The organism is Paraflavitalea sp. CAU 1676, assembly GCF_029223285.1.
Lineage (GTDB): Bacteria > Bacteroidota > Bacteroidia > Chitinophagales > Chitinophagaceae > Paraflavitalea.
On sequence record NZ_JARHUJ010000002.1, the window covers coordinates 346,028 to 403,698 of the forward strand.

Sequence of the window (57,671 nt, forward strand, 5' to 3'; positions counted from 1 at the left end):
CCGGTTAAGCAGGCAAGTGAGCAGCGTAAGCGGACGCAGGTGATCTTTTTGGGTGAGCGGTAGTGGTACCCGGCCGAAAGGGCGGGCGAGAAGCGGTACAAGGAGGAAGGTGGCTATGTTGTATAAGGCCACGAAAGATGCTGTCCGATAGAGGTGCTTCTGCCAGGTTTTCGTGGTTTGCTTGTCGGTAAGGCGATGGGTGAGGAGGGAAAGCAGGTAAACTACCCCGCCGATCTGTGTGAGGATGGTGAGGAGCAGGAAGACTATCGATCTTATGATATACTTAAGGATTGCCACGACCACGGTTAGGTTAAATGATGGTGAATATAATAGGGTGGTGTGAGCGGCGCAAGTTTCTGCTTGTTTATGTTTTGCTAAATAGCAGGGGCTGACTATTTGCAGTGCGGCCAATCCTCCTTATTTTGCAGGTATTAAACGCGCTTTATAAAATAGTGACCTCCCGACTAGCAATGGCCTGGTGCCGTTGTAGCTGACCGATCCCTCCAAAAGGATCGTATTATTCATTCCTATTTTATAAAGTAATCATATGTCAATTTCTTCTCCCATTGCCGTCATAGGCGGCACGGGTAAATCGGGTAAATACCTCGTTCTACGTTTATTAGCTCAGCAACTCTCCATTAAAGTTCTTGTCAGAAACCTTGACCACTTCACCCTGGTGAACCCTTTAGTGGAAGCCGTCGTCGGCGACGTCGTCGATTATGATGCCGTGTATCGGCTTGTTTCAGGATGCAGCGCTGTGGTCAGTACGCTTGGTTTGGGCGTCCCGCCCAGCGAGCCTACGATCTTTACCCAAAGTACGGCTCACGTATTGGAAGCGATGCATGCTCATGGCATCAGGCGGTATATTGTGACTACCGGTCTAAATGTAGACACTCCCTTCGACCGCAAAGGGGCAACGGCCGCCGCCGCTACTGCCTGGATGAAACAAACCTATCCGGCATCTACCATCAATAAACAGCAGGAATATGATCTGCTGCGAGCGAGCACTGTCGATTGGACGATGGTACGCCTTCCTCTAATCGTGCAAACCGATGAAGCACCTCCCGTTCGGGTGAGCTTGGAAGATTGTCCGGGTAAGGAGATCAGCGCTACCAGTTTGGCCGATTTTTTAATCGGGCAACTGGCTTCTCGTGAGTTTGTCAGTAAAGCGCCATTTGTAGCGAATGAGTAATTAAGGTTAACGGCGCAGGTGTGATCAGGACTTTGGAGGCTGGGCAAGGGCCTGCGCTGTTATTTTTTAGGCACTTTACCCTTTATAAACCGGATCTGCTCTACAGATAGTTTTGTTTTATCTATGAAACTGCCCAATCCTTTCGTGTGATAAAGTATGAGAAATTTGCTGAATTCATTGTGTTTCAGAAAATGGGACCAAAGGATCTCTGACTTAAACGTGTCGGTTTGGACAACTATGCCATCCCTTGTCAGACAATTTACTGGTAACGCTGAATGTTTCCATGGGAGTGCTCTATAGGGGTTGAGTTGATCGAATATACAGCAACCCAAACAAACTTGCAAGGTTAAGTTCTAATGGGAATGGTTTCTGTGCGCCAGGACAGGACTATGTTAGTGCTGCTGCCACGCGGCAGGTCCCTTTTGTCATTTGCTGGATTAATTGTAATATTGACATTTAAGTGAACCAACCCAACTTGTTTGCCTATGAGGTCTGCTATTAACTGCTGCGGGTTTATCCTGCTGTTCCTTTGGCTATTCAATCATGCCGCCCTTGCCCAGGGTGCCCGCCCAGGCGGTGATTCTGTTTACCTCTTTGCTTATGGTACGGCTAAGAACAATTACCATAACGGCCTTCATTTTGCCTGGAGCAAGGACAAGGTCAACTGGTTCCTGATCGGGAATGAGCATGGCTTCGTTCACAGCGACTATGCCCGCTGGGGATCGGAGAAGAAGATGATGAACCCTTATTTATTGCAGGCTCCTGATGGCAGCTGGCAATGTGTATGGGGCCTCAACGACAAAGAGAAGCTCTTTGCGCATGTTTCCTCACCCGATCTCGTGTATTGGGGGCGCCAGTCGTACCCCCTGGTACAGCAGGGCGCCAACGTACTGAAGCCAGTACTGCAATTCTATCCTGCACAAAAGCAATATTCTATTACTTATACGGACGCTACCGGCAAGTATTATCAATTGCTCACAAAAGACTTCAAACAATATACTGCTGCTAATGCGGTGAATGCCGGTGCGTACGGCGATGCGAGCGTTACGGTGACCTTACCCAATGGATCGGCTACCGGCCAGCTATTCCGCGTTCAATGGAGCGTTGTGGAAAAACTTATTCAATCGTACGAGGGACGGCAATACCGGAACAGTTTGCATGGTGAAAACACCAGCCAGGACGGTCAGCGTTTTGCCGGCCTAAAGCCGGTTGACGCGAAACTGGTTTTGCAACCTTCGCAGGCCAGGCCTATTAGCAACTTACTGACCGGTGTTTTCTTTGAAGACATCAACTATGCTGCCGACGGTGGCTTGTATGCCGAACTGGTACAGAACCGCGATTTCGAATACGCGCCTTCCGACAGGGAAGGTCGTGACACGGCCTGGAACAGCCGTTATGCCTGGAAGCTCAACGGTACGAATGGTTCTTTTACCATCGCTACAGATGGTCCTATTCACGCCAATAATACCCATTACGCTGTTATTGAATCAGCCGGAGGCGATGCTGTTTTAAGCAATGCCGGTTTCGATGGTATTCCTGTCAAAAAGGGAGAGTCGTACAACTTTTCTTTGTTTACGAAGCAAACCGCTGGTAAGGGAAAACTGAAAGTGAGTCTGCTCAGTAAAGACGGAACGGTTTTGGCCACTGCGACACTTTCTCCGTCTACCAGCGGCTGGAAGAAAGTAAAAGCCATTCTTACGGCCAATGCCGATGCGGCCGATGCCTACCTGGCTTTGCAGCCGCTGGCGGCGGGTAAACTGCAGGTAGATATGGTTTCTTTATTTCCCCAAAAGACGTTTAAGGGAAGAGCGAACGGGCTGCGGGCCGATCTGGCACAAACGATCGCGGATATCCGTCCACGCTTTATCCGCTTTCCCGGCGGGTGTGTGGCGCATGGCGATGGGTTGCACAATATTTACCAATGGAAAAATACCATTGGGCCGCTGGAGGCGCGCAAGCCGCTGCGTAATCTTTGGGGTTACCATCAAACGGCTGGTTTGGGTTATTTTGAATACTTCCGTTATTGCGAGGATATCGGCGCCGAGCCGTTGCCTGTTTTGGCGGCAGGCGTTCCCTGTCAGAACTCCGGCCCCAGTACTACTGGTGGCGGACAGCAGGGGGGCATTCCGCTCGATCAGATGGACGCGTATATCCAGGATGTGCTGGACCTGATCGAATATGCCAACGGTGACGCTAAATCTGTTTGGGGAAAGAAGCGTGCAGAAGCCGGTCACCCCCAGCCATTCAATTTAAAATACATTGGCATCGGTAATGAGGATCTGATCACCGACCTGTTTGAAGAGCGTTTTGCGATGATCTTTAAGGCGGTTAAAGCCAGGTATCCGGATATCACCGTGATCGGCACGGTAGGGCCCTTCTGGGAAGGGACGGACTACGTGGAAGGCTGGCACTTGGCCAATAAGCTGCAGGTGCCGATGGTGGATGAGCATTATTATGTGCCCCCGGGCTGGTTGATCAACAACCAGGACTTCTATGATAAATACGATCGCAATGGTTCTAAGGTGTACCTGGGCGAATATGCCGCTCATTTGCCGGGCAGGCCCAATAACCTCGAGACGGCGCTGGCGGAAGCGCTTTACCTCACTTCGTTGGAGCGCAATGGCGATGTAGTGAGCATGGCTTCGTATGCGCCGCTGTTGGCCAAGGATAATCATACCCAATGGAATCCAGACCTCATCTATTTCAGTAATACCGAAGTGCGGCCCACTGTGGGCTATCATGTTCAAAAGCTGTATGGCGTGCATGCCGGCGACCAATACTTGCCGGCGGTGGCTACTTTGTCCAACAACCAGGATAATGTGAGAAAGCGTTTCGCGTGGTCGGTAGTGAAGGATAGTAAATCGGGCGACCTAATCGTTAAACTGGTTAACCTGTTGCCGGTGACCATCAACACAGGTTTTGATGCTGCAGGTGTGAATGTGGCTGGTACGGAGGCTGTGAAGATCGTTTTGCAGGGACAGCCCGGTGATAAGCAGGCTACACCAACAGAGTCGGTGATGCCGGTGAGTGAGTTATCGAAGCTTGTGCTGGCACCTTATTCTTTTACGGTGATCCGATTGAAGACGCAGTAATAACATCCCGCTTATAACAGGTGATGAAGGCCGCGGGCAGCATTGCCCGCGGCCTTTCTGTTTTTATTATGGCAATAGGATTTTGTCTACTACGTGTATAACGCCATTGGTGGCCATTACATCGGTGATGCTAAGGCTGGCGGCCGTGGTGTTGCCATTGCCTTTCACTTTAGCTCCACCTGCCAGCGTGATAGTGAGTTTGCCGCCACCCAGGGAGGCAGGTTGTGCTCCTTCTGTGAGGTCGGAGGTGAATAGGCGGGCGGCGATCACATGGTTTAATAGTATCGGTTTCAGCGTGGCTGCCGGCGTTGCCTGGATAGACGCTATGGAGGGGTAGCCTGCATCGATGAATGCCTGATTGGTGGGGGCGAAGGCGGTGAGCGGGCCTGGCGCCGACAGGGTGTTCAGGATATCGAGCCCTACGCGTTGAGATGCGGCTACCAGGAAGGTAAAATTGGGATTGATGGCGATGGTTTCCACGATATTGCCCATCGGGGGCATCAATACTCTTTCTACAATATGGATTACTCCGTTGGTGGCGGCGATGTCGGCCTTCTTCACTTTCACGCCATTGATAAATACGCCTGCATTGTTGCGGGTGGCAAATGCTTTTTTACCGCCGTAGGTGCTGATCTCGGCATTGGGACCGGCGGGCACATCGGCTGCCATCACTTTTGTAGTGAGCAGATGGTATTGCAATACGGTGGTGAGTACAGCCACACCGTTGGCATCGAGCGCTTTGATCTTTGCTTCGGTGTCGAGATCGGCTGTGCCATCGCCGTTAAGGTCAATCTGTTTGAGTGCATTGTCATCAGGTGCAAAGAGGGTGAGGTTGGAGGTGCTGGCCAGGGTGTTGGACATACCTGCTTTTACTACGGCAGCTTCGAATAGGGTGAGCTGCGCATCGGCCGCTACTGTCTCGTTGATGTTCTTTTCAGCTGGCTTGTCGTCGTCGCTTTTACTGCAGGCTGTTAATGTAAGCGTGGCTGCTGCGATTATGCTCATGGACTGTCTATACATGCGAAAGGACTTCATAAAGATCGTTTTACGTTTTGAGATGGATTTCAGTAAGTCCTACGGTATTGGGGATATGCCGGCGTTTTTTTTGCCTGGGGTCTTGCACGCGGTTCTGTATGCAAATTCAGCGCCAATATCTGATGCGGACGATAATGCGCTAGTAAACAATACTCATTTCATTCAATCGTTGACCCAATACATACAGGGTGTACTGGTAGCCGCAGGTGGTTGACGCTAATTTGCTGCACGATTGCGGTTGGGGCTGAACTAAACTGCAACGTAAATAACAATCAATTACCTTATCAATCTGTTGTATGAAGAAATGCTTATGGGCAGTCTGCATGCTATTGCTATGCGCTGCCACGTCTTGTAAAAAAGATGCGGCCGAGGAGCCGAATGGGGCTGGTAACGGATCTGGCAATCCCGGACAGGAGCTGCCGCCCGGTGCACTGTGTAAGGCCGGAACGCCTGTTCCCGGTACGCTATTGCAAAAGGAGATCGGTGCGGCCGGTGGTGAGTTCGTTATGGGGAATGTAAAATTCATTGTGCCTGCTGGTGCTTTCAGCAAACCTGTTGCTTTCAAGATCCAACGGTTGCTTAATACGGCACCCAATGGTATCGACAGTATGGCTTTCCGTTTTGAAACGGCGGAGGGTGTGGAATCGTCGAAGCCTATTAAAATGATCTATACATTTCCGCGAGACCCTGATGGGAAACCTTTTGTACCGGGCGGCGAACCAAAGGTCCTGGGTGGTGTTGCTGTGCATAAGTTGGAAGCCGGCAAAACAGCAGGAGAATACGTTAAACAACCTGGCAAGCCGGTGATCGATGAAGCAGCAGGTACTGCTACTATGGAGTATCCGATGAAGATCACCAACGGGAAATTTGATATTGCTGCCTTTTTGAAGTACAAGCTTTGGGTCGATTTTAAGGACAACGACAAGGTTTCCAGTGCTCCGGTCGTTTGTAGCGATAAGCTATATTTTAACGTTACGAAACTGGGCATCGACTCAATCGTTTCAGATCTTTTTGTGCCGCTTCCCGAAGAAAAACCGGTAGATGGTAAGGACAATAGTTATATTACTAACATCTACATTAACGGCGTGCGGGAAGGGACGGCTACGACGATTGGCAGGATACTTCCCGGCAGAACCGGCAACCATTTCAATTATGAAGCGCCTTATGTGGTGCCCGGCGGTCCGGAGAAAACAGAAAAATACTTTACCATTTCTCTCGATATTCTGGCGGTGAAGAACGATGTTTCGAAGTACTACCTGGTTTCGCATGTTAAACTGTTCAATGAATCGACCATTGGTGTGAAGGGAAGGGTGGTGAGGAATGTACGGCATTCGGCCACAGAAGAATCGGCCCGCAAATACCTTGGTATTATGTTGAGCAACCAGGATAACCTGGGGACCAGGGCCGAGGTTTCGCTCTACATCAGGGATATCTTTGACGGAGCGGGAACTTATCAGTTTTCCAATTTCCAGAATATTGTATCTGCTTCTGCCAGTAATGGAGATGCCCTCTATGGCATATCGGCCAAAGAAGCAGGAACCAATACAGTTCCACAATATGCGTCGGGTAATATCAAGATCACTACCTACGACAGAAACAAGAATATTATTGCCGGAACCTATGATATGACCCTGTTGCGCGAGGTGAATGGAAAGGTGGAGTCGGCTCCGGTAACGGGTAAGTTTCGTATACCGCTTGTTGTGGCGAACTAATTTTTAATTGCGGAGCGGCCTGCGGGTTTTTGCGGGCCCCTTGATATTTATACCTGGTTGGTTAGGCGCAGCCAGCTGATGGTACTGTTTAAACCTTCTTCCAGTGAGCGGGCGCGATATCCCAATTCGCGTTCCGCTTTACTGATGTCTTTCGACCAATCATAAGGGAGTTTCTTCACCCATTCGGAGGTGATCATGGGCCGGGCGCCAAAGAGTTTGGTTTTGGTGTCTTCGAACCAGGCGATAGTCCTGATTAGCGGGTAGGGGATGTGGACCAGTTTCCGCTGCATTCCTGCTATCGATCTGACGAGTTCGAAGAAGCGATCGTAGCTGGCGTTCTCTCCCCCAATGATATATTGCGATCCTGGCTGCGCCTTTTCCATGGCAGTGATGATGCCGTTGACCTCATCATCGATGTACACGTAATTCATGGCCCCTTTTCCATTGCCGGGAATGATCTTCCATGTGCCCAGCATATAATTCCGTGCCATCATGGTGGCGCTATTGCTGTCGTCGATGGGGCCTGGCCCATAAACTTTGGTGGGGTTGATGATCACGACCGGCAGTCCCTGACTAGCATAGGCTTTTGCCAGTTCTTCGCCTTCGTTCTTGGTTCGTTCATACTCCGTGTACAGGGATGGTTGTTTAGGGCTGTCTTCGTTGGTGAGGGTACCATTGCTGGGCGGCAGCACGCCTGCCGTGGAGGTAACAATGATCTTTTCTGCTCCACTGGATGCTGCTGCGGTTAATACATTGTCTGTTCCCGTTACATTGACGCGGTGGTAAGCTGCTTTGTCTTTCATCCACATTTTGGCCAGGCCACCGAGGTGGTAAACCTGGCTGCATCCTTTCATGGCGATGCGGATACTGTCTCTGTTGAGCAGGTCGCCCTGAAACAAGCGGATATTGGCATGTTGCAGGTGGCTGGTTTGGCTGGTAGTGCGGGCGAGTACGTGTACCCTGGTGCCCCCTTTGGCCAGCTGTTGTGCCAGGTGGCGGCCAATAAAGCCGGACGCTCCGGTTAGGAATACAGTACGCATATGCGATCTATTGGTTATAGTATAAGGCGAATAACAGGGCTACTATGCCAGTGATCACTGCCATCGACCATAGTGCCCATTTGCGGCGGCGTCTGCGGGCCGCTGTGCGGTGTTTGGATGGATTGAAGAGCCGGCGGATAATGGGATCGGCAATACCGGCTGGAACGAGCCTTGCGGCAAATACATAACATTTGGTGACCATGCCGGGCAGGATCATTCTTTTTTCGGCCAACATGCCTTTGATGCCTGCGCAGGCTATCGAGTGGGGATTTTCATGGATCATTTCGGATATCCGTTTATTGACCTTCATTTCCACGTTGGCGTCGCGCTTATGCATGGACCCGCCGGGGCATAGTACAGATACCACCACGCCGGTGCCGGTCAATTCGTTGCGCAGGCTGGTGGTGAGGGTATTGACAAATGCTTTTGTGGCTGCATACAGGGCTTTGTTGGGGATATTGAAGAAGGAGGCGGTGCTGCTTACGTTGAGTATGTAGGCTTTGGGCCATTGCTTCAACATGGGCAGGAAGAGGCTGATCATCGAGGTGGATACATAATTGTTGAGGAGGATCATCGATTGTATTTCGGGCAGCTGCAGCTCTCCGAAGGGGCGGCTGCCGCCGGCCCCTGCATTGTTTATGAGTTTGTCTACGATGAAGTGGTTGGCCGAGCACCAGTTGAGGATGGCTTCCGGGGCTGCGGGTGCTATAAGGTCGATCTCGAAGTAGTGGGCCTTTACCTGGTACGTGTTGCTGATCTCGCTGGCCAGTTGGGATAGGTCGCTGCCTGGCAGGGATACCAACAACAGGTTGAACCTTTTTTTTGCGCACACGATGGCCAGCTCCTTACCAATTCCTGCTCCTGCGCCAGTGATGAGGGTGAAGCCTTCCTTCATTTGAATGGAGGTTTAATCGTTGATTGAAAACCGTTCCTATACCAATTTACTGAAAATGAATTTAATAAGCGGGCTTTGTGGAGGCGGGGATGCCCGGTTTTGTAAATAGGTTTAAAGTTTTCCAATCGAGGATTGCACCAGGACACGCGCGAAAACAAGGCTAGGCCTTGTTTAATTTTTTACTCATCATGAATATTCCAATTGATATCGCCCAAATTATAGCCAGCGCCAGGTATATATTTAGAGAAGCTTCGTGCAGCCACCCAGCCTGAAGTATTCCTGCCAGCGCATCTCCTAAACAGGATATGCCAGTAAGCATGGTGAGCCAACCAATATAATAGAAATTATTCTTGCGGAGCTGATAGCCAGTGAAGATCCACCAGGTTGCGGCAAAAGTCATCTCCAGCAGATTCCAGAGACCACCATAAACTACGTCATTTATTAAACTGAAATTAGCCTTCAATATTTGCTGTTCCGTCTCATTGGCCAGGTGATATGCATTGATTAATTTGGGCCATACGACTGCCAGTATAGATGCTCCTATACTTCCAATCAAAACATAGGCAATGCCGCAAAAAGTCACCAAATTGGCCCAGGCTGACCTGTCCTTCATCCAATCGTGCAACAGGTAAATGATGGGAAGCAGTAACAGGTAATACCCGAACATATCAAAAATCATAGACCATTTAGCCACAGCGGTATTTGTGCCGGCTGTTGATAAGATGAGCATCGGGTCTGAAAGTGCGTCGAAGTTGAAATTGACAGCAATAAGACTAGCGACCATACAAGCAAACGCGAGTAGTCCTGATAATATAGTTATTGCGCCTATTGCTTTTTGTTCTTTTATTAGGTTCATTTTCCTTTTAGCGCAAAACTAGATCGCTGATAAGGACAAATTTATGCTGGTGTCTTCAACCGTCAATTGCTTAGTATGGATTGAGTATGCATGTCGGGGCGAGGTGAATTTGAAATGTATTGTAACCCTTTACGTCGCACTTACGGGTTGGGGAGACACTCCGGATCTGTCTGGAAGTGTGTGCGGGTACAGGGCGCCGGAGCCGGCCAATAAAAAAGCAGCCGGCTGTGATCCCCAACTTCCCCTTGCTGGTTCCTGGCGGGAGCAATCTTTTCCGCCAGGGCCCTTACGGGGTTGTTCTGCTTCACGATAACCGGCTGACTTTAGAACCAAAACCACCTTTAAATTACCACGATAGAATCCAAAATAGAAGGGTAAGTGGAAACAAACCCTTGTAGATGCGCGATACATCTGCACATGAGAAACTTGTATCCTGATTAACCAAATGACTGTTTCATCGGGTTGAGGGCAAAGGGGAGGACCGGTGGTAAAGGATACCCTAAAAACCAAAACACCGGCCCTTAAATTCCCTTCATGCACCACAACCATCTTTATGCTGCGGTCAGCTTTACGCGACCTACCGGAATAAATTCCGGACTATAAAGCCAACCGAAGCAATGGCGTGAACATCAGCGGCAGCCTCGCCTCCTGCGGCGTAGAAAGACCCAATTCCCAATGCTTGCCTATGGAGGCAAGGAATCTGCATCGCTGGCACAAACACTTCTCATCTTATCTCAACATCGATCAGCTGTAACTCCAATTGTTCACCTTCATCAGGTGCGTAATATCCACACAGTACATTAACAGGTATAAATCCTTCGGCCAGCAGGTACAATGTCCACATGAATGTTATGTTACTGTCCATGTTTTTAACTGTTGGTGATAAGAAGTCGTATGATGAGGGAGCTGGTACTATGTGTTGCCAAAAAAAATAAATCATTTGCGCAATAATTGGCATCGCGCCGGTAAGACACGTTTCTGCTGCCGTTTATCCGCGCTCATTTCCTTGTATATGATTTCATGGGTACTTCTTGTTCATCCGGCCGACTTCGTCCATGGCCTTGCTTATCATGTCGATAGTGTGGGCCATTGAAAATCATTACTCATTTAAAAATTCAACAGCAATGAAACAGGCATTCCTTGCAGCGATTGCAATTGCCACTTCGATGTTCTTTAAACCTCCCGGAGGTTATGTGATTAAAGGGCGTATCGATGGCGCCAAAAACGGTTTGAAAGTGTATTTGGGCTTTGCAGACATTAAAGGAAAGGATAAGTTCTTTGACAGTACGATCCTGACCAACGGGCAATTCGAGTTTAAGGGGAATTTCCCTTCGCCGCGGTTCTGCTCTGTCATTTTTAAAGATCCTAAGGGGAAAGGACAATATACAGGCAAAGCTTTGAACCTGTTTGTCGGTGACGGTAAAATGACGGTGAAAGCAATCTATGATAGCCTGCCCAGTGAATTTGATGCTATGATAGGGTCCTTTTGTATGAAGCCATCCATTAAGGTGTCGGGTTCGCCTGCCCATGACCAGTTGATGGATTTCGTGAACGGATTGCGTCCCTTAAACGACCGGCTTGAATGGTTGGATGACAGTCTTGGAAAAGTATATTCAGCATCTCCGAAGGAGCCTGCAGCTTTCCAGGCGCGGATGGCCCTGGCTCAACAGATCGATCAGGTGTACGAAGAGCTGAAATCGCTTTCGCTGTCTTTTATTGCAGCGCAGGAGCCAGGAGAAGTGACCGGCCTTGTCGCTTACAAGACTTTGTCCATTGAATCGCTCGACACCAAAGAAGTAGGGCTGCTTCAAAGTAAATTTGCGGCTATGACCCCAAAGGGTCCGATAGTCAGTGCTCTGAACACTGCAGCTGAACAGGCAGGCAAAACTGCGGTGGGCTCAAACTTCCATGACTTTTCTTTCAAAGATTCGAGTGGTGTGTTACATCAGTTGGGCCAATATATAGGCAAAGGCAAATACGTGCTGGTGGATTGCTGGGCTTCGTGGTGTGGACCCTGCCGGAAAGATATTCCGCATTTGAAGGAAGTATATCGTGATTACCATGAGAAGGGCTTTGAGATCATCAGCGTTTCGCTCGACGAAAATGCCGATCAGTGGAAGAAGGCGCTCCGGGAAGAAAAAATGCCGTGGCTGCAGGTTTCCGAGAATAAAGGTTTTGAAGGGGGGATTGTAGCTACTTACAAAATAAGGGGCATTCCTACCTGCTTTCTGTTTGATCCCCAAGGTAAGCTCGTTACCAAGAATATGCGTGGGCCGTGGATGGACAACAGATTGATCGCTCTATACGGTGCTTTGCCGGAGGGTGGTAGTCATTGATCCAGGGGACATCATAAAAAAAATAGGGAAAGCAATAAATATTGCTTTCCCTCTACGGCATAGTACGGGGCGGCCGGGGGTTAATAAGATCGGCGGATTTGATAGGATATGATATTCAGCTGACCGTTTAATTCACGCTCGAGGCGTCGTGTTGTTTGGGCCATATCACCTTCCAGGCAAAATCGCATTCGTACGGTGTTTTCAATAGGTAGCGGATCCACTATGAACTCCTTGACGATGGCAACATTGTGTATGCAATCCAATACCTGGCTTTCCACGCCTCCTTCTTCGTGTACTTCCAGCACCAGGTAAAAGTGCTCCCTGAAGCCTGTTGAAATGTTGGGCATGCTGCATGACAGCAAGAACAGGTAAAAGGAGATCATTATCGTTTTCATATTAGCGGGTGTTTATTGAGTTACTTTTTGTTCTCCAGCGCTGTCGCAATGCGTTCTGCTTCGTCCTGCAAGTGATACTTCGTCATAGGGTCGTTCGTAGCCGGTATTGCTCTGATCATATCCTGGCGTACTGTGCGGAGTGTCGATTTTACTATAGACAATATATCTGAAGCCTGCAGGCTCAGTTTCGGGTCTGCATTGAGTACAGGTAGTTCTTTTTTTGCCGGCTTCAGGATCTCGACCATTTTATTGACATAGATCTTTTGCAGGTTTCTCCGGTACACATCGATCGGTTTGTGCGTGTACAATTCCGACCAGATTTCCTTTTGCAGATCGTTCATGAAGTTTTGCAACGTGTAGGCTTCCTTTCCAAGACGTGCTTCTGCTGCGATGAGGTTGTCGAAGCGTATTTCACTCAACAGAATGGTTATAATGGATTCCTGTTTTGAGCCAATCAGGGCAATTGGGTTGATGCCTGTTTTGTCGATGATATTGTTATCAACCAGCCACAGAGGAGTAGTGAATAACTGTTTACTCAAAAACTCGAGGGCAGCTACCTGCTTTGCTTTGAATACCGGTTCATACAATTTGCCGGGTTGCTCTGCTGTTTTGGGCGTATGATAAATGCCGCCAATATTTTTAGTAGCGTGGAACATGTATTGCATGAATTGGTCACCTACCTCACCATTGAGATATTTGAGTAATTCATAACCTTCATTGTCGGTACGGGTCCAGGCGGCCAGGTTGGGCACGATCCGCTGTAGGTTCTTAATGCCATACGTGCCGGCTTTTACTGCGTCGTCTCCCAGGTCTTCGTTCTGGCTGCGGGGATCGGATGATTCCGATTCGTTGCCAAACCAAAGGCGGTTGTTCTTCAGCTTTTCGGACGTCAGTTTGCTCAATACTGCAGCTTCCGATTCGGGTGTTTGGTTGCCGGGTAGTATTTTATAAGCCCACTCAATAGCCCACTTGTCGTAGTCGCCGATGCGGGGAAACAGGCCTGCCCGGCCGATATTGTCTTCGGGCTGTGCCACGTAATTAAAACGGGCATAGTCCATGATGGAGGGGGTGTGGCCGTTTGCTTCCACCCAGGCCTTGTCGCGCAGTTTCTCTACAGGAACGGTTGACGATGAGCCAAAGTTGTGTTTCAGACCCAGGGTGTGGCCCACTTCGTGCGACGATACAAAACGGATCAATTGTCCCATCAGGCTATCAGGCAGTTGTGCACCTCTCGCGTCGGGATCAACGGCGGCAGTTTGAACCAGGTACCAATCGCGCAATAACTTCATTACGTTGTGGTACCAGTTGATGTGCGTTTCGAGGATCTCGCCGGTGCGTGGATCATGTACGTGCGGACCACTTGCATTGGGCGTAGAGGACGGTTTGTACACAATGGCCGAATAGCGGGCATCTTCAAGGCTCCAGGTGGAATCTTCCTGGCGCGATGGTGCTTCTTTTGCAATGATGGCATTTTTGAATCCTGCCTTTTCGAAAGCTACCTGCCAATCATTGACCCCCTGCATTAAATAAGGAACCCATTTCTTAGGCGTTGCAGGATCGATATAATAAATGATAGGTTTTTTGGGTTCTACAAGTTCGCCCCGGAAATAACGTTGCAGATCTTCTTCTTTGGGTTCGAGGCGCCACCTGGTAGACATTTCTATTTTTTTGACGCCCTGAGGGTCGGCATCGAAGTCGGTCCGTTTGGAACTGAAATAGCCAACTCTTTCATCTGCCAAACGTGGTTTCATCGGTTCGGCTGGCAACAATACCAGCGAAGAATTGATCTCGAAGGTTGCGGTGCCCTCGGACATTTGTCCTGGTCTTGCTGGCAAACGGGTATAGGTCTTTACCGTTTTGATCTCCGTATTCTGCGGATAGCTATTGACCGATGCGATGTAAGATTTGTCGCTGTTCAGATTGGCCAGGCCATACATGGATTTCATCTCGGCATCGAAAAACAATTCATTGTTGTCGTTGCTTAAAAAATCAGTTACTTCTATGACGTATGCCTTAGACTGCGGGTTCGTTGTAATGGTAGAGAAGCTGGCCACGATGGGCTGGAGGTTGGAATTGATCACATTCCGGTACATGGGTCTTGTACTGTCACCAACATATTCACCATAAGATATTTTACGGAGGAATATCTTGTTTCCCGGGCCTTGTTCGAACTTTATTACCCCTTCATTGATCTGATCGCCGGAGAATCCATAAAAGCCTGCTATCCGGATCTCTGAACTTGATCTCGACAGGCGGGTTACCACGAGCAGGTCTCTGTTGAGCAAGGAGGCGGGCAATTCAAAATAATACTTGTCACCTACCTGGTGTACGGAGAGGAGACCATGGCGGCTAACGGCCTTTTCTGTAATGATCTCTTTATAGGGTTTGAAGTTTCCCTTGGCGACGGTATCGGTTTGCGCCAGGGCACAGCAGGGCAATAATCCGATGAGCCCTGCCATAATGTGTCTTTGTAACATGAAAGTTTCTTTTAGATGAATAATGTTGGTACTACTTAAGTCGTAGTCATTTGGACTTGGTACCACACCGTTCATCACATTAGATGTGAGGAGATCACCGGCACGAATAGCAGCGTGCCGGTGATAGGTGAGAATTATTGAGGATACCCTGGATTCTGGGTTATGTTAGGTCCGTTTTTAACTTCTATTTGGGGTATGGGATACAACAACCAGTCCTTACTCCACACAGCTCCCTTAGTAGGCGCATACACCGCCATTATTTCTTCGGCCCGGCTAATGGCCGGGTTGTTGCGACCGGGCCAGCGCTTGAGGTCGAGCCAGCGATGCCCTCCTTCCATAAATAGCTCTACGCGGCGCTCCTGCTCCAAGGCAGCCAATGCTTCGGTCATGGATGATAGTGCGATGGCACCCAGGCCGGCCCGGGCACGCACCAGGTTAATGTCTGTAGCGGCGCCGGCAAAATTGCTTTGCCTTGCACGGGCTTCGGCGCGCAGCAGGTACTGTTCGGCCAGGCGCAACACAGCCAGGTGATCGGCTTGACAACTGGTAGTGTATAAATAATTTTTGTATTTAAAGGGCAGGTGGTAATACTTATTGCCGTCTGTACTGGAATCCAACCAGTTTTGTTTTCGTTTGTCACCAGGTTCAAACGAAGCGGCTAAGGCTGGATTCAGGTAATCGCTAATATCGTAAGAGAAACTAAACGGTGCCAACCCGTTCGATCTTAAGTATTCGGTGCTGAAATGACTTCCATCGAAAACAAATAAAGTATTGCCCGATGCATTCTTTACTGGTGGCAGCTGCCAGATGGCTTCTTTGGCCGAGGATTTGAACACCGTGTTGAGGTTGGCATCCAACGAATAGGTGGGTTGCCCAATCACGGATGATGCTTGTGCCTCTGCTTTGGCCCAATCTTGTGTGTACAAGTATACCCGCGACAACAGGGCTGTTGCCGCCCATTTGTTGGGCCGGATCCTTGCCGTGGTGGTCGAATTGCTGCCCGACAGGTAAGAAGCAGGCAACAGGGATTGCGCCTCCTTCAGATCGGCTATAATTTGATCGTATACCAGGTTGACTGCCTGTCTCGGCGCCAACCGGTTGGTTTCATAATTGGTGCTCGTAACCACCGGCACCGGGCCAAAGAGGTTGACGAGGTAGAAATAACAGAAGGCCCGCAAAAACCTGGCTTCACCGAGTAGCTGCTTACGTACTGGTTCTGTAATACCCGTTGAAGCCTGCACCCCAGCGATCGTAGCGTTGACCCGGTAAATATGCAGATAGGCTTTTCCCCAGATAGTTTTTAGGATACCATTATTGGGCAACACATTGTTGGTGACCAGGGTTAAATAATCCTGCATAGTCGATAGCGTGAGTAATTCGTCGCCGGTAAGGCCGGTTACCACGCTTACGCCCTGGTAGCCCTGCACCAATATGGGTTCGCTGGCCATCTCGGCCAATATGACGTTGATGGTGGCAGTGGCCGACACATCGTTTTGGAAAACCTGGGTGGCATCCAACGAGGTATCGGGCGCTTGCAGGTCTACAAATTTTTTACAGGAGCCCGCAGAAAATATCAATATGAGTAAGGGAATGAATTTGGTGTTCATGATTCGGTTTTAAAAGGTGAGTTGAATACCGGCATTGACGACACGGAGTGTTGGAATGTTGAACGACTGGTTTTCAGGATCCCATCCTTTATAGTTGGTGAACGTAAGCAGGTTTTGCGCCTGGATATAAAAACGGCAGTTCTGGATCTTTGCTTTCTTTACCAGGGCAGCCGGGAGGGTATACGAAAGGGCCACATTTTTTACCCGTATAAAAGCGATGGTGCCATAATAGTTTTCATCGTACTCGTAGGGAACCGTTGAAGGTAGTGAGTAATTATTCGTTATCCGGGGCACTGTTGCAATATCACCCGGCTTTTGCCAGCGATGCTCAAACCGCTCCACGTCCATGGGGTCATGACCTGCGCTATTAAATAAATTTGAATGGGTAATTGGTCCTGTTTGTTTGGAGAATTGCAGGAACACGTCGAGCTGGACCCCTTTGTATTGAAAGGTGTTGTTTAACCCTCCAAAATACTTTTTAGACAGATCAAAAATGACCGTTCTGTCTGCATCGGTCAATACATTGACGTTAGAAGTGTCCTTGGCGCCCGATTTCCAAACGTTGAGCCCGGTTTGCGGATTTACGCCCACAAAATCGTACGTAAGCGCCAGCGACAACGGATAGCCCACCCTGTATTTACTGGCATAAGATGAGCCTGCCAGGTTATCGTACCGCACCAGTTTGTTGCGGGGGAGAGAAAGGTTGAGGGCCATACTCCAGGTAAAGTTTTTGCTGCGCACATTCACGGTGTTGAGTTCAAACTCCAGGCCTGTGTTCTGTACGATCGCCGGCAGGTTGGCCTGCACGCCGCTAAAGCCCACGAATAACGGCAAACTATAGGTTACGAGCTGGTTGGATGAGCGGTTGCGGTAATAGCTGGTGGTGAGCAGGAGCCTGTCGTTCAGGAAACCCAGTTCCAGGGCAACTTCGGCTTTCTTATTCACCTCCCAGCTATAGCTGTCATTGGCGAGACCGTTGGGCGTAAGGCCCGCATCGTTGACGTAGGTAAAACGGCCTGCCGAATACAGCGTCATATATCCATAATCCGGTATCACATCGTTGCCCGTGCTACCATAACTGCCCCGTATTTTTCCAAAGCTCAGGATGTTCAGGTTCTCTTTTACCCAATTTTCTTCGGAGAACAGCCAGGCTGCACCGATGGCGCCAAAGTTGCCGAAGCGTTTACCCGGGGCAAAGCGGCTTGACCCATCCCGGCGGGCCGTTAGGTTCACAATGTATTTGTCGTCCAGGGTGTAGCCCAGGCGGCCAAACAAGGCATTGTAAGCATATTCTGTCTTTTCGGCAACTGGTTCACGACGGCCGCCCAGATTTGGGTTGCCCATCAAGGCATCATTGGGATAACCATAAACATCGAGGCTCGTTCCATCCGTCCTCTTTCGCTGGAAGGTGGTGCCCACCAATACATTGAACTTGCTGCCACCTATTCTTTTTTCATACTCCAGCTGGGGCTCTACATTCCAGGTGGTGTGCGAAATGCTCATTTGATTGGTGGTTCTTAGATATTCACCGTAACTGACCCAGGTAGAGGGGGCGCTGGTTGTAGCTGGCTTCCTGGTGAACGAATTGTTTTGTACCTGGCTGAAACCCAGGCCGGCCTTCAGCTTCAGGCCGGGCAACAATTCATAGCTCAGAATGCCGTTCGTAACCAGGTTGGAGAGGTTGCCCCTGTATATCCGCTCCATGGCAGCCAGGGGATTATTGAAGGTTGGAGTGAGAGGCCCCCAGTTTATTTTGCCCAAGGAATCACGTGCTGGTGGCGCAATAGGTGATAGGTACATTGCCAAAGTAGCCATATCAGTGCCCGTCACCCTGTTGTCGTCCAGGCCATAACCCGCAGAAAACTGCGCTGTGAACTTGCGGTTGGAAGACCGGTGGTTCACGGTGAGGCGCCCATTGTATTTGCGATCGGCCAAATCACTGGGGAACACGGTTGTTTCGCGCAAAAAGCTGCCGCTGAAAGTAAACGAAGTATTGTCGTTGCCCCCCTGTACCGTCATCTGCGCTCTGTTGTAATGGGCTGTATTGCCCACGATAAAATCCTGCCAGTCGGTGTAACGGGTAGTGTCCCATTTGGTAAGATCGTTGGTATAAAGTGACGGTGCGGTAGCCAGGGTATACCCATCATTTTTAATGCCCTCGTAACGCATGTCGAGGAACTGGCGACGGCTCATCATTTTTACCTTCTTACTTATTTCGCCCCAGCCTGTAGAAACGTTGATGTCGACGCTGGTGCGGCCAGGTTTTCCTTTTTTGGTGGTGATCAGCACGACCCCGTTGCCACCACGGCTGCCATAAATGGCCGTAGCGTCGGCGTCTTTCAATACTTCCATGCTCTCGATCTCATTCGGGTTAAGACTGTTGAGCGGACTGATGTCCAACAACGGAAAACTAGACTGGTTACCGACCCTGCTAAAGGAGCTGGAAGGATAGGGTACACCATCAACGATAATAAGGGGTTCATTGGCGCCCGGCCGTACGCTGTTGAGGCCGCGGATGCGAATGCTGAAACCAGTACCCGGCAGGCCGCTCTGCTGTACAATGTCGAGGCCTGCTACGCGGCCCTGCAAGGCTGCCAATGGGTTGCTCACCGGTTGCTTTTCAATCGTGGCTGCATCCACTTTACCTACACTGCCGGTATTGTTACGCCGGGAGGTGGAGTAGTAACCTTTGTTCACGACGATCTCGCCCAGGCTGGACATGGACACTTCCATGTCGATGGTTACGTTGGTGCGGCCATTGAGCGACACGAGTTTGGTTTCGAAGCCCACATAAGAAACTTCCAGGATGGCGGTGCCCGGCACGTTCAGTAACGTGAATTCGCCTTTGGCATCGGTGAGGGTGCCCTGGCTGGTGCCTTTCACCTTTACGCTGGCGCCGCTGAGGCCGGCGCCTGCTTTGTCGGTTACTTTGCCCGTCACTTCCTGCGGGGGTGGGGGAGCAATGGGAGCGGGCGCTTCTTTTTTTTGTTCAATGAGTATGGTGGCATTTTCGACCCGGTACGTAAAGCCGGATCCCTGGAGGCAAACGTTCAGTACTTCTTCGACGGTTGCGTTCCTGACCTTTACCGTAACCGGTTTGATCTCTTTAAGCAGTGTTTCGTTGTAAAGGATCGATAGATTGGTTTGCCGGGACATTTCCTTGAATACCCTTTGTACAGGTACATTTTTGAGCGAAATGGTTACCCGTTCCTGCGAAATGCCCTTGGCTGCCACCTGCAGGCTTCCGACTAATAATAGGAATGCTGTACATTTCATAACGATCAGCATTTGTTTTGGTACCAGTCTCCATCTTGCGTGCAGCAAGGAATGGAGGCTGAAATAAAGCCTCAATTGCATACTTTTGTGATGTTTGGGTTAATGAATAAGCAGTCTGCCAGAATGTTTATGACGTGAGCCCAGACACTACGGGGCCATGCTTCGAACATGGACCTGCGAACCGGGAAGTGTATCCAGCACAACCCGGTTTTTTATTGGGACGATTTGTTTGATGCCAAACTAAGAAGTGGTGTTCTTTGATACGGAATTCAACAGGATGGAGGTTGTGTGAAGTTTATGGTGATGGCAATACAACAATTCTATTTTCTTCTACCCGGAACTGTGGTCCCTGCGCTTTCAGCATGGTGAGTATGGCTGATAATGGCAGGTTGCGCCCTATGCGGCCGCCCAGTGATACATTGGGCGTGCTTCCTTCATAACTAACATCTATGTCGTACCATCGGTTTAATTGACGCATTACTGAGGGCAGGTCCAGTTTGTCGAACTCGAAAAATCCTTTTCGCCAGGCCACTGCGGCTGTGGTGTCGGTTTCAACAACTTTCAATTGATCGGATTGCAGTACGGCCTGCTGGCCGGGTTGTAATTGTGCGTTCTGTTGTTGGTAGCGTACAGCCACGCGTCCCTGGAGGAGGGTAGTGCGTGCTGCTGGTTCTTCGGCATAAGCATTGATATTGAACTCGGTGCCGAGTACCGTCACTTCTGCATTGTTGACCAGTACATGGAACGGCTTTTTAGGGTCATGGGCTACATCGAAATAGGCTTCGCCGCTGAGCTCAACCTTTCTTTCTGAACCGGGAAAACTGACCGGGAACCGGAGTGAGGAAGCCGCATTCAACCATACTTTCGATCCATCTGCCAGTATTACGGCATATTGTCCGCCTCTTGGCGTGCGTACCACATTATAAGCCATTGCTTCCCCTGCTCCCTGATAACTAACGGCCCCTGCGCCATTGAACACTGCAACATTACCTTCGCTGGCTACTTTACCGCTGGCAGTATCTAACTGGATCTCTTTTCCATTGGCGAGTACCAGCGTGGCTTTATCACTTCCCGGTGGTTTATCATGGACGGTATTCGTTACAGTACCCTGTTCGGGTTTCTCTTTTCTATCCAGTAACAGGTACCAGATGGCTGCAGATAGGGCGACCAATACGGCAGCTGCGGCGGCCCATTTGCGCCAGTTAAAGCGCAACACTTTTCCGTTGCCGGTGATGTGCTGCTGAATGCCGGCGTAAGTGGCGGCCAGCCATTCCTTTTGCTCATCGGGCTTTAATTGCGACCAGGCGTTGTTGGTGTCAGCCGTTTGCTCAAGCCACTTATGGACCTGTGCGTCCTCCTCTGCAGTACTTTGGCCTGCGAGGTACCGATCGAGCATGGATTCCATGAGTTCATTCATCATAGGTTATATAATGAAGTCGTGCGAAAATCGGGCAGGTACTATCCGTTGTTAAAAAATATTTAAACGGTAACAACGGGTTGGTCAGGATGCTAAAACCACCATAGGAGAAAGGATAATTTGTCGAGCTTGATGCGCAACTGGCTGAGGGCTGTAGTGAGTTGATTACGTACCGTTTGCTCCGATAGTCCCAGCTTTTGGGCGATCTGTGCAAAGTTGAGGTGCTCGAAGCGGCTTAGCTTAAATATCTCCCGGATACGGGGCGATAATTCTTCTATGGCCTGGTGCAACTCCGACTCGAGTTGCCGGGCATACAGCAATTCTTCTGTACTTAGGGTAATGGATGGCAGGTGAGCGATCTGCTCCTGGTATTTCCGGCGGGTACTATTCTTGCGGATATGGTCTATGATGCGATAGCGCACCGCTGCGTACAGAAAGGCACGCATTGATTGCTTGATGGTTATGGTGGCGCGTTCCTGCCACACATGTACAAAGATATCCTGGATGATGTCGCGGGCCTCTTCGAGCGATGAAAGCCGGGCCGCTGCAAAGGCGGTGAGTGGTTCAGCATATTGCCCGTATAACTGAGCAAGTGCATTTTCATCGCCGGTTTGCAGTTTCTCTAATAGCGCAGTGTCGTCGTATGCAGTAGTTGGGAGCAAAATAATCAGTCAAATATTGCTGCTAAAGTAATCAATCGTTTGCATACATGGCTAACACTTGTTCAGTTTTTACGTGGATGGTTGTGTAACAGTTAAATGGCTTGCCTGCTGAGATTAATTTACATGGCTTGTGCGGGTGAAGGATATTTACTAATATTGCACCGCATCTATGAATCACTACTTCAAAATATTCTATTCGTACATGGCTTTCCTGCGGAGCGCCTGTGCGAACGTGCCATAATTCAGCTACCCAATTCCCCTCTCTTATCGTTGTTCCTGTAATCCGGGTGTGTTGTACATCCTAATTATTCATTTTAAACAATTTATTGTGAAACGAATTGCTGTTACCGGCATGGGTAAGGTAGGCTCTTTAGTGGGCACCTTGCTGGCCGATCTGTTTACCGTTACCGGTATTGACAAACAGGAGCCTGCCATGCCTGTTGATTTTACCACTGTTACAGGCAATGTGACCGATCCTGCCGCCCTGCGTCAGTTGCTGGCTGGTCACGATGCTGTTGTTTCGTGCCTGCCTTACAACCTCAACCTGGGGGTAGCTAAAGTGGCTTATGAACTGGGTATTCATTATTTCGATCTTACGGAGGATGTGGCCACTACGGCTGCTATCCGCGACATGGCGCAAACTTCCAAGGGAGTGATGGTGCCGCAGTGCGGATTGGCGCCGGGCTTTATCGGCATCGTTGGTTCGCAGCTCACGAAATCATTTACTAAACTGCGCGATATTGAATTGCGTGTAGGTGCGTTGCCTCGCTATCCCAATGGCTTGATGGGTTACTCTTTTACCTGGTCGCCCGCGGGTGTTATCAATGAATACATCAATGACGCCGAAGTGATCCATAACGGGGTACGCAAAATGGTGCCTTCGCTGGAAGGGCTCGAGACGATCAATATTGAAGGACAGGAGTTTGAGGCTTTCTCTACTTCCGGTGGCCTGGGCACACTCTGCGAAACCCTGGAGGGAAAGGTGGATACGCTGAATTACAAAACGATCCGTTATCCTGGCCATGCCCGGCTGATGCGTTTCCTGTTGTATGAGCTGATCCTGAAGGAAAAAAGGGAACTTTGCGAGCAGATACTGACGGAAGCCAAACCGCCCGTTAAAGAAGATGTTGTGTATGTGTATGCGGTAGTGGAAGGCTGGGCCGGCAAGGACCTGAAGCGCGAAGAGTTCTACCGGGCTTATCATCCGATAGACATTCATGGCCGCAATTGGCGTGCTATCTCCTGGACCACAGCAGCCTCGGTGGCGGCGGTGGTGGAAATGGTGGCCAATGGAAAACTCCCTGCCAAAGGATTTGTGAAGCAGGAGGATATCAGCCTGGAAGATTTTTATGCCACCCGTTGGGGCAGGCTGTATGCAGACGATCAATCAAACCATACAACTCATTAAGATGACAACGAAGCTCAATACTTTGCAGGCCGTGCTCGATGGCCTCATGCTGCGCTATAAGGAACGGGTGCCCGATGTGGCAGCCATCGTTCGTGCAATGATCGGCGCTGGTATCATTGCCCAAGAGCAGGAGATAGAAAATGACCATATTGCTTTTCGCACGCTGGGCGTTCCGCACCTGGGCATCGCTTCGCTCGAAAAGATCTTTCTCCACTACGGTTACCAGAAGCGTGACTACTATTTCTTCAAAGAGAAAAAACTCAATGCCTTCTGGTATGCGCCACCGGTAGCCGGGTTGCCCCGCATCTTTGTTTCTGAATTGCGCGTGGCCGACCTTTCGGCGGAAGCGCAGCGGATCATTCACCATTATACCGATAAGGTGACTGCCGATCCGGTGGATGCGTTGAACCTCGATGATGTGGAAGCGGTGGATCATTACCTGCATTCCAGTTCATGGGAGCTGCCTACGCTGGCAGATTATGAAGCATTGGCGGGTGAGTCGGAGTACGCCGCCTGGGCGATCTATAACCGGTACTACCTCAATCACTATACGCTTTCGATCCACAACCTGAAAAAGCCTTACGATACACTGGAGGCTTTCAATGCCTTCCTTGAACAACAGGGTATCATCCTGAACGATTCGGGCGGTAAGATCAAACAAAGTCCGGACGGCAACCTGCTGCAGAGCAGTACGGTGGCCGGGCTGGTGGACGCGGATTTTGCCGGTGGCGGCCGTAAGACCATTCCCGGGTCTTATGTCGAGTTTGCCGAGCGCCGGGTGCTGGAGCCTTTCAGGCATCTGCCGGCTTCGGAGATCACAGCTGCGCACCGGCGCGAAGGCTTTGAGGCCGGTAATGCCGACAAGATCTTCGAGAGTACCTACCTGGAGCAAACGGGTAAACGATAATACTACATGGTTTGCTTTTATACCTGGCCCCGCCCCGTCAAGGAGCGGGGCCTTTTTCTGTAAAGTCCTGGTAGAAAAGGGTTAAAACACGGTAGACCATGGGTTTTCTCCTGCTTATTTTTAGGTTAAATACCAACACCATGCAAGACTCATTTCAGGTTAGCGGGAATAACAAAGAAGCATTGTTCTCTTTAAAGGTTCACCGTGGAGATGGGATGGCATTGCTTGCCATGAACTGGAAGAAAGGAAAGCCGCCGGTCGATTTTGTTGGCTGGGCTATCGAGTTCAAAGAGCCGGGTGAAAAGAGTTTCTTTCCGATCAATAACCGCGTATCCTTTACTGCCAGTAACGGAGAGGTGGACCCGCTTAAGAAATCCACCCTGGTTGCTCCCATCCAGAAGTTCCGGTGGGTGCATTTTCCGCGCAGTGCCGAAAAGAAAGGTAAGTTCACCTACCGGGTTAAACCGGTGTTCATGAATAAGGAAGACCGGCTTAGTTACGGAGAGCCGCAGATAGTTGACATTGAACTGGCCCGGGAAACCTATCCGGGCAAACTGAATGTGACCTTCACCCGGGGATATGTTTCTTCGCAGGCGTTCGTTGACCGTTTTGGTGCCGATTCTATTCCGAAGTTGTTGCCGGGAAAATCGAATCTTGGGTTGGGATTTAAGACGGCGCACCCCGAGGCGGAGAATGCCCTGGCGTGGATGGGTTTTGAGGCTCGCCATGCCATCCTGGAAGTGGTGGAGCAGGCCATAGCCGATAAATCGGCCAAAGTGCGCGTGCTGGCCTATGACCTGAATGAGCCCGTGTTGGTATCGAAACTTGAAAAGCTGGGCAGGCGACTGGAGATCATTATCGATAATTCGGGCGAGCACGGGCATAAAGATTCGAGCGAAACTAAGGCCGCGAAACGCCTTGAGAAGACTGCTCAAAGCGTATTGCGTCAAAAGATGGGTCAGCTGCAGCACAACAAGGTCATTGTAGCGAAAGGCACTAAAGTGAATGCGGCGGTGATGGGCTCTACCAATTTCAGCTGGCGTGGTTTCTTCGTGCAGGCCAACAATGCCATCATTGTGCGGGGCAAAAAAGCCATTGCGCCCTTTTGGGAAGTGTTTGAAGCCTACACAACCAATACCGATAATGCGCCGGGTTTTGGCGGTACAGGTTCTGCAGAATGGATCAAATTGGACTTGAAAGATATCGACGCCAAAGTGTCGTTTTCCCCGCATGCGGCCAACAATGCTTTACTGGATGTGATCATGGACGATATTAGTACAAAAACCACTTCCTCACTTTTCTATTCTTTTGCCTTCTTATTCCAGACGCCTGCTTTGGAGAAAGTGATACAACAGGTGTCGAAGAAGAATGGACTGTTTGTGTATGGTATTTCCGATAAGAAGGCCGGGGGTATCAAGCTGCAGAAACCGGATGGCAATGTTGTGCCGGTATTCCCTTCAACCCTCGCACCCAGGAAAACGCCGGAGCCTTTCAAATCCGAGCCTTCGGGTGGGGGAGGCAATCGCATGCACCATAAATTCGCCGTTATAGATTTCGATAAGCCCACTGCCCGCGTTTACATGGGTTCTTATAACTTCTCCAGTACGGCCGACAGAAAGAACGGTGAAAACCTGGTGCTGATCAAAGATCGCCGGGTGGCCGTTTCATATATGATCGAGGCGCTCCGGTTGTTTGATCATTATCATTTCCGTGTTGCCCAACTGGAAGCAAAGAAGGCGAAGAAAAAGCTCGTTCTCCAAAAGCCTCCCCGTAAGAAAACTGAAAAACCCTGGTGGCTGGAGGATTATACCAATGCCCGCAAGATCCGTGACCGGGAACTGTTCGCCTAGTTTACACCTAAACCTTAAATACATCAATCATGAAACGCTTCACTACAGTGGGTGGGGGCATGCTATTGCTCTTACTCTTATTCCTTGCACTGAACGGCCGGTCTCAAACGATCGTTGGAAAGATCTATGTTACCTTTTCGGATCAGATCACCGTATTTGGTCTTAATGGAGAAGGCAATCTCGATCAGGGTAAAGATTATGCAGTCAAGAAAGGGACCAAGTTCTCGGTGGTCGGCTTCGACTCTCAGAACAATGTGCTGATCACTTTCTGGCGCTATTACAGGTACGATGCGACGGATACGAAAGGGAAAACAAAACTTTACACGAAGGCAGATACGTTTACCAAACAATCGCTGGCGTACTATCCGCCAGATTCCGCATTTATAGGCGTTTGGGCAAACTTCAAAAGATTCGCTATCAGCCCCAGGGTGCTTAACTCCGCTTGTAAAGAATACTTCGGCGGTAAAAAAGAATTTACGTGGGGGGTTATGACCTTGCCGATCAAAGCCAGATTGGGCAATGGAGGTGATAACTTCTTCGATTTTGAAGAAAGGTTAAACCTTGGGTTTGTGTTTGGAAGAAAAAAACAGCTGGAAGGCTACGCGTCCCGCGCCAACAACTGGCTTCTGGGATTTGGGATCACCAGTGTTAAAACTGATAGCCTCAGCCTGAAGGAGGTACAATACTATGAAGGAAAGACGGCATTGGCGCTGAGTTTACATGGTGGCTACCTGTACCAGTTTGATGCGTTTCAGGTTGGTGCTTTCCTGGGCGTAGACTTTGTACCCGGTAAAGTGGGGCGTACCTGGAAGAACCAGGGCCGGCCATGGATTGGACTTGCTATCGGGGTTGCACTCTTCTCCAAAACTACCGATGGAGGTACGGGCGACAATGAGCCCGATAAGAAAAGATGAGGAGGGCGAAACTGTCCTGAGGTTACCAACCCGCCTCGTTCCCGTATGGCGGTTGTCTGAGATTGACAAAGTGTGTTAATTATTATACTGAAATCGATTGCGCTGAATCCACAGTCCAATCGATTTCAGTCGTTTATGAATTATATTAGCGGTGCAAATTTTAACCATGAGCCCTACCTTACAACGGTTGCACCGTATCACCGGTATTGTCATTGCTTCATTCTTGCTTCTGCATGTTACCAACCATCTCTTTGCCCTGGCTGGACCCGCCACCCATATCGCAGTGATGAAGGTGTTCCGGCGCGTGTATCGTTTTCCGCCGGTTGAGATCCTGTTGCTGGCCTGTGTGGCTTTCCAGGTAGTGAGCGGCCTCATCCTGGTATTTAAGAAAGGTTTCCGAAAGCAGCCCGCCTTTGTTATGGCGCAAGTGATCAGCGGCCTGTACCTGTCGTTCTTTTTGTGTTTTCATGTGCGGGCGGTGCTGATGGGGCGCTATAGCTGGAAGGTGGAGACCGATTTCTATTTTGCTGCCGGGGTGGCGAACTCCTATCCGGGTAAATTATTCTTCATTCCCTATTATACCCTTTCGCTGCTCGCTGCCTTTACGCACTTTGCTGCGGTGCATTATTATAAACGCCGGGGGCATTTGGCCCAAATTACGGATGAGGTAGCACATGCTGCTGCTGACCGCCGGTACAAACGCGAAACGCTGGCGATCGGCATTGCAGGCTCAGTGATCACCCTGCTGATCATGCTGGCGCTTTCGGGGGTGCTTTACCCGATTTAATTTACTGATCCAGGTTAATGGCCACCCGTATAGCTTTCAGTCCGCTTACACCCTGCAATTCTTCCAGCTCCAGCTGCTCTATACCGGGCTTCAGCAATTGCTTGCTTTGGAGAAACTGGATATACTCCTGGTATTCCTGTGCTTCTTTGGGATTGGAATAGACCATGGCTATTTTTCCTGGCTGAGTAAGCCTTTCGTTGGTGCCCTGTATACACACTTTGTCTAACCGTTTTTTCATGACCTCATAGCGAATATTGTAGGAGCCTTCCACATCAAACCTTCGCTCATCTTTCCGGAAGCTGATAGAAATGGGCTGACTGTGGATCAGGATCAGCTGGGTGGTTTGCAACGGTACGTTCAATGATGGGAGCAATTTATGCGTAATGCCCGCAATTTCGGCCATCGATCTTAATTGCCATAACCTGATGTTCTTGAGATATAGCAGGTCGAACTGGTTGTTGGGTGAAATCGATTGTCCGATATAGATCGTGTATTCCACGCCGTCCGTTTTGTACTTCTCAAAATAGTGCGGGTACGATTGCTGCATGGCTGTTTCTGCCTGCTCCAGGTACTGCAGCACCGACTCATTGATCGCAGTCAGGGTCTCTTCGTATTCATTGCGATAGCGGTACAGGTAGCCGCGGGTATCATTGACTTTGTCAAAGTAACGGCCTGCTATTTCCTGTGCCTGTAAATTGCTTTTTTGCAGATGCTGAAGCACAGGGTGGAGCTCCTGTTCGAGAAAATCATTGATCCGTACCTCATTCTCTGCGACGAGGCTTTTATCGATAGATTGCCGGAAGTTCTGGTTCTTGAAGGTAAGCCCTTCCAGTAAGGGCAATGATAATTGAGTTTGTAACGTATCGAGCGTTTCCTCTATGAGGTTCAGGTGTTCTTTCAGGTCCTTTTGAATAGCATGACTTCTTTCGCTGGAGGAGTTGCGGATATCGATAGCGCCATATAATGGATACACCTGTTCAAATACCACATTCCCCGGTAAAGTGGCCGGTCCTCCGTTGTGATGCGTGTGCATGTATTTCCAGGCTACCTCTGCAAACTTCCATTCTACGGCAGGCTGCAGGGCGGTGAACTTTTCCTTGATCAGTTTTTCGATGCGGTGATTGAAGGTGTCGCGGTTCTTCAACAGGGCCAGTGATAACAAGGGCATGGCGGGTTCTAATCTTGCCAGTACATCCTGGTTAAACTGGTTGGGGATGGGTGAACTGAGTTCCAGTATCCCCAACAAGCCGTCATTGTTCTGAATGGGATAGGATATATAACTTCTGGCACCGGCTTCCCACAAGCTTCGCAAAAAGGGGGCCATGGTGGCCATTTGTTCATCCAGTATGGCAATAGGTACGGGTTCGGGATGTTCGGTGAGAAAACCCAGGACGGTTTGGTATTCGGCCACGCTTTTTTCATCGCCCGGACGCCAGTTCCTGCCTATCAGGCTGTGCTGCAAACAAGGTTCATCCATCACAAACTGGTCGTTTAGTTTTACAAAAGGCATCAGCCCAACTTCCACCTCATTCAACCCTACGAGCGCGTGGATATTGGCTTTCAGATCATGGATGATACCGGTGTCACAGGCTTCCTGCCGCAGCAATACTTTTTTGATGGCTTCCATCGATTCCTGCGTAGTTACATCTTCTGCTACCCATAAGGCAAAGCCCTCTGCTTCGAAGAGGTCAAGCGGCATCTTTTGCAATTGCATGTCGAGGTCCAGTATCCTGAATGTATTGAGGCAAACGGCACAGTCCTGCAATTGCGGTAGCTCGCCTTTCAGGTGAAGGTCGATGAACCTTCTATCGTACCGGAGCTTATAATATCTTTTTACGCCTGTAGTGGAATTGGTTACCGGATACACCAGGTCCATATGGTCATTGTTGAGCCGCACGCCATAGAACTTGTCCAGCACGTGCTCATAGATCAGGGAGCACAGCGCGTGTTTAAGGTATTGTGGTGTAGTATCTGCCGGCAACAACACATGTGCTTCTTCGGGGTCAATAAAGAGTTTCCGGAACGCCGGTGAATAATTAAAGACCGCAAATTGATAGGGGGTAGCCATGGTAAACATGTTCTTTTCCTCGTTGCCAACGATCGGAAATAGAACGGTGCCCAGCAATTCCAGCAGGCCCTGGTGTTGGCTCAGCAAGGTATGGTCGTCTATCGGCTCCAGCAACGCAGGTTCCGCTTCCAGCTTTTCAATCAGGTAATGATAGAACCCTGACCTGGTATCGGAACAGTCGGTTAGCTTGTCTTTTAAGTAATTGATAAAAGGCAGGAAGGAGATCTTGCTGTCGATCAAATGACTATGATCTGTGTTGCCAGGTGCAGCAGCAAGTACTTTTACACTGTTAGGGTACCGGATAGCAGGAATGATATCTTCCAGCATAACCCAGTATTTAAGTGATCAATAAGTTCTCAGCAGACTGTAAAGGTAATAATTAAATAGTTGGAGGCCGCAAACGCAAATTAGCTGCTATAAGGCGCAGTTTTCGTGGTAGTCTTTCAATACTATAGGTGCTTGTTCAAACTCATAACCTTCGTAGCGGACCAGCACTTCATCGAAGGCGGCTTCGGCTTCTTCGATGGTGAGGGCAGTTACCAGCTTTTGACGCAGTTCGCTGAAGCCCGGTAATCCTTTGAAATAATACAGGTATTGGCGACGCATGGAATAAATGCCCGCTTTGGGTCCTTTCCAGGCTACCGACTTACGCAGTTGCTTGCGGCTTACTTCCACTCTTTCGATAAGGGTGGGCGCGTGCAACATCTCTCCGGTGTTGAGGTAATGCCTGATCTCACGGAATATCCAGGGATAACCAATGGCGGCACGGCCTACCATGATGCCATCGACCCCATAGCGGTTTTTGTATTCGAGCGCTTTTTGGGGCGTGTTGATGTCGCCATTGCCGAAGATGGGGATGTGGATACGCGGATTGTTCTTCACTTTGGCGATGAGCGACCAGTCGGCTTCGCCTTTGTACAACTGGCAGCGGGTGCGGCCATGGATGGCGAGTGCTTTGATGCCGGTATCCTGCAGGCGTTCGGCCACTTCTTCAATGTTCTTACTATTATCATCCCAGCCAAGACGCGTTTTGACTGTAACCGGCAGCCTGGTGCTTTTTACGCAGGCTTCGGTAAGGCGCACCATGAGGTCGATGTCTTTCAATACCCCTGCTCCGGCGCCACGGCTTACGATGCCTTTGATAGGGCAGCCGAAGTTGATATCGAGCAGGTCGGGATTGGTAACGTCTACAATGCGGGCGGCCATGGCCATGCGTTCTTCGTCGCCTCCGAATATCTGAATGCCTACCGGGCGCTCTTCGTCGAAGATGTCGAGCTTGCGTTTGGCTTTAATGGCATCCTTGATCAGCCCTTCGCTCGAGATGAACTCGGTATACAGCAGGTCGGCTCCGTTGTCTTTGCATACAACACGGAAAGGCGGATCGCTCACGTCTTCCATGGGCGCCAGCAGCAGCGGAAAATCCGGTAATTCGATATGACTGATCTTTACCAATTTGTTGGTCTAAAAGTGCGCAAAGGTACTAAAAAGCAGGGTGCCGGCCCAGGCTTTACAGCCCGGCCGGCACCAGTGGTTGATTTTCAACCTATTCCTGCAAACTTACTGCCTATGAAAACATCAAATCCTGTCTTTCAATTGATGGCTGTTACTGATACACACGGATATAATCCACGATCAGCCATTGGGGAAAATAGGTGTTGGCATCCGGACTGCCCGGCCAGTTACCACCTACTGCGAGGTTGAAGATCACGAAGAACTCTTCATTGAAGGGGTAATTGTTGGCGCCCAGGTCGGCCTTGGTGACGGTCGAAAACACCTGTCCGTCTACGAGCCACTGGATCTGGTCCTGCTTCCACTCGAGCGAGAACACATGGAACTCGTCGTTGAAGGTTTTGGCCGGCAGCGACCAGTTGCGGGAGATCTGCGTGCTGCCCGGACCGGGGCCAAAATGTAAAGTGCCATGGGTTTTGGCCGGTTCATGACCTACTACTTCCATAAGGTCGATCTCTCCGCTTTTGGGCCATCCGCCAAATACACTCTTGTCGGGCATCAGCCAAAAGGCGGGCCATATGCCCTTGCCTTTTGGTAAGATGGCTCTGATATCGATACGTCCGAATTTGATAGGCTTTTTGCCTTGTGTAATGATCTTGGAGGAAGTGTATCCCTTGCCCTGGAAGCTCTCGGGCCGCGCTTCAATGATCAGCTTTCCGTTCTGGAAGTACAGGTTCTCGGCGCGGTCGGTATAATACTCGAGCTCATTATTGCCCCAGCCGCATACGTTGGGGCAGCCATCGCCATTCTGGTGGCTCCAGATGGTGGTGTTGAGCGCGGGACCATCGAAGTCGTCTTTCCATGCCAACGTGTAATTGGGGTAGGCGGTGGGCGCTTCATAACCTGCATTGGTGTACGCTACGCGGGTATCGTCATTGCGAATGGTGCCGCTGGCGCTCTGCTTCTGCAGGGTGCCGCCCACGGGGCTTTGCAATTGCAGGGTGAAGGAGTCGTCGCCTTCCTTGATGTCGTCCCCCACGATCTGGATCACCAGTTTTTGCTGTGTCGATCCGGCGGGTATGGTGATCGATTGTGTGGTGGGTGCTACATAATCTTCCCCCGCCTTGGCGGTGCCCCCGCTAATGGTGTAATTGACCGTTACGTCTTTCGTTGTTTTCTTGTCGATCGATACATTGAATTCAAAGGCCGTGGTGGCCGCATTGCCTTCAAACAGCGTAACGTCTTCGATGGAGATCGCGGGTACTACCACGGGCTCCGGTTCACTTCCTTTGCCTTTACTGCAGCCGCTCGATGCATGGTTGATGGACAGGGTGCAGAGCAGTAAAGTGATCAGCTGATACATATTGGCCTTGTTTGGTTGCATATACTAGTTTTCGTTATTTGGCACGGAAGGTGAACTTCCACTGACCCCAGTCGTATTTCTTGTTGATCACCATTTTGGTTTCGGTCATTTCGAGGATATCGTAGGTGATGGAAGCTTCGGGGGCGCCGGTGGTGCCTGCTTCGCCTACTTTGTACAAGGCCATATAAGCACCGTTGCCGATGACCTGCAGCTTGCTGTTACCGATGACCTTGAAGTTGAAATTGCCGCCGCCCCAGGCCTGGTACTTAGCTGGTAATTGCGCCAGGGTAGCACAACCTACGGGCAGGCCGATATCGGTAGGCCAGGGATTGCCGCCTTCATCATCCACACGAATATCGCCTTTTACGTTCAGCACGAAGCTGCCGTCTTTCTTGAAGGTATATTCGTCGTTGAAGGAGCAGGGCCTGCCGGTTACATCGCCTTCACCGCTCGACCACCACTGGTTGCCACCGGGATCGCCTACCCACAGCGCACCGCCGCCGGGCTGTTCCAGTACCCATGTTTTTTGTGTACAGCCGGTGAGCAGGGCCTTTTTGCCCGAGCAGCCATTGGGATCATCGTTGGCTACATTGACAGCTACGGTGGTAGAGTCGATGCCGCCGCTGGTCATGAGGATGAGCTTAACGGTATAGTTGCCTTTATCGGGATAATAGGCCGTATCGATCTGTTTGCCGGCGCGGGAACCGCCGCCATCGCCAATATTCCAGCGAAAGTAAAAGGCATCGGCCGTAGTGCTGGTGAGCAGGTAGCTGTTCACCTTACCGTTAATAGGTGTTACGGTAAAGGCCGCTTTGGGTTGCGCTCCGAATTCGCCATAGCTTGATTTAGGGCTGCAACCGGGCATTACCAGGGGCACCAGCAGTATCAACAGCCAGCTTTGTGCGGGGATAGTATGTTTGATGCGTAACATGATGGATGTTTTAGTTTAGTAACCTTTGTTTTGCTCCAACACTTTGTTGGTGATGTCGATCTCCTGCTGCGGTATGGGCAGCACTTCATTTTTGTTGGCCTTATAACCACGTGGCCCCAGTACGGCCGCTGCCTTACCCGACCGGACGAGGTCGAAGAACCGGTGCCCTTCGGTAGCCAGCTCGAGGCGGCGCTCCTGGTAAATATTGTCGAGGTTGGCCGGTATGCTGGGCAGGTTAACCCGGCGGCGAACGGTATCGAGCAAATACTGGGAGCGTGCTGCATCGCCGCCGCCTCTTACGAGTGCTTCGGCTTCGAGCAGGTAAGTGTCGGCCAGCCGGATCTCGATCTCATTGATGGGCCAGTTGATCTCAGCTGTACCCACGCTGGAGCGGAAAGCCGTTACCGGCGCATACTTACGCACGAAATAATCGGTGTTCTGGTACCGGGCATTGTACTTGGCGCCCTGCGCTTTCATGGCATTGCCGTCGATGATGGTATGCTGAAAGCGGGGGTCGTTCTTCATCACATTCGCCAGGTCTTCCGTGATGGGACAAAAACCCCAGCCACCGGAATAAAGCGGGCCACTATAATCGGCAGCACCTACGAATTGGGCGGCCACATTGCCCTCGCCGCCATTGATCCAGCCCCAGTCGCCCCAGGCCGCCAGGTTGCTGTGCGGTATCTCCAGGATCGACTCGGCATTGAATTTATTATCGGCTCGGAAAATGTCTCCAAAGTTGGGCAGCAGGCGATAAGCGGCCGATGTATTTACCTCTTTCAATAAGGCGGCTGCTTCGGCCATGCGGCCATTGTTGTTCTGGTAAAGGATCACCTTACCCAGTATCGCCGTAGCGGCACCTTTGGTAAGTCTGGCGTATTCGCTAACGGGCAGGGTAGTGGGCAGGTCGGCACGGGCTTCCTTCAGGTCTTTCTCGATCTGCGCATAGATGGCCGTTGCTTCTGCCTGCTTTTGACTGTACAGTTCGCTGGTGGGCACAGCGCCCAATATCAGGGGCACGCGACCGAAGAAACGAACAAGGTCGAAGTAGAAATAAGCGCGCAGGGTTTTGGTTTCTGCGATCACCCGCGTTTTGAAAGCCGCGGTAAGGTTGGTGGCTTTTTCGATCTTCGACAGCAACAGGTTGGCCCTGTATACGCCGGTAAAGTTCTTTTGCCACAGGCCCAGTTGCGGACCGCGGAAGGCATCGAGTGTGAAGTTATCGTAAGCTACCCAGCTAGGCTGATCCGATGCATCACTGCCGCCCGCATAGGCATCATCCGATGCGGCGGAGAGCAGGGGCATCTTCATGGTATAGCCACCGCTATTGCCCCATTGCATCACGTCGTAAACAGAAACCAGGCCTTGAAATACCTGCTCCTGGTTTTGGTAAAAATTGTCTTCGAGTTCCGTACCCCTTGGTTGCAGTTCAAGAAAACTCTTGCTGCAGGAGGCGGTGGTCAACAGACCGCCAAACAGTACGGGCAGCCATTTTATATAGGTTCGTTTTTGAGTCATTGTTCGGTGATTTGAGGATTAAAAACCAATGTTGATGCCGGCCATCAGCGCACGGGCCTGTGGATAAATACCGCGGTCTGTACCAAAGCTGTCGCCACCAATTTCAGGATCGTATCCATTGTATTTGGTAAAGGTGAGCAGGTTGTTGCCGGTGAGGTACAAACGCAGCTTGGTGAGTCCCGCCTTTTTGATCAGCTGCGAAGGCAGGGAGTAACCGATCTGCAATACCTTGATGCGGAAGTAATCACCCTTCTGCAGGTAGAAATCGGAGCTGCGGCTGAAGTTCTGGTTGGGATCGTTGAGCACCATGCGGGGGAATTTATTCGAGGTGTTGGGGCCCGTCCACCGGCTCAATGCCTCTGTGGTATAGTTGGCAGTAGGCAGGTCGAAGCGGCGCAATGCCTGGAATACTTCGTTGCCGGCTACGCCTTGTCCGAACACCAGGATATCAAATCCCTTCCACGATGCTTCGGCATTGAAGCCAAAGCTTACATTGGGCGTGGGGTCGCCGATGATGGTGCGGTCGTCGTTGGTGAGCTTGCCATCGTTGTTGTAATCCACAAAACGGATATCGCCGGGTTTGGCATCGGGTTGCAGGATGCCACCATCTTTGCCTTTGTGGTTCAATACATCTTCCGGAGTTTGGAAGAGTCCGTTGGTCTTGAAGCCATAGAACGACCAAACGGCCTCGCCCACTACCGAGCGGGTGATCTCTACACCCTGCGGACCAAATCGCTGTCCGGGCAGGAAGAGCTTTTCCGAACCGAGGTAAGTAACTTCATTCTTGAGGTAAGAAACATTGCCGCTTATCTTAAAATCAACTTCGCCAATACGTTTTCTATAGCCCAATTCCAGTTCAACGCCGCGGTTCTCCATATCGGCGATATTGCCAATGGGACCTACGTTGCCGATATAAGAAGGCACAGCGATATCGAGCAGCATGCCGCTGGTCTTTTTGTTGAATACCTCGAGGGTAAGGTTGAAGTTGGTGAACAATACCGCATCCAAACCGATATTCAACTGCGATGTTTGTTCCCATTTAAGGTCAGGGTTCGAAAGCCTGTTGGGGCTCACGCCATTTACGAGTACGGGTGTAAGACCTGTAGTATAGTTCCTGCCGCCGCCTACCGTAGAGAGGTAATTGAAACGGCCGATGCGGTCGTTACCCACTACGCCATAAGAGCCGCGTAACTTCAGGAAGCTGACGGCTTCCGTTACGGGGAAGAACTCTTCTTTCGAAGCTACCCAGCCTGCGGAGATGGAGGGAAATACACCGTATTTGTTATTGGGACCAAAAGTGGAAGATCCATCACGGCGTACAATGCCTGTGAGCAGGTATTTGTCGTCGTAGCTGTAGATCACCCGGCCGAAGATAGACGACAGGGCCTCTTCATATTCTCCGCCCCAAAAGTACTGGTTGGTTTGCGGTACGGGGAACTGGAGGGAGGCGTCTTTGATATCGTTTACGGGGAGGCCACGCAGCGTGCCGCCTTGTGTTTTACCATCATTCTTTTGGCCAGTGGTACCTACCAGTCCGGTCACACTGTGCTTGCCGATGGTGCGCTGGTAGGAGAGTTGGTTTTCCCACAACCACACGATGCCCCTGTTGGAGTTACGCGTGTAGCCATTCAGCGTTACCTGGTTGGTGGTATTGAGGTAATGAACGGGCGAAAAGCTTTCGTCGTACCAGAACGCGAGGTCGGTAGCAATGGTGCTGCGGAATTTAAGTCCCTTGATGAACTCTATTTCTGCAAAGGCGTTGGCCACGATCTTGTCCGACCCGCCTTTAGCCTGTTGTACTTTAAGGGCAGCAACAGGATTCAGTATTTCGGAAGTGACGATGTTGGAAATGCCATAAGGATTACCGTTGGCATCACGCACTACCGGCAAATTGCTGTAAGGAGGTGCATTGGCCAGTGCAGGATCGGTCACGATAAGCGGTGTAATGGGGTCGATGTTGATGGCGCGGTTGAGCGGTGTGCCCCATTCGCCGTTGGTGCCTACACCTACGGAACTGATGCGGGTGTAGCCGATATTGGTGCCGAAGGTAATGCCGTTGGTGATCTTGTGGGTCGAGTTGAAGCGAACGGTGAAACGCTTGAAGGTTGAATTGTCGGGCGCTACGATACCTTTTTGATCGAGGAAACCAAAGGAGGCATAATAGGTCGACTTTTCGGAGCCGCCGGAAAGGCTGAGGTCGTGGCTCATGATGGGCGCGGCATCGTCGAATACGGTGTTTTGCCAATCGGTACCCTTACCATATTGATCTGGATTGGGGAAGCGGGGCGACTGACCGGCGGCTGCATAGGCCTCATTCAGCAATTTGGCATACTGTGTGGCATCGAGGAGGTCGAGCTTGCGCCAGGCCTTTTGGGTGCCGTAGTAGCCATTATAATGAGCAGCGATCTTACCGGTCTTGCCTTTCTTGGTAGTGACCAGGATAACGCCGCTGGCGGCCCTGGTTCCGTAAATGGCGGCAGAGGCGGCATCCTTCAATACATCGATCGATTCGATGTCGTTCTGGTTCAGGTATTCCAGGCCGCCGCCGATGGGTATACCATCCACTATATATAAGGGGTCGGAAAATCCGGTGCTGGAGGCACCGCGGATGCGAACGGTAGAGGGGGCGCCGGGCTGTCCCGAACTGCTGGTGATGGTGACACCCGATACGCGGCCCTGGAGCGATTGCTCGAGGCGCTGTACCGGCATATTGTCGAGGTCGCCGGCGCGTACGGTTGATATGGCGTTGGTGACAGCGCCGCGACGTTGCGTTTGGCTATAACCTACTACCACCACTTCGTCCATACTGTTGGTCCTTTCTTCCAATTGTACAGAGAGCGCATTGCCATCGCGCACCGTTATTTCGCGGGAAGGCATCCCGATATGCGAAATAACCAATACGGAGCCGGCTTGCGGCAGGGTGATCGTGAATTTGCCCTGTGTGTCGGTGGTGGTGGCGGTAGAAGTGCCTTTCACTAAAACGGTGGCGCCGGCAACCGGGGCGCCGGTAACCCGGCTGGTGACCGTACCGGTCACCGGGAGAGACTGGGCATAGGCCCGGGTAATAAGCAGCGTTTGGAGTAGTACCGATACTGATAGCAGTACAGCTTTCATTTTCATAAGCAAACAATTTTGATTGAAGGATGAGGCAATAAGGGTTTACCACTAAGGGTTTACAGGACACATTTAGTGGCCCTTTTGCCGCATCCTAAAATTATTGTTCGCTACTGCAAAGGCGCGTTTTTCGACTACATCACCGCTACATCACCTCTTCGTAAGTCAATAAAAACAAGCATTCTGGCTACAACAATACTACATCATCCAAAAATTTGTACTTTCACAGAAGGGCCGATCGGCTGTCATCAGTACCTTACAGCTACGCACCAATTGCCTGCCTGCATATGAATAGATCAAAACGATTGCTGCTGATCCTGCTGGTGGTCGCCTATACCTGCCAGGGTCAAAATACCATCGGCCTGCCCGAGATCATCAACTATTCCAAACATATATATGGAGGGGGAACCCAGAACTGGGACATCCAGCAGGATGTGAATGGGATCATGTATTTTGCCAACAATGAGGGCATGCTCAGTTTCGATGGCACCCATTGGCGCATCTATCCACTTCCCAATAAAACCATCGTGCGCTCCATTGCCATCGGGCGCGACCGCCGTATCTATGCCGGCGGCCAGGATGAGATCGGTTACTTTTCACCCGATTCTACCGGCACCCTGCGATACACTTCCCTCAAACACCTCATCCCCGACAAAGAGCGCTCCTTTGCTGATATCTGGGACATCATCCCTTATGGTAGTGATGTGTTCTTCCGCTCCATTCATAAGATATTACAGTATACCAACAAAACCATCATCGCTTATCCGGCTGTGTCGGAATGGGCATTCATGGGATTGCACCAGCAACAATTGGTGGCACAGGATATGAGCCACGGACTGCTGTATTTTCACCAGGGTACCTGGCAGCCTCTGCTGCCCACCGATGAGCTGCAAAAAGGATTGTATACCAGTGCTTTGATATCTATCGGGAAAGATAGTTCGCTCATGGCCACCCTCAAGGACGGCGTGTTCCTGCTGGCCAATGGCAGGTTGTCGCGCTTTACCTCGCCGGATATTGACCGCATTGCCCGGGAAACCATTTATGGCGGGCTCGCCCTGGGGCGCAACTGGTTTGCCCTGTCTACCAGCCTCGGCGGCTGCCATATCTTTAACCGCGAAGGGGAGCTTATCCAAAGCTTTTCCCGGAAGGAAGGCCTGCAGAACAACAATATCACTTCCATATTCCGGGACCGTAATAACAATCTCTGGCTGGGGCTCGATAACGGTATCGACTTCGTGGCTTACGACAATGCAATCAAGCACATCTATCCCGAAAACCTCAACGAGGGGTCGGGCTATGCGGCGCTTATACACCAGGATCATCTTTATTTGGGCACCACGAATGGTTTGTATACGGTGCCACTCACAGCCATGGACGACCTGAGTTTTGTGAAAGGCCAGTTTACCGCCGTGCCCAATACGAAAGGGCAGGTGTGGGGGCTCTCGGGCATCAACGGGCAGGTACTCATGGGCCATCACGATGGCTGCTATCAGGTACTTCCTTCAGGCGCCATCCCGGTCAATGCGCGGCCCGGCTGGGGTTATTGGACCTACCTGCCGGTGAGTAAGGTATTGCCATCGGCGCAGGTACTGGCCGGCACCTACCACGGACTCGATATCCTGGCCTTCAGCAACGGCAGTTTCAAGCCGGTACAAACCATTGCGGGCCTGGAGGAGCCGGCACGCTTCATCACCTTCGATAACAACAATGTGGCCTGGGCTTCGCATCCCTACCGGGGTGTTTACCGGGTAGACCTCAGCGTGCAGCCGGCCCGCATCAAGTTATATACCGATAAAGAAGGCCTGCCTTCCTTCATGAACAACCACGTGTACAATATCAGGAACCAGGTGGTAGTGGCTACGGAAAGAGGGGTGTATGTCTATAATGATAAGTCCGATCGCTTTGTGGCGGCGGAGGCCTATCTGCAGGTGTTTGGTAATACCAGCCTGCGTTACCTGAAGGAAGACAGTGAAGGGAATATCTGGTTCATCCACGATAAGCAACTCGGGGTAGTGGATTATGCTGGTACCTCCCCGCAGATCGTATACCTGCCCGAACTGAATGGTAAAATGGTGAGTGGCTTTGAACACATCTACACCGTTAACGCGCGCAATATATTTATGGGTGGTGAAACGGGCTTTTACCATATCAACTATGATCAGTACCGGCGCAACAAATATGTATTGCAGGCGCACATCAACAGTGTAAGCACCAGTGGTTCCGTCGACCGGCAGATCTTTGGCGGTTATTTCGGGGAGGTGAATGATGCAAGCGAGCAGGATAAGGAGGTATACCCCGATATTCCGTGGAAATGGAACTCACTTCATTTCGAATATTCTTCCACGCTCTATGGTCAGCAGGCCAATATCACGTATAGTTATCAACTCAAGGGATTTGATGCAGGCTGGTCGGAGTGGTCGCGTAAAACAGAAAAGGATTACACGAACCTGTCGCCGGGCAACTATGTCTTTGAAGTGAAAGCACGAAATAACCTCGGCAATGAATCGGTCATCACCAGTTATCATTTCCGGGTAATGCCACCCTGGTACCAAAGCTGGTGGGCCTATGGAGTGTATACACTGGCTTTATTTGGATTGGCGCTGGTCTTATACAAAAGACAACAAAAGAAATTTCAGCGACAGCAGCAACGCCACGAAGAAGAACAGCGCAGGTTATTATACCTGCACCAGCTTGAGCTGGAGAAGTCGGAGAAAGAGATCGTGAAGCTGCGCAATGAAAAACTGGAGTCGGAGATCGATCATAAGAACAAGGAACTGGCCTCCTCTGCCATGCACCTCGTACAGAAGGGCGAGTTGATCGGCCGCATCAAAGAAGAACTTACGAAGCTGAAGAAATTGCCGACGCAGGGTGAAGAGGCCGACGAATTGAAGAAGCTGTTGCGCATTCTTCATGAAGAAGATAAAGTAGATCAGGGGTGGGAGCAGTTTGCTTTTCATTTCGATCGGGTACACAGCGATTTTTTAGTAGCTTTGAAAGAACGTTATCCTTTATTAACGGCCAATGAGATCAAGTTGTGCGCTTACCTGCGCATGAACCTTTCCACCAAAGAGATCGCACAGTTGATGAACATATCCGTACGCGGTGTTGAGATCAGTCGATACAGGCTGCGCAAGAAATTGCAGATCGCTACGGAAACGAATCTTTTTCAGTTCCTGTTGAACATCAAATCGACCAACCACCAAAGCCATTAACTTTTGTTTCCCAACCCATTTCGTGCCGACGCCGTACTTACTATAGTGCGGATGCAAAGCACAGGGCATTAATAATTTATCCCCAACCTTAATAAGCGGTCGGCAGCTGCTGTAAATAATTGGCGCGAAACTTGCGTTCAATGTAACATCCAATAAGTGCAGCCTTTTGTGTTGATCGCATCCGTATATCCGTATCCTCGTTGAAAAACGATACCTCGAAACTTTGCTGCTGAAACCCAAAAAAATCAAAAGACGTATGCGAAAAGCCACGCTGTTGTGTCTTCTATTGCCCGTATTAAGCTATGCCCAGGATGACCGTCGATTACACCTTACTTTGTTTGGCGGTTTAACCAATTACCAGGGCGACCTGCAGGGAAAAGCCTTTACATTGAATCAATCGAATCTTGGTGTGGGGATCGGTCTTAAGTATGATCTCACACCGCATCTTGCGGTTCGTGGTGGTATCATGTATGGATCGGTGGAAGCTTCCGACCGGTTGAGTACAGATAGTGCACTGCGCGCACGCAACCTCAGCTTTGTCAGTAAAATTTTTGAAGGCAACCTCTTACTGGAATATACTTTTTTCAATCTCCAGGATAAAAAGATATCGCCTTATGTGTTTGGCGGTATTGCAGCCTATCATTTCAATCCTTATGCATCGGATACGCTCGGTAATAAAGTTTACCTGAAGCCATTGAGTACCGAAGGGCAGGGGATACCTGGTTACACGAAGGAATACAAGCTCACCCAGTTTGCCATTCCGTTTGGCGGCGGTATCAAGTTCCGCGTAAGCAGCAATGTGGTGCTGGCGTATGAGATCGGCTTGCGTAAGCTGTTTACCGATCATCTGGACGATGTGAGCGGCCGCTATGTGGATCAGGTCACCCTGGGAACAGAAAGGGGCGCCAAGGCCGTTGAAATGGCCTACAGGGGCAACCAGCTAAAAGGAGCCGATCCTACCTTCTACCCGGGCGATGGCGAATTGAGGGGTAGCGCAAAGGCCAAGGACTGGTATTATTTCCAGGGTCTTACGCTTTCCATTGGTTTGGGAGGCAGTGGCGGTGAAGGATTCGGTGGTGGTGGCGGCAGGGCCCGCGGCAACCGGCTGGGATGTCCCCGCAATGTGTTTTAGGTCACTCACTACCTGCAAATATGAATGTAGCGGCCCGCCTGGCGGGCCGTTGCTGTTTGCACCTGTCCCGGCGAATGCCCCGGCATTCGCCAGGGGCCAATTTACGGTGGTGAAGCCGTGAAACAGCCTGCTGTCGGGTGGTTTTAAATGCTGTGGCGCCGCGTTCAATTCTGGCGTAACTTTGCCCCCGCAAATCCAAAAGCATGGCATACAGGCATCAGCAGCATTTTATCGATACGTTGGAGCAGGCCGGGGAACTGATCCGGATTAAGGAGTATGTAGATCCGAAACTGGAGATCGCCGAGATCACCGATCGCATCAGCAAAACTCCCGGTGGCGGCAAAGCATTGTTGTTTGAGAATACCGGTTACGATTTTCCGGTATTGATGAATGCCTACGGCAGCGACCGCCGCATGTGCCTGGCGCTGAGCGTTAACCACCTTGATGATGTGGCCCGCAATATTGAAGACCTTTTCAAACTGCTGGCGGCGCCTAAAGAAAGCATTCTCGACAAACTGAAACTGCTGCCCAAACTGGGCGAGTTTGCCTCCTGGATGCCGAAAGTAAAGAGCGGCCGTGGCGCTTGCCAGGAAGTGATCTGGCAGGGAGCGGAGGCAGATATCAACAAACTGCCCGTAATTACCTGCTGGCCCAAAGACGGCGGTCCTTTTGTGACCCTGCCCATCATCCACACCAAAGATCCGCACACCAATACGCGCAATGTGGGCATGTACCGCATGCAGGTGTTTGGTCCGCAGCTTACCGGCATGCACTGGCACCGCCATAAAGTAAGCGCCAAACATTTTAGCGAGTACAAGAAGATGGGCGTTAAAATGCCGGTAGCGGTGGCGCTGGGTGGCGACCCGGTATATGCTTATTCTGCAACGGCTCCTTTGCCAGAGAATGTTGATGAATACATGCTGGCAGGTTTTCTGCGCAAGAAGAAAGTAGAGCTGGTAAAATGCATTACACAGCCAGCTATCGAAGTGCCGGCCGATGCCGATTTCGTGATCGAAGGGTACGTAGACCCCAACGATGAGTTGATCTGGGAAGGGCCGTTTGGCGATCATACCGGTTATTATTCCCTGCCCGACTGGTATCCCAAATTCCACATCACGGCTATCACCCACCGCAAGAAGCCAGTGTATCCTGCTACCATCGTAGGCATTCCGCCACAGGAAGACGCCTGGCTGGGTAAGGCTACCGAACGCATCTTCCTGGCCCCCATCAAAATGACGATGGTGCCTGAGATCGTCGATATGGACATGCCCGTGGAAGGCGTGTTCCACAACCTGGTGATCACGAAGATCAATAAAGAATATCCCGGCCAGGGACAAAAAGTGATGAATGCCATGTGGGGCGCCGGTCAGATGATGTTCAATAAGATCCTCGCCCTCACAGATGGGCAAACACCTATTACTGATTACAAGGCACTCGCTCAATACGTTTTTAAACACCTCAATCCGGCAACGGATATCTATTTCTCGCAGGGTCCGATGGATGTGCTCGACCATAGCTGCAGCAAGCTGGGCTTTGGCGGTAAAATGTGTATCGACGGCACGAAGAAGACCGAAGAAGAGATCGATGATACGTATGCGCTGACTGCTGTACACCTTACGGTTGATGATAAACTGATCCACGAACAGTTTGCGGAGATCAGCAGCGTCAATACCCAATTGCTCGCCCTGGATATACCCTGCGTGGTGGTCTCGGTGAAGAAAGAACGTAAGGGGCATGTAAAAGAACTGCACCAGCAGTTGTGCCAGTCGCACGTGATAGAGGGTGTAAAAGTGGTCTTGTATGTTGAGCACACGGTAGATGCCAATGACCTGCCTGTAGCCTTGTGGCGTTTTTGCAATAACCTCGATCCGCGCCGCGACAGCCTGCCTTTTGAACAGCTGTCGTTGCAGCAGCCCGGTAAGAAATGGGCCTGCATGGGCTTCGATGGTACCATCAAGACAAAGGCGATCGATGATTTTCAGCGCGACTGGCCCAATATCATTGTGGCGGCCGATGAAACCATCGAGTCGGTTGACAGGAAATGGAATACGCTGGGACTGGGTGAATTCCTGCCCTCGCCATCCCTGAAATTCAAAGGGCAGATCTACGGCGAAGAGGCGGTCGTGGAGAATGCTGAATAGAATAATACCAAACTAAATACTAAAGGCCGTTTCGCTGTGATGCTGAAACGGCCTTTTCGTTACCGGCAGGGATTTGCCTGTTCGTTTTATTGTTTCTTGATGACGATGCGTTGTGCATCGTCGAGGTTTACGTCTTCGAAAAATTTCTTGACTGCAGCGTAGTCGGCAGCAGGTATCTTTTGTTGGTGCAACGTAAGGGATGTGGTGGAAAGGATCGCCTTTTTGCTTTCATCGTACCAGCATTTGGTATGGTAGCTGGCATAGTCGCATCTAAAGTCTTTGGTTTGCGGTAAAGCGTCTACCACGAATCCTTCGGGCAATTGGATCAACGTGGTATCCGTATTGGTATAAGGCGACGTGAAGTAATAATCCCGCTTACGGTTCTCTGCCTTCGGCAGCTTGTATCCGCCTATCTTATGTTGGCGTGGGCTAAGGAACATCTTGTTGCCGGCTATGAACTCGGGTATTTTCTCTACAGCCATCTCGAGGTCGGCCCCTATGATAGCGGAGTTTTCCTTTTTAAGGAGACTGAACTCATCAGGTTGTTTATAGCCCAGGCCATTTATGATAAAAGTTTTCTGGTCGTCCTTCTTTTCAGCAATAATTGCATCGATGAGCATCTTGAAACGGCCCGTACCGGTGAGGGAACTCACTACCTTTCCTGATCCATCTGCTTCCAGGGCTACTGTGGTGTGCACATCAAATTTGTTGGCCGACGCCCGGCTGGTAGGTGTGGCTACCAGTGCGCCACCATTTTCCGTGATCACGAGGGCGTTCCTGTTTTCGGTACTGGAACTAAGGAAATTAAAATCGATCACTTTGCTGGTGCATTCCAACCAGATCGTGTCTTTGGCTTGTGGCACACACAAGATCACGTGATTGAAATCGTTCATCGGGAAGCCTGGATCGAGTGGTATGGTATTGACTTGTGATTTAATAAGTACGGCATGGCTTCTTACGCCAACAGCTTTCAATGCCGCTTGCATATAGTTGGTAAGCCCCTTGCAATCGCCATATTTCTTTTGGTCTGTAAAGTCTGCCGGCAACGATCTCCAGCCGCCAATACCCAATGAAATGGCTACGTACCTGAAATTGTTTTGCAGGTAATTATAGATGATGCGCACTTTTTCGGCGTCATCTTTAGCATCTTTTACGAGGTTGTTCAAAAATACCTTTCGATCTTCCGGTAATACATCCAGCCCTTTGTGCATTTCATTGTACCAGATGCCGAGGTTTTTCCAGCTCGTCATATCACCTTCATAAGCGCCCATTTTGAATTTGGTGGCAGCTAAAATAATACGGGGATATAGATACTCATAGCCAGCAGTGCCTTCTTCCGATTCGATAGCTGGCAGGTTACTGACCGACCATTCATAGGTCTTGTATTTCTCGTCTTCCGTAATTTTGGGCGATAACTTGATATTCTGTTCCTTGTACCGCAAGTCAAGTCCCTTGGGTACTTTCACGGTAAAAATGGATTGTTGTATCGCTTCATCAGTACCGATGATGTCGTATGATGGCATGAAGAGCGATCCCTTGAATTTCTTCTCATAGGTGATATCTACGGTGACAGGGTAGGAGGGGGCCGGAATCCTGATATAGGCGGATTTGTTGTCGTCGATCAGCGATTCGCCACTGCCGCCGCCATAGGTGATCAGGTCTTTTTTCTTATACTTGTTGATCTGTTTACCAAGCTTGTCATACACTTTTATCTCTACATCTTCGAAAAAGAAGAACTTATTATCGAAGTGAATGCCCCATTCGAGCTTGTCGGCTCCATCGGCATCTAAAACGGTGAAAATTTCCTGTACTTTATAATAAGCCTTATCAATATCAGTGATCTCGTAAAAGCTGTGCTCGTACCGCTTTACTACGTGGGCATTCTTCTTCAATGCCTCGGGTATGGTTGCTGCATCCAGCGAGACTGGCTGAGCTTTTGTCAACAAGGCCAGGGCCAGGACGGGTAGGGTCAACAACAGTCGTTTTCTCATCGTGTTACTTTTTCTTGAATACAATTTGCTCATTGAGCAGTTCAAACATCTTCTTGTAAAATTCCTGTAATTCGCCATATTCGTCAACCCTGTACAGACTCTTCTTCAGTTCAATCCGCACGCGGGCAAGTATTTTGCCAGTATTGGCATCATTGAAAAGCTCCCGCACGAAGACAACCGTCTTGTCGGAGTTGACCAGTTGCAGCGATTTGGGCAGTGCATCTACGTTGTAGCCCTCGGGAATGTCCACGTAGGTGCTGAAGCTGATGTTCTGGCGGTAACCAAAGTTCACATCACTGAAACGGGTGCCCGCAACAAAAGGATTGCTTTCGTAACCGGAGAACAGGTTGATCGGTACAAACACATAATCACCCGTATTGGTAACGGGCGCGTAGAAATGGATCTGCTGGCTCAGCGGCAGGCTGTCTTCTTTCTCGTTTTTGAGCGCGATACTATCAACTTTCATATTGGTTCCTACGCTCGTGAAGCCATCGACATACCGCTGCCGGCCCTTGTACCAATCGCGAAGTCGTTCGAGGCGGGCATACTGCAGGCTGTTCACATACGCTGTGCCTTCCAGCAGCTGGTTGGCGCCCAGTTTCAACGACAGCGTGATATTCTCCCTGAACTGTAGCGACTCGTCGGTAATATTCACCAGGCCGCCCTTCTTGCGGTTTACGATGAGGCCGGTCGTGTTCAAAACGTCAAAAGGAACCATGCCGGGCTGTCCGCCCGACTCTGTGGCGTCGAGATAGTATTTCTTATCACCAATCACCACTACCACGTAGGTGGCGCTGAACTGGTCAATAAAAGGGTACTGCGTTTGCACCTTGCCATGCTGGCGCTCGCTGATCAGTACCGGATAAGCTTCCAGCCCGGCTTCGAGCAGCAGGTTGAGCAGTACAAAGTTTACCTCCGTAATATTTCCTTTTTTCTTGCTCCAGGCCGATTTCACGCCGTCGCCGCTGTTGCGGCTATTGAAGCCGTTCCAGGTCATATTATTACGGGTGTAATAGTAGATCTTTTTCATCTTATCCTCCGGAGCGGGTACCAGTTTCAACAATAGCATCAGATCTTCCGTACCGCTGATGCTTTTGCCAATCTGCGTACCGAAGTAGGGATCACTGTTCAGTTCTTTGATCACCTCTTCCCAGGAGGTCATATACTTCTGCTTGCCAAATCCGCCGTTGTTATAGCCCGCCAGTTGAAAAGTGGCGCGCTGCAGGTAATCTTTACGGGCGTCCATATAAGGTTCGTCGCGCAGGCCGGGAATGTTCTTCATTTCGAGGAACAATTTTCCAGGCTCTTTTTTTACCGTAATAGGCAGCTGGTCGCTTTTGTACACCATGTAGGCAAATTCGGTGTTGGGGGGGATGGAAAGGTCGAACTTGCTTTGCACGGTGGGCAGTTCCTGCTGGAACCGCCATTCTTCCAGGGCCTGAATGCTCTTTTCAATGCTGCGGTATTTGTATTCGACAATGCTGCCCGGTTTTACACCGGGAAACGCAAACCGCTTGGCGTGCCAGTATTGATTGAGCGGCTGGTTATAGATCGACTTGCGGTCTACCGTATGCATCGTTAGCGTGCCATCTTCGGTGAAATTGTAGGCCAGCGCCTCAATGTCGTCGATATACTGGAAATCATTGCGCATTACGTACGGGATCTGCACATTGGCAAATTCCATCCCTTTTTCCTTCAGGATCTTGATGCGGAGGTGCCGGTAGGTGACCAGGTGATGTTCTTCGTTGTGGTCAACGACGGCTTCATCCAGCAGCACGATCGCCACGGCCTCACTATCGAAGGAACACACTTTCAGTTCCTTTTCTTCTTTGGTCAGCTTACCCCAGGTCTCAAATTCGGGCTGCGCCCAGGCTGGTAATGCAGATAGCAGCGCCAGCAGTGGCAATAGGGTTCTCAAACGACAACGGGTTACGATCAACTCCAGGTTCATGCAGATCAGGATTTAGCTTTTTTTCTGATGGCGTACTGCTCATTGAGCAGGGCAAACAATTGCTTGTAAAATTCCTTAAAATCCGGGTATTCTTCCGGGCTATAATAAGGTTTCGAAAATTCCAGTGATATACGAACGGCCAGTGTATTCTTTTCGGCGTTCACCCGGCGGGTAATGGAAATACTGGTATCGGGCATGATCATCCGGATGCTTTTGGGCAGGGCCTCAAACTCATACGATTCCGGAATAGTTACATTCGCTACGATCTGGTAATTCTGGTTGGTGCCAAAGAATACATCAGAAAACCGGGTATCGGCCAGGAAGGGATTTTTCTCCAGTCCGGTAAAGAGGTTAACGGAAAAATACTTGTAATCGCCCGAGCTGTTCACCGGCAGGTTGAAGCCAACATTCTGGGTAAGCGGCAGAGAATCTACTTCTTCATTCTGCAGTACAAGGCTGTCGATCTTCATGCCCGGTATATTCTCGGTAAAATACCTTTCAATGAATTTGTCCTTGCCCTGTTTCAGGGTAGGCAAACGGCGCACACGGGAGTAATCGAAGCTGGTTACGCTGGCATTGCCTTTCATAATACCCGCTTCGTTGATCTCCGACATCATGATCACTGTTTCACGCAAATGGGGTTTTTCATCCCAGAGTACGCGCCAGCCCCATTGGCCGGTATCAAATTTTTCGATCAGCAAGCCTTCCGAATACATTACTTCATAAGGTATCAGCGAAGAGGGGGTATAATGTTCCGTGGCATCCAATACATATACACGTTCTCCAATCGTAACGTAGGCCAGCACCTTGTCGAAGTTGCCGATATCGGCAAAAGACGTGTTCACGCGACCGTTGCCGCGCGTGCTCACCAGCAGGGGAGAGGCTTTTAGTCCGGCATCCTTAAGCAGGTTCACCAATATAAGGTTGATCTCGCCCGATGTGCCTTTCTTGTCTTTCCAGGCAGCACGTACACCATTAAGTGCCCAAATATTGCCGAGGTTATTCCATTCCATGTTCTTGCGAACATATTGGTGTATGGCTACCATTTTCTGATACGGATCTGTGAGCTTTTGCAAGCTGGCGTCGAGATCGGCTGTACGGGGAATATCCCTTTTCATTTGAATGCCAAAATCTTCGTCTTCCACCAGGGCCTTGATCACCTGCGGCCAGTTCGAAATAAGGCTGCGGCGGGGAACGCCCGGAAAGTTCAGTGCAATGAGTCGTGTCTCAACCCTTTGCAGGTAGTCATCATCGCACGTAATATAGGCTTCATCGCGTAGCGCAGGGATGTTTTTCATAGAAATGGCCCTTACATTACGCCTTCCCTTGCTTTCATCTTTTTGTTCAACCGGCAATACGCATAGAGGGTTGGCAGTAAACTCCAGTTCCTCCGGAAAGTCGATGCGGTATCGGCTGTATTTAACGGGGATGGAGCGTTGAAAGTACCAGTCGATCAGCGCGATATTGGTGCGGGTGTATTTGTATTCGATAATGCTGCCGGCCTTTACTTCGGGAAACGTAAATACCTGTTCGGAAACACGTTTATCAATCTGCTTTTCGTAGACCAGCTTTTTTTCTACTTTGGTGGTTACGATATTGCCGGCGGCATCGAGGTTATAAGTGGCTGCCGTAAGTCCTTTGATGTTCTGCTGGCCACGAAAACTTACATAAGGGATGTGGATATCGGCCGATTTAAGGCCCTTATCCTTTAAAATCTTAATGCGTATATGACGTACCAGCTCCAGCGAATACATATTATCGAGGTAGGCTTCACCCACATCAAATAGTACCACGGCTTCGGCATCCTTGTCAAAATCACATTCTTTCATCTGCAGATCGGCCTTTTCTACGGTACCGAAGGCAGGAATGTCTTTGTCTTTTTGTGCTAATACAGGCAGCGCAAGCCCCAACAATGCAATGAGGGCCATTGATTTTCTCATATTTTGGGTTTAGTTTTTGAACCTGGGAGGTTCACCGGCTGCTATAGTCTAGCCATATAACGCTGGATTTAACAGCCTATTATACAAAGCCTCCCGAAGAAATTAAGATTTTTTTACTGGCATATGTGGATGCCGGAGGTTAGTTTTGTACATGGAGGCGGATGGTTGGAGACAGGCGCATGCAGGTATCCGGGCACGCGGGGCCGGCGGTTGTGGTAGGGTTGCATATCAGGGGTTATTTGGCAGCAATAATAAGAAAAAAAATAAACGCATAAATATTAAAAAATAAAGCACTTGATCATGTTCGTGAAAACATCATTTATGGCGATCTGTTGGGTGGCGCTGGCCGGTTTCGGGTACTCTCAGACGAAGAAAAACGGTCCCGTGAAAACGATGGCGGCAAAACCGGCAGCAGCTAAGTCCAAACCTGTTGCGAATACTGGCCCGGTGGGCAATACGCTGCTGTTCGAAATAACCGGCAAGGGCCTCAAAGCTCCCTCGTACCTTTTTGGTACCATGCACATTCTTTGCGATAAGGATGCCACGTTGAGCCCTAACCTGAAAAAGGCTATCAAGGATGTTCAGGTGATCTATTTTGAGCTGGACCTCGACGATATGGGCGAAACGATGGGCGCTATGAAATACCTGCGCATGAACGAAGGTCAAAAATTACAGGATCTGCTCACACCCGCCGAATACGCCCGGGTTGAGCAGTACTTCAAAGACAACAAATCTCCCTTACCGCTGTCGTTTATGAGCCGCTTTAAACCCTATTTCATTTCGGCCCTCATCGGTGAGCAGGTAATGACCTGCGGCAGCGAGCAGAAGAACGGCATGGAACAAAAGATCATGAAGGAAAGCCAGCAATACGAGCGGGAGATTAAAGGACTGGAGACGGCCGAATACCAGGCCGGCCTGTTCGACAGCATCCCCTACAAGAAACAGGCGCAGGACCTGGTGGCCTATATCGACAGCATCGACAACTACAAGAAAGCTACCCTCGAAATGGTAGAAGTGTACAGGAAGCAGGATCTTAAAGGAATGGATTCGCTGGTCAATAAAACCGATCCCGGCATGGAGCAATATATGGATCTGTTGTTATATAATCGGAACCGCCGCTGGGTAGCCAACATGCCCAATATCATGGGACCCCGGACTGTGCTCTTTGCCGTTGGGGCGGGCCACCTGAGCGGAGAAGAAGGGGTGATAGCCCTGTTGCGTAAAAAGGGTTATACCGTAACGCCGCTGAAGAATTAATGGCTGATTGTTAACCGGTTTTGCCGGTTTCTTGAAATATAAAAGGGGAGGTGGACATGGAGTCCGCTTCCCCTTTTAATTACTTGACGATATAGGCTTAGAATTGCTCCAGGCCGCTGAAGAAGAAGCTGCCTTCGATGGCTGCATTCTCATCGCTGTCGCTGCCATGAACGGCATTCTCACCTAAAGAAGTGGCGAATAATTTACGGATGGTACCTTCCTCCGCCTGGGCAGGGTTGGTAGCGCCGATCAGCTTGCGGAAAGCGGCCACGGCATTATCCTTTTCCAGGATAGCTGCAATGATCACACCACTGCTCATGAAAGACACCAGCTCTCCGTAGAAAGGGCGTTCTTTATGCACAGCATAGAATTCACCGGCTTTTTCAGCGCTTAATTTTGTTTGTTTTAAGGCTACGACGCGGAAACCTTCTTTAACGATCCTGTCCAGGATAGCTCCGGCATGACCATTTTTCATTGCATCCGGCTTGATCATCGTAAACGTGCGATTGCTCATATAATTAAACTCGATTTTGGGCGCAAAGATATGGGGAGATTTCGGATTTGGCTATTGGACTTTATTTACGCAACTTTGCCCACATTTTATGCTACCCATTCAGGAATTATATCCATTACTATCAACCCCCCGCCGCGTGGTGATCACAATGCACCAGAAACCAGATGCCGATGCAATGGGATCAGCGCTGGGGTTGTATCATTTTCTCTGTCAGTTTGGCCACCAGGTAACTGTTGTTTCTCCCACCAACTGGGCCCGCTGGCTCAACTGGATGCCGGGTTGCAATACCGTAGTCGATTTTGAAATGTACCGGGAGAAGGCAGAGCGAATTTTAGACGAAGCAGAATGGCTTTTCTGTCTGGATTTCAATGTGTTGATCCGTACTAAGAATATGGCGCCCAAGATCCGGTCGCTGTCCTGCACCCGCATCCTCATCGATCACCACCAGCAGCCCGAGGTGGCCAGCTTTGCCTACGGCATCAGCGACACCGCCAAGAGCTCAACCTGCGAAATGGTGTACGATTTCATTACCGGCTCGGGCCATGGCGACAAGATCAATATCGACATTGCCGAATGCCTGTACGCAGGGGTGATGGCCGATACCGGTTCGTTCAGGTTCCCTGCAGCCAGTGCAGCCGTGCACGCGATGGTATCCGACCTCAAGGCCCGCGGCCTCAACCATACCCAGGTGCATGAGAACATCTATGACAACTTCCTCGAAAACAGGTTGCGTTTCATAGGTCATGTACTCCTGCATCGCATGGAAGTGTATTATGAGTACAATACCGCCCTCATCGCCATCAGCAAAAAGGACCTGCTGCGTTACGAGATCAAGACCGGCGACTCCGACGGACTGGTCAACTATCCCCTCAGCATCCAGGGCATTAAGCTGGCTGCACTGGTGATAGACCGCGACGAAGAACGTAAATGGAGTTTCCGCAGCAAGGGCGATTTTGACGTCAATACCTTCGCGCGTAAATTTTTCGAGGGTGGCGGGCATTTCAATGCAGCCGGCGGACGCAGCAGTGCGCCCCTCGACCAAACCGTGCAGGATTTCCTCGAGGCCATGAAAGAGAGCGCCCCGGCCCTGCAAGATTAAGCGTAGTTACAAATAACCATAACCAGTCATTATTTTATTGCCGCTCAGGAAGTGGCAGGAGACCTATAAAAACAATTAATTCAAAATGAAAAGAACATCGATTCTTCTTGGTAGCCTGGCAATCATGCTGTTGATGGCAGCTTGTTCCGGCGGTGGATTCAAAAAAACAAAGAGCGGACTGCTGTACAAAATTGAATCCGACGGAAAAGGAAAAGCTGCCAATCGCGGCGACATCCTGAAACTGCACTTTGCACAACGCCTCAAAGGCAAGGGCAAGGATTCATTGTTGCGTGAATCATTTGGTAAAATGCCATCTTATGCTAAGGTTGACAGCGTAGGACCCGTATATGATCCTTCCGAGATCTTCCGTTTGCTCCGCAAGGGCGATAGCGCTACCGTAGTAGTGGCTGTTGATACCCTGCTGAAAAGGAACCCCGGTCAATTGCCTCCGTTCCTCGGCAAAAAGGACCAGATCGTTCTTACCATCAAAGTACTGGACGTATTTACTGCCGATAGCCTCGCACAGGCCGATAACATGAAGGAAATGGAGAAAGAGCAGGCCCGCGCACAGGTTGAGCAACAAAAGCTGGCCGCCGAAGGCGAAAAGCTGAAAGCGCCTGCTACCAAAGAGATCGAAGAATACCTGGCTAAGAACAAACTTTCTGCTGTAAAAACTGCAGGCGGAACATTTGTAGTGATCAAGGAACCCGGAACCGGTATGAAGGCCGATTCAGGCAAGAAAGTAGCCATTAAATACACCGGCAAACTGTTCCCTTCTGGCAAAGAATTCGAATCGAACATGGATGGCAGCCGTCCTCCTTACGATGTGGTCCTCGGCACTGGCTCTGTGATCGCTGGTTGGGATGAAGGTCTTACCTATTTCAAGAAAGGCGGAAAGGGTACCCTGTATATTCCTTTCTTCCAGGCTTATGGCGACCGTCCCGGTCCTGGCCAAAAGCCTCATGAGAGCCTGATCTTCGACGTAGAAGTGGTAGACGTTACTGATGCCAACGCGCCTCAGGCCACGCCTCCTCCTCCGCCACCGCAAGAGCCCGCTAAGAAGCCCTAAGTAATTTTATAAGGCAATAGAAAAGCGCCTGATCCATCTGTATGGGTCAGGCGCTTTTTATTTGGAAGGTGCTCCAAAGTGGCAGGGATGGCAGGTGCCGTCCATGGTGTAGGTCCACGCGATGGTCGTTCCGTTGCTGCCTGCCTGTTGGAGCCTCCTAATGATGGTTTGCCCGAGGTGACTACTTCTCGCGCAGCTCCAGCTGCAGGATGGGGAAGTCTTTGCCTTCGCTGTCCTTCTCCAGACGGTTGACCACGGAAAAGCCCAGCTTCTCATAAAATTGCAGCGCATCGGGATTGTGCTCGTTCACATCCACTTTGGTAACCTGGTGTTCGTCTATGGCAAACTCCATCAGTAAACGACCATAGCCCCGGCCAAAATACTTCGGGTCAATGAACAGCATTTCTACTTTGCCTTCGTGAATACCGAGCAGCCCGGCCACGGAATCGTATTCCTGCAGGTGCAGGTAATACAGATCGACCAGGTCGAAGTATAGTTCGAGGATGCGTTCCCGGAAATAAAGAATGTCTTCGTTGGTGAGGAAGTGATGGGTAGCCCGTACCGAGGCTTCCCAGATATCGATCAATATAGGATGGTCGGTTTTTGTGGCTTTTTTGATCTGGACGAGGTAGGGCATGTGCAAATATAGCCAGAAAATAACGTGGAGATGATCCCCGAATTCGTGTAACTCATTGAGTGTGGGTGGAATAGGAGTGGTTCACATGCTGGGGGTTGCACTGTGCAGTGGGTATCAGTGCAACCCTGAGGCTTATAGCAGGCAATAACAAGCGGACTATACGTGACCTAATAGGCAGAAAGCCTTGTTAAATATTTACATCTCTTACCTAACGCTTGTCGGGCTAATCTCATCAATTACAATTTGCAATTGACCGGCCAGGTAAACACAACGGCTTTCAAGTTCAATAAATTTCTTTGCGTGATACTCAGGAGTTTTGCTGCCTTCTTAATATTTGAAGGGTTCATTGATCCTTGTTGACCAACCGCATCCTGAACAGCTTTGAAAGTGGCAGTAACTGCAATGGTCATTTGATCTACCATTCTATAAAACACAACATCATCTGTATATATTTTCTTAAGGATTAAAGCGAGCTCCTTCTGATTTTGTTTAGCCTTTACCCGCTAATAGCCTAAACAAACTACCAATGTTACTTTTTTGCACCGGCCTTATTTGCCAATTTAATTGCATGTACGCGAATACCCGTTATAAAACCTGTTTTGCTTTAGTTTAACGAAATAGGTGGAAATATCCTGCTATACATCGAGAACGATTAAGCAAGAGCATTTTGCAGGCGACTTTAATGAAAGCTGGTTTAGAGCTCAGTAAGTTGCGTATATTTACGAGTAAGCGGCAGCATGAAACAAACACTTCAAACATATTTAACAGTACTGACCTTACTTTTTATAGGATGTAGCGGACATGACAAACAAAGGATTCGACTTTCAGGCTTTAATGATAAAAATGAAGTAATTTATGAGACGCAAGTTGCCAATTTCATATTTAGTAAAAGCTCTCTTATAGACTATTGCAACAAAAAAGATACTGCTGAACACAATAATTTTATTTACAGACAAGTTGTTGACTATCTAAATAAGTATCAAAGCAATTCAATTATAATTCCTGACACCTTAGGGACAGAATTAGTTCCTGATAGTACCATTAATTTCCGAAGTAAGGATAGTACAATAATTAGAATTAGAAATCAAAAAAGTGAATACGCTTATGTTACGGACGCATTAGATTGGACACTTCTTGACTTAATTCAAAATGGAGAAATAAAGGTTTATGACAAAAAAGAAAGCAAGTTCGTGGAGTATATTTTTCTTGACGAAATAAACACAAGTAGTTATGGTGCTGCCCACATACTTTTGCCTAATGGCTCCTTAATTTTTTCAAAAATGAGATGGATTGAATAGTGACCGATATAGCCGCTTACATGCCTTTTGTATTATAGGGAGCCCGACCGAATGCAAAGCCCCAAACCCTCGATACCTGAACCTATTTGAATTTGTGCACCTCTCTTTTCGAACCGACACAAGTTATTATGCAGCAATCAATTGAAGACCAATAGGAAATGCAAAATAGTTTCTTTGAAACTACAAACCCTTCAAATCCAAGGATCTGAAGGGTTCATTTTTTATAGTCGGCGGGAATTATTCAAACGTCTGCGCAAAACTAAGCCGGTTGCCTTCCGGGTCGATCACGGTAAAATCGCGCAAACCCCAGGGATGGCTTACGGGCGGAGCAGGTATGGACGCACCCTTGGCCATGAGTTCGCGGTGCAGGGCATCCGCATCGCGGATGTAGCAGCAGCAGCTGCCGATGCCGGTATGCACAGGCGTTCTTTGAATGAGTAAGAGACGTACACTGTCGCGGTCCATAACGCCCAGGTCATGCTGTGCGTAATTGATGCTAAAGCCCAGCACATCGCGGTAATAGGCGATGCCGGCGGGCACGTTGGTCAACGGCATTTCGGGCATGATCTTTCTAAGCTGGCCCACACCCGCTTCGCTATGCACCTGCTCATAGAACTCATGGTACGATTTGCCAAACCAAAGTATATGACCATCGGGGTCCTGCACGGAAAAGAACTCCACCTTGATCCAGTTCACCTTTTCCGGGGCAGTTGCCTTGCCGCCGCGGGTGGTAATGGCGGCATGCGTCGTCCATACATCGTTCACTTCGAAATAAACGAGGGAGGGAGGGGGAGTGGAGTCGTTGGCCACCTGTTCTAGCACGATCTGCGCCGGACCATTAACCAGGATGACCTCCTGGCCACCAGCAGCTGTTGCATCAGCCTGAAAGCCCAGCACCTCTTTATAAAATGCAATGCTGCTCTCTGTATCGCGCACCAGCAGTGTGCGGCTTACCGGAGCCGTTATTGCCGGCGGTGTACTATGTTTGGATGCTGCCATAACTCATCTGTTTAGGTAGTGGCCCCATACCGGCGAAACAGTGCATCGAGCCGGCCGATCCGCTCGGGGGTAAAATCGCTGTTGTGCTGCAGCCAGCCGAGCATGCCCTCATCGATGGGAGCACCTCGCT

41 protein-coding genes (2 of these 41 running past the window's edge) are annotated in these 57,671 nt (G+C 50.1%); 16 read left to right on the top strand and 25 right to left on the bottom strand.

Features of this window, described 5'->3' with window-relative positions; genetic code table 11:
- Positions 1-297: the beginning of a hypothetical protein gene (locus tag P2H89_RS06175; RefSeq protein ID WP_275825703.1), read on the bottom strand. The gene continues 534 nt to the left of window position 1, outside the view; 297 of the gene's 831 nt are visible here — the first part of the coding sequence; it begins with the start codon at positions 295-297; the stop codon falls past the left edge of the window.
- A gap of 250 nt (positions 298-547) precedes the next feature.
- Between P2H89_RS06175 and P2H89_RS06180 the strand changes: the two genes are divergently transcribed.
- Complete coding sequence (locus P2H89_RS06180; protein ID WP_275825704.1) at positions 548-1,192, top strand: NAD(P)H-binding protein; 645 nt, start codon at positions 548-550, stop codon at positions 1,190-1,192.
- Between the two features lie 485 nt (positions 1,193-1,677).
- Positions 1,678-4,284 (top strand): alpha-L-arabinofuranosidase C-terminal domain-containing protein, encoded by a 2,607-nt coding sequence (locus P2H89_RS06185; RefSeq protein ID WP_275825705.1) that lies wholly within the window; start codon positions 1,678-1,680, stop codon positions 4,282-4,284.
- Positions 4,285-4,350: 66 nt separating this feature from the next.
- On the opposite strand, the gene P2H89_RS06190 is transcribed toward P2H89_RS06185, so the two are convergent.
- Complete coding sequence (locus tag P2H89_RS06190) at positions 4,351-5,319, bottom strand: fasciclin domain-containing protein (protein WP_275825706.1); 969 nt, start codon at positions 5,317-5,319, stop codon at positions 4,351-4,353.
- A 296-nt stretch (positions 5,320-5,615) separates the two neighbouring features.
- Between P2H89_RS06190 and P2H89_RS06195 the strand changes: the two genes are divergently transcribed.
- Positions 5,616-7,031, top strand: coding sequence for a hypothetical protein (locus P2H89_RS06195; protein ID WP_275825707.1), 1,416 nt, complete (start codon positions 5,616-5,618; stop codon positions 7,029-7,031).
- Between the two features lie 47 nt (positions 7,032-7,078).
- Here the strand turns inward: P2H89_RS06195 and P2H89_RS06200 are convergent, their stop codons facing one another.
- The 4 genes from P2H89_RS06200 to P2H89_RS06215 form a co-directional block, all read right to left on the bottom strand.
- Positions 7,079-8,071: an NAD-dependent epimerase/dehydratase family protein gene (locus P2H89_RS06200; RefSeq protein ID WP_275825708.1), complete on the bottom strand. Its 993-nt coding sequence runs from the start codon at positions 8,069-8,071 to the stop codon at positions 7,079-7,081.
- Between the two features lie 7 nt (positions 8,072-8,078).
- Positions 8,079-8,966 (bottom strand): SDR family NAD(P)-dependent oxidoreductase, encoded by an 888-nt coding sequence (locus tag P2H89_RS06205; protein ID WP_275825709.1) that lies wholly within the window; start codon positions 8,964-8,966, stop codon positions 8,079-8,081.
- 160 nt (positions 8,967-9,126) lie between these two features.
- The gene (locus P2H89_RS06210) at positions 9,127-9,822 is read right to left on the bottom strand and encodes a hypothetical protein (RefSeq protein WP_275825710.1); all 696 of its coding nucleotides are present in this window, start codon (positions 9,820-9,822) and stop codon (positions 9,127-9,129) included.
- A gap of 724 nt (positions 9,823-10,546) precedes the next feature.
- Positions 10,547-10,687, bottom strand: a complete 141-nt coding sequence (locus P2H89_RS06215) for a hypothetical protein (protein WP_275825711.1) — start codon at positions 10,685-10,687, stop codon at positions 10,547-10,549.
- Positions 10,688-10,946: 259 nt separating this feature from the next.
- Here P2H89_RS06215 and P2H89_RS06220 point away from each other — a divergent pair, with 259 nt between their 5' ends.
- Positions 10,947-12,158, top strand: coding sequence for a TlpA disulfide reductase family protein (locus P2H89_RS06220; RefSeq protein ID WP_275825712.1), 1,212 nt, complete (start codon positions 10,947-10,949; stop codon positions 12,156-12,158).
- Positions 12,159-12,238: 80 nt separating this feature from the next.
- On the opposite strand, the gene P2H89_RS06225 is transcribed toward P2H89_RS06220, so the two are convergent.
- From P2H89_RS06225 to P2H89_RS06250, 6 genes are all read right to left on the bottom strand, one after another.
- Entirely contained in the window at positions 12,239-12,553 is a 315-nt protein-coding gene (locus P2H89_RS06225) for a hypothetical protein (protein ID WP_275825713.1), read from the bottom strand.
- A 20-nt stretch (positions 12,554-12,573) separates the two neighbouring features.
- Positions 12,574-15,030 carry a zinc-dependent metalloprotease gene (locus tag P2H89_RS06230; protein WP_275825714.1) on the bottom strand — a complete coding sequence of 819 codons (2,457 nt, stop codon included), beginning with the start codon at positions 15,028-15,030 and terminating at the stop codon, positions 12,574-12,576.
- 134 nt (positions 15,031-15,164) lie between these two features.
- A complete protein-coding gene (locus tag P2H89_RS06235; RefSeq protein ID WP_275825715.1) occupies positions 15,165-16,637 on the bottom strand; it encodes a RagB/SusD family nutrient uptake outer membrane protein in 1,473 nt (490 codons plus the stop codon).
- A 9-nt stretch (positions 16,638-16,646) separates the two neighbouring features.
- On the bottom strand, positions 16,647-19,913 hold the full coding sequence (locus P2H89_RS06240; RefSeq protein WP_275825716.1) for a SusC/RagA family TonB-linked outer membrane protein: 3,267 nt from the start codon (positions 19,911-19,913) through the stop codon (positions 16,647-16,649).
- 295 nt (positions 19,914-20,208) lie between these two features.
- On the bottom strand, positions 20,209-21,333 hold the full coding sequence (locus P2H89_RS06245; protein WP_275825717.1) for a FecR family protein: 1,125 nt from the start codon (positions 21,331-21,333) through the stop codon (positions 20,209-20,211).
- Between the two features lie 89 nt (positions 21,334-21,422).
- Positions 21,423-21,992 (bottom strand): RNA polymerase sigma-70 factor, encoded by a 570-nt coding sequence (locus P2H89_RS06250; RefSeq protein ID WP_275825718.1) that lies wholly within the window; start codon positions 21,990-21,992, stop codon positions 21,423-21,425.
- A 328-nt stretch (positions 21,993-22,320) separates the two neighbouring features.
- Here P2H89_RS06250 and P2H89_RS06255 point away from each other — a divergent pair, with 328 nt between their 5' ends.
- The 5 genes from P2H89_RS06255 to P2H89_RS06275 all read left to right on the top strand — a co-directional run bounded on the left by P2H89_RS06255 (position 22,321) and on the right by P2H89_RS06275 (position 27,858).
- Entirely contained in the window at positions 22,321-23,400 is a 1,080-nt protein-coding gene (locus P2H89_RS06255) for a saccharopine dehydrogenase C-terminal domain-containing protein (RefSeq protein WP_275825720.1), read from the top strand.
- Position 23,401: 1 nt separating this feature from the next.
- Positions 23,402-24,307: a DUF1338 domain-containing protein gene (locus tag P2H89_RS06260; protein ID WP_275825721.1), complete on the top strand. Its 906-nt coding sequence runs from the start codon at positions 23,402-23,404 to the stop codon at positions 24,305-24,307.
- Between the two features lie 140 nt (positions 24,308-24,447).
- Positions 24,448-26,157: a phospholipase D-like domain-containing protein gene (locus tag P2H89_RS06265; protein ID WP_275825722.1), complete on the top strand. Its 1,710-nt coding sequence runs from the start codon at positions 24,448-24,450 to the stop codon at positions 26,155-26,157.
- Between the two features lie 29 nt (positions 26,158-26,186).
- Positions 26,187-27,071 carry a hypothetical protein gene (locus tag P2H89_RS06270; protein ID WP_275825723.1) on the top strand — a complete coding sequence of 295 codons (885 nt, stop codon included), beginning with the start codon at positions 26,187-26,189 and terminating at the stop codon, positions 27,069-27,071.
- A 166-nt stretch (positions 27,072-27,237) separates the two neighbouring features.
- The gene (locus P2H89_RS06275; RefSeq protein ID WP_275825724.1) at positions 27,238-27,858 is read left to right on the top strand and encodes a hypothetical protein; all 621 of its coding nucleotides are present in this window, start codon (positions 27,238-27,240) and stop codon (positions 27,856-27,858) included.
- Between the two features lies 1 nt (position 27,859).
- Here the strand turns inward: P2H89_RS06275 and P2H89_RS06280 are convergent, their stop codons facing one another.
- The 6 genes from P2H89_RS06280 to P2H89_RS06305 all read right to left on the bottom strand — a co-directional run bounded on the left by P2H89_RS06280 (position 27,860) and on the right by P2H89_RS06305 (position 38,307).
- Positions 27,860-30,253, bottom strand: coding sequence for a hypothetical protein (locus tag P2H89_RS06280; protein WP_275825725.1), 2,394 nt, complete (start codon positions 30,251-30,253; stop codon positions 27,860-27,862).
- Positions 30,254-30,340: 87 nt separating this feature from the next.
- Positions 30,341-31,378 carry a tRNA dihydrouridine synthase DusB gene (dusB, locus tag P2H89_RS06285; RefSeq protein ID WP_275825726.1) on the bottom strand — a complete coding sequence of 346 codons (1,038 nt, stop codon included), beginning with the start codon at positions 31,376-31,378 and terminating at the stop codon, positions 30,341-30,343.
- 151 nt (positions 31,379-31,529) lie between these two features.
- Positions 31,530-32,759 (bottom strand): family 16 glycosylhydrolase, encoded by a 1,230-nt coding sequence (locus P2H89_RS06290; RefSeq protein ID WP_275825727.1) that lies wholly within the window; start codon positions 32,757-32,759, stop codon positions 31,530-31,532.
- A 13-nt stretch (positions 32,760-32,772) separates the two neighbouring features.
- A complete protein-coding gene (locus tag P2H89_RS06295; RefSeq protein ID WP_275825728.1) occupies positions 32,773-33,669 on the bottom strand; it encodes a PKD domain-containing protein in 897 nt (298 codons plus the stop codon).
- A gap of 15 nt (positions 33,670-33,684) precedes the next feature.
- A complete protein-coding gene (locus P2H89_RS06300; protein WP_275825729.1) occupies positions 33,685-35,187 on the bottom strand; it encodes a RagB/SusD family nutrient uptake outer membrane protein in 1,503 nt (500 codons plus the stop codon).
- Between the two features lie 18 nt (positions 35,188-35,205).
- Complete coding sequence (locus tag P2H89_RS06305; RefSeq protein ID WP_275825730.1) at positions 35,206-38,307, bottom strand: TonB-dependent receptor; 3,102 nt, start codon at positions 38,305-38,307, stop codon at positions 35,206-35,208.
- Between the two features lie 281 nt (positions 38,308-38,588).
- Here P2H89_RS06305 and P2H89_RS06310 point away from each other — a divergent pair, with 281 nt between their 5' ends.
- From P2H89_RS06310 to P2H89_RS06320, 3 genes are all read left to right on the top strand, one after another.
- Entirely contained in the window at positions 38,589-41,513 is a 2,925-nt protein-coding gene (locus P2H89_RS06310; protein ID WP_275825731.1) for a triple tyrosine motif-containing protein, read from the top strand.
- 256 nt (positions 41,514-41,769) lie between these two features.
- Positions 41,770-42,645: a DUF6089 family protein gene (locus tag P2H89_RS06315; protein WP_275825732.1), complete on the top strand. Its 876-nt coding sequence runs from the start codon at positions 41,770-41,772 to the stop codon at positions 42,643-42,645.
- 203 nt (positions 42,646-42,848) lie between these two features.
- Complete coding sequence (locus tag P2H89_RS06320; RefSeq protein ID WP_275825733.1) at positions 42,849-44,786, top strand: menaquinone biosynthesis decarboxylase; 1,938 nt, start codon at positions 42,849-42,851, stop codon at positions 44,784-44,786.
- A gap of 86 nt (positions 44,787-44,872) precedes the next feature.
- Here the strand turns inward: P2H89_RS06320 and P2H89_RS06325 are convergent, their stop codons facing one another.
- From P2H89_RS06325 to P2H89_RS06335, 3 genes are read right to left on the bottom strand one after another with little or no spacing between them, the layout of a single operon-like run.
- On the bottom strand, positions 44,873-46,777 hold the full coding sequence (locus P2H89_RS06325; RefSeq protein ID WP_275825734.1) for a DUF3857 and transglutaminase domain-containing protein: 1,905 nt from the start codon (positions 46,775-46,777) through the stop codon (positions 44,873-44,875).
- Positions 46,778-46,781: 4 nt separating this feature from the next.
- Positions 46,782-48,728, bottom strand: a complete 1,947-nt coding sequence (locus P2H89_RS06330) for a DUF3857 domain-containing protein (RefSeq protein ID WP_275825735.1) — start codon at positions 48,726-48,728, stop codon at positions 46,782-46,784.
- Between the two features lie 5 nt (positions 48,729-48,733).
- A complete protein-coding gene (locus P2H89_RS06335) occupies positions 48,734-50,668 on the bottom strand; it encodes a DUF3857 domain-containing protein (RefSeq protein WP_275825736.1) in 1,935 nt (644 codons plus the stop codon).
- Between the two features lie 321 nt (positions 50,669-50,989).
- Between P2H89_RS06335 and P2H89_RS06340 the strand changes: the two genes are divergently transcribed.
- Positions 50,990-51,925 (top strand): TraB/GumN family protein, encoded by a 936-nt coding sequence (locus P2H89_RS06340; RefSeq protein WP_275825737.1) that lies wholly within the window; start codon positions 50,990-50,992, stop codon positions 51,923-51,925.
- Between the two features lie 97 nt (positions 51,926-52,022).
- On the opposite strand, the gene P2H89_RS06345 is transcribed toward P2H89_RS06340, so the two are convergent.
- A complete protein-coding gene (locus P2H89_RS06345; RefSeq protein WP_275825738.1) occupies positions 52,023-52,439 on the bottom strand; it encodes a nucleoside-diphosphate kinase in 417 nt (138 codons plus the stop codon).
- An 88-nt stretch (positions 52,440-52,527) separates the two neighbouring features.
- Between P2H89_RS06345 and P2H89_RS06350 the strand changes: the two genes are divergently transcribed.
- Positions 52,528-53,538 (top strand): DHH family phosphoesterase, encoded by a 1,011-nt coding sequence (locus P2H89_RS06350; RefSeq protein WP_275825739.1) that lies wholly within the window; start codon positions 52,528-52,530, stop codon positions 53,536-53,538.
- An 85-nt stretch (positions 53,539-53,623) separates the two neighbouring features.
- Positions 53,624-54,607, top strand: a complete 984-nt coding sequence (locus tag P2H89_RS06355) for an FKBP-type peptidyl-prolyl cis-trans isomerase (RefSeq protein WP_275825740.1) — start codon at positions 53,624-53,626, stop codon at positions 54,605-54,607.
- A 181-nt stretch (positions 54,608-54,788) separates the two neighbouring features.
- Here P2H89_RS06355 and P2H89_RS06360 read toward each other — a convergent pair whose 3' ends face one another.
- Positions 54,789-55,244 (bottom strand): GNAT family N-acetyltransferase, encoded by a 456-nt coding sequence (locus P2H89_RS06360; protein WP_275825741.1) that lies wholly within the window; start codon positions 55,242-55,244, stop codon positions 54,789-54,791.
- 737 nt (positions 55,245-55,981) lie between these two features.
- Here P2H89_RS06360 and P2H89_RS06365 point away from each other — a divergent pair.
- The gene (locus P2H89_RS06365; RefSeq protein WP_275825742.1) at positions 55,982-56,542 is read left to right on the top strand and encodes a hypothetical protein; all 561 of its coding nucleotides are present in this window, start codon (positions 55,982-55,984) and stop codon (positions 56,540-56,542) included.
- A 237-nt stretch (positions 56,543-56,779) separates the two neighbouring features.
- On the opposite strand, the gene P2H89_RS06370 is transcribed toward P2H89_RS06365, so the two are convergent.
- Both P2H89_RS06370 and P2H89_RS06375 read right to left on the bottom strand, forming a co-directional pair.
- Complete coding sequence (locus P2H89_RS06370; RefSeq protein WP_275825743.1) at positions 56,780-57,541, bottom strand: VOC family protein; 762 nt, start codon at positions 57,539-57,541, stop codon at positions 56,780-56,782.
- Positions 57,542-57,552: 11 nt separating this feature from the next.
- On the bottom strand, positions 57,553-57,671 hold the final stretch of the coding sequence (locus P2H89_RS06375; protein ID WP_275825744.1) for an ankyrin repeat domain-containing protein. Its footprint extends 1,132 nt past the window's final position; 119 of the gene's 1,251 nt are visible here — the last part of the coding sequence; the start codon falls outside the window, past its right edge; its stop codon occupies positions 57,553-57,555.

What these genes read in the sequence shown, in the direction of transcription:
- P2H89_RS06370 (WP_275825743.1), bottom strand. Translation starts at nt 57,541, where the DNA reads ATGGCAGCATCCAAACATAGTACACCGCCGGCAATAACGGCTCCGGTA.
- P2H89_RS06325 (WP_275825734.1), bottom strand. Translation starts at nt 46,777, where the DNA reads ATGAGAAAACGACTGTTGTTGACCCTACCCGTCCTGGCCCTGGCCTTG.
- P2H89_RS06245 (WP_275825717.1), bottom strand. Translation starts at nt 21,333, where the DNA reads ATGATGAATGAACTCATGGAATCCATGCTCGATCGGTACCTCGCAGGC.
- P2H89_RS06280 (WP_275825725.1), bottom strand. Translation starts at nt 30,253, where the DNA reads ATGCTGGAAGATATCATTCCTGCTATCCGGTACCCTAACAGTGTAAAA.
- P2H89_RS06295 (WP_275825728.1), bottom strand. Translation starts at nt 33,669, where the DNA reads ATGTTACGCATCAAACATACTATCCCCGCACAAAGCTGGCTGTTGATA.
- P2H89_RS06360 (WP_275825741.1), bottom strand. Translation starts at nt 55,244, where the DNA reads ATGCCCTACCTCGTCCAGATCAAAAAAGCCACAAAAACCGACCATCCT.
- P2H89_RS06240 (WP_275825716.1), bottom strand. Translation starts at nt 19,913, where the DNA reads ATGAAATGTACAGCATTCCTATTATTAGTCGGAAGCCTGCAGGTGGCA.
- P2H89_RS06315 (WP_275825732.1), top strand. Translation starts at nt 41,770, where the DNA reads ATGCGAAAAGCCACGCTGTTGTGTCTTCTATTGCCCGTATTAAGCTAT.
- P2H89_RS06210 (WP_275825710.1), bottom strand. Translation starts at nt 9,822, where the DNA reads ATGAACCTAATAAAAGAACAAAAAGCAATAGGCGCAATAACTATATTA.
- P2H89_RS06305 (WP_275825730.1), bottom strand. Translation starts at nt 38,307, where the DNA reads ATGAAAATGAAAGCTGTACTGCTATCAGTATCGGTACTACTCCAAACG.
- P2H89_RS06195 (WP_275825707.1), top strand. Translation starts at nt 5,616, where the DNA reads ATGAAGAAATGCTTATGGGCAGTCTGCATGCTATTGCTATGCGCTGCC.
- P2H89_RS06220 (WP_275825712.1), top strand. Translation starts at nt 10,947, where the DNA reads ATGAAACAGGCATTCCTTGCAGCGATTGCAATTGCCACTTCGATGTTC.
- P2H89_RS06260 (WP_275825721.1), top strand. Translation starts at nt 23,402, where the DNA reads ATGACAACGAAGCTCAATACTTTGCAGGCCGTGCTCGATGGCCTCATG.
- P2H89_RS06335 (WP_275825736.1), bottom strand. Translation starts at nt 50,668, where the DNA reads ATGAGAAAATCAATGGCCCTCATTGCATTGTTGGGGCTTGCGCTGCCT.
- P2H89_RS06365 (WP_275825742.1), top strand. Translation starts at nt 55,982, where the DNA reads ATGAAACAAACACTTCAAACATATTTAACAGTACTGACCTTACTTTTT.
- P2H89_RS06200 (WP_275825708.1), bottom strand. Translation starts at nt 8,071, where the DNA reads ATGCGTACTGTATTCCTAACCGGAGCGTCCGGCTTTATTGGCCGCCAC.
- P2H89_RS06300 (WP_275825729.1), bottom strand. Translation starts at nt 35,187, where the DNA reads ATGACTCAAAAACGAACCTATATAAAATGGCTGCCCGTACTGTTTGGC.
- P2H89_RS06345 (WP_275825738.1), bottom strand. Translation starts at nt 52,439, where the DNA reads ATGAGCAATCGCACGTTTACGATGATCAAGCCGGATGCAATGAAAAAT.
- P2H89_RS06180 (WP_275825704.1), top strand. Translation starts at nt 548, where the DNA reads ATGTCAATTTCTTCTCCCATTGCCGTCATAGGCGGCACGGGTAAATCG.
- P2H89_RS06190 (WP_275825706.1), bottom strand. Translation starts at nt 5,319, where the DNA reads ATGAAGTCCTTTCGCATGTATAGACAGTCCATGAGCATAATCGCAGCA.
- P2H89_RS06235 (WP_275825715.1), bottom strand. Translation starts at nt 16,637, where the DNA reads ATGAACACCAAATTCATTCCCTTACTCATATTGATATTTTCTGCGGGC.
- P2H89_RS06290 (WP_275825727.1), bottom strand. Translation starts at nt 32,759, where the DNA reads ATGCAACCAAACAAGGCCAATATGTATCAGCTGATCACTTTACTGCTC.
- P2H89_RS06225 (WP_275825713.1), bottom strand. Translation starts at nt 12,553, where the DNA reads ATGAAAACGATAATGATCTCCTTTTACCTGTTCTTGCTGTCATGCAGC.
- P2H89_RS06275 (WP_275825724.1), top strand. Translation starts at nt 27,238, where the DNA reads ATGAGCCCTACCTTACAACGGTTGCACCGTATCACCGGTATTGTCATT.
- P2H89_RS06215 (WP_275825711.1), bottom strand. Translation starts at nt 10,687, where the DNA reads ATGGACAGTAACATAACATTCATGTGGACATTGTACCTGCTGGCCGAA.
- P2H89_RS06330 (WP_275825735.1), bottom strand. Translation starts at nt 48,728, where the DNA reads ATGAACCTGGAGTTGATCGTAACCCGTTGTCGTTTGAGAACCCTATTG.
- P2H89_RS06270 (WP_275825723.1), top strand. Translation starts at nt 26,187, where the DNA reads ATGAAACGCTTCACTACAGTGGGTGGGGGCATGCTATTGCTCTTACTC.
- P2H89_RS06310 (WP_275825731.1), top strand. Translation starts at nt 38,589, where the DNA reads ATGAATAGATCAAAACGATTGCTGCTGATCCTGCTGGTGGTCGCCTAT.
- P2H89_RS06340 (WP_275825737.1), top strand. Translation starts at nt 50,990, where the DNA reads ATGGCGATCTGTTGGGTGGCGCTGGCCGGTTTCGGGTACTCTCAGACG.
- P2H89_RS06205 (WP_275825709.1), bottom strand. Translation starts at nt 8,966, where the DNA reads ATGAAGGAAGGCTTCACCCTCATCACTGGCGCAGGAGCAGGAATTGGT.
- P2H89_RS06185 (WP_275825705.1), top strand. Translation starts at nt 1,678, where the DNA reads ATGAGGTCTGCTATTAACTGCTGCGGGTTTATCCTGCTGTTCCTTTGG.
- P2H89_RS06320 (WP_275825733.1), top strand. Translation starts at nt 42,849, where the DNA reads ATGGCATACAGGCATCAGCAGCATTTTATCGATACGTTGGAGCAGGCC.
- P2H89_RS06230 (WP_275825714.1), bottom strand. Translation starts at nt 15,030, where the DNA reads ATGTTACAAAGACACATTATGGCAGGGCTCATCGGATTATTGCCCTGC.
- P2H89_RS06265 (WP_275825722.1), top strand. Translation starts at nt 24,448, where the DNA reads ATGCAAGACTCATTTCAGGTTAGCGGGAATAACAAAGAAGCATTGTTC.
- P2H89_RS06350 (WP_275825739.1), top strand. Translation starts at nt 52,528, where the DNA reads ATGCTACCCATTCAGGAATTATATCCATTACTATCAACCCCCCGCCGC.
- P2H89_RS06355 (WP_275825740.1), top strand. Translation starts at nt 53,624, where the DNA reads ATGAAAAGAACATCGATTCTTCTTGGTAGCCTGGCAATCATGCTGTTG.